Origin of the sequence: Streptomyces sp. MBT53, from assembly GCF_016654115.1 — a bacterium.
In the GTDB taxonomy this organism is placed as follows: domain Bacteria; phylum Actinomycetota; class Actinomycetes; order Streptomycetales; family Streptomycetaceae; genus Streptomyces.
In genome coordinates, this window is sequence record NZ_JAEQAZ010000053.1 from 1 (window position 1) to 49,822 (window position 49,822).

Genomic DNA, 49,822 nt, shown 5'->3' on the forward strand with positions numbered 1-49,822 from the left:
AGGTGCTCGTCCTGGAGGCCGGCCGGCCCGACTACCCGTGGGACGTCTTCATCCACATGCCCGCCGCGCTGACCTACCCGATCGGCAGCCGGTTCTACGACTGGAAGTACGAGTCGGAACCCGAGCCGCACATGGGCGACCGGCGCGTCTACCACGCCCGCGGCAAGGTGCTGGGCGGTTCCAGCAGCATCAACGGCATGATCTTCCAGCGCGGCAACCCCATGGACTACGAGCGCTGGGCCGCCGACGCCGGCATGGAGAGCTGGGACTACGCGCACTGTCTGCCGTACTTCCGGCGGATGGAGAACTGCCTCGCGGCCGATCCCGACGACGAGTTCCGCGGCCACGACGGCCCCCTCGTCCTCGAACGCGGCCCCGCCACCAACCCGTTGTTCGGCGCCTTCCTCAACGCCGTGCAGGAAGCGGGCTATCCGCGCACGGACGACGTCAACGGCTACCAGCAGGAGGGCTTCGCACCCTTCGACCGCAACGTCAGCCGAGGGCGCCGACTCTCCGCCTCCAAGGCGTACCTGAAGCCCGTACGCAAGCGGCCCAACCTCACCGTCACCACCCGCGCGATGGTCAACCGCGTCCTCTTCGAGGGCAAGAAGGCCGTCGGCGTCGAGTACAAGCATCACGGCAAGCTCCACCAGGTGCGCGCCCGCGAGGTCATCCTCTGCGGCGGCGCCATCAACTCCCCGCAGCTGCTCCAGCTTTCGGGCGTCGGCAACGCCGAGGAGCTCAGCGCCCTCGGTATCGACGTCGTCCACGACCTGCCGGGCGTCGGCGAGAACATGCAGGACCACCTGGAGGTGTACATCCAGTACGCCTGCAAGCAACCCGTCTCCATGCAGCCGTACATGGCGAAGTGGCGGGCCCCCTTCATCGGCCTGCAATGGCTCTTCCGCAAGGGTCCCGCCGCCACGAACCACTTCGAGGCCGGCGGGTTCGCCCGCAGCAACGAGGACGTCGACTACCCCAACCTGATGTTCCACTTCCTGCCGATCGCGGTCCGCTACGACGGCTCCTCGCCGGCCGGCGGCCACGGCTACCAGGTGCACGTCGGGCCCATGTACTCCGACGCCATCGGCTCGGTGAAGATCAAGAGCAAGGACCCGCTGGAGCACCCGGCGCTGCGCTTCAACTACCTCTCCACGGAACAGGATCGGCGCGAGTGGGTCGAGTCGATCCGGGTCGCCCGCAAGCTCCTCAACCAGCCCGCACTGGCCCCGTACAACGACGGCGAGATCTCGCCCGGCCCGTCCGTCGAGAGCGACGAGGAGATCCTCGCCTGGGTCGCCAAGGAGGGCGAGACCGCGCTGCATCCCTCCTGCACCTGCAAGATGGGCACCGACGAGATGTCCGTCGTCGATCCAACCAGCATGCGGGTGCACGGAGTCGAGGGGCTGCGGGTCGTCGACGCCTCGGTGATGCCGTACGTCACCAACGGCAACATCTACGCGCCCGTCATGATGATCGCCGAGAAGGCGGCCGACCTGATCCTGGGGAAGGAGCCGCTGGCTCCCTCCAAGGCCGTGTACTACCGCCACCGCGACGCCCAGAAGCAGGCCGGGTAGGGCGTGTTGGGCGGCGACGGTCTCAAGGCGCTGTTGTCGAGCGTCCGTTACGAGGTGCTGCCCGCGAAGGCGACCGAGGAGAAGGTTCTGGCCCATGTGCCGCGCGATGTCGTCGTCACCGTGACGGCGTCGCCGGTCAAGGGCCTGGAACCGACCCTCGACCTCGTCGAGCGATTGTCCGCGCACGGCTACCGCGTGGTCCCGCACGTCCCCGCGCGGCTGCTGCGGGACGACGCGCACCTCAAGGATGTCGTCGAGCGGCTGCGGCAGGCCGGTGTCGACGACGTGTTCGTCCCGGCCGGCGACGCCGATCCGCCGGCCGGGGTCTACGACGGGGCGCTGCCGGTGCTCCGCAGGCTCAGCGAGTCGGGCGGCCCGTTCGCCCGCGTCGGCATCACCGGGTATCCGGAGAGTCACCCCCTCATCCACGACGACCTCACCATCCAGGCCATGTGGGACAAGCGCACCCATGCCACGTACATCGTGAGCAACCTGTGCTTCGACGCGCGCGTGCTGGGGGAGTGGGTCGGCCGGATCAGGCGCCGTGACGTCACGCTGCCGCTGTACGTGGGTGTCGCGGGGCCGGTGCAGCGCGCGAAGCTGCTGGCCATGGCGACGAAGATCGGGGTGGGGGAGTCGACGCGGTTCCTCACGAAGCACGCGTCGTGGTTTCTGCGGTTCGCGGCGCCTGGTGGGTACTCGCCGGACCAGCTGCTCGCGCGCACCGCGGAGGCACTGACGGCACCCGCGGCGGGAGTGGCGGGGCTGCACGTCTTCACGTTCAACCAGCTCGCGGAAACCGAGCGTTGGCGTCGCGCGGCGCTGGCCCGGCTGGGCGGCTAGCCCAGCCGGGCCCGTATACGACCGTCGCTCACCGGAACACCACCGTCCGATTCCCGTACACCATCACCCTGTTCTCGCTGTGCCACTTCACCGCGTGCGCCAGCACCTGTGCCTCCACGTCCCGCCCCACCGTGACCAGCTCCTCCGGGTCGAGCGAGTGGTCCACCCGCACCACGTCCTGGTCGATGATCTGGCCCTCGTCCAGTTCCGGCGTCACATAGTGCGCGGTGGCGCCCACGAGCTTCACGCCGCGGTCGTACGCCTGCTGGTAGGGGCGGGCGCCCTTGAAGCTGGGGAGGAAGGAGTGGTGGATGTTGATGGCGCGGCCCTCCAGCTCCTTGCACAGGTCGTCGGAGAGCACCTGCATGTAGCGGGCCAGCACCACCAGGTCGATGTCCAGGTCGCGTACCAGCTCCAGAAGCCGCGCCTCGGCCTCGGCCTTCGTGTCCCTGGTGACCGGGATGTGGTGGAAGGGGATGCCGTACGTGTCCGCGAGACCCTCGAAGTCCCGGTGGTTGGAGACGATCGCGGGGATCTCGATGTTGAGGGCGCCGGTGCGCTTGCGGAAGAGCAGGTCGTTCAGGCAGTGGCCGAATTTGGACACCATGATCAGGGTCCTGGTCGGCGTCGAGGCGTCTCGGAGGGTCCAGGAGATGCGATACGCCTCGGCGACCGGACCGAATCGGTAACGCAGTGTTTTCAGGTCGGCGTTTGGATCGGAAACGTCGAAGTGGACCCTCATGAAGAAGCGGCCCTTGAGCCGATCATCGAATTGCCGGCTCTCCAGGATGTTTCCGGAGTTCCGGACGAGGAAGCCGCTCACGGCATGGACCAGTCCGGTGGTGTCCGGGCACGAGAGGGTGAGGACGAATTCGCGGCCAGGGTGCGGTCGAGGGGACATGAACGGCCTCCGTCGGTGCGTGTTGCGCAACATGGTGAGCGATACGCAACATGGTTGGGCCGTGCGCCGCTCGCGGTCAAGAGGTGGCCGGGCAATGGGCCGCATGGCGAAATCGTCATCTGCCAACCCCTTGACGTATGTCTGCACATTCGCCAGGGTGTTCCACCACAAGCAATACGGTGCACAATGCGCAACGGAATTCGCTCGAAGGGCTCCACACGTGGCAGACCTGTATGTGGACGGAGAATGGCGCGACGCGGTGGCCGGCGGTCACCGTGAGATCCGCTGTCCCGCCGACGGCACGCTCACCGCGACCGTGTCCGAGGGAACACGTCCCGACACCGAGGCCGCGATCGCCGCCGCCCGCCGCGCCTTCGATGAAGGACCCTGGCCGCGCACCCCCGAGCGGGAGCGCGCAGCCCTGCTGCTGCGCACCGCCGACATCCTCGAACGCGACGCCAAGGAGTTCGCCCGCGCCGAGTCGCTGGACTCCGGCAAGCGGCTGGTGGAGAGCGAGTACGACATCGCCGACGTCGTCTCCTGCTTCCGCTACTACGGCGGGATCGGCGGCACCGACGCCGGACGGGTCATCGACACCGGGCGCGACGACGCCGTAAGTCGGGTCGTGTACGAGCCCGTCGGTGTGTGCGGGCTCATCACGCCCTGGAACTACCCGCTGCTGCAGGCCAGTTGGAAGGTCGCTCCGGCGCTCCTCGCGGGCAACACGATCGTCCTCAAGCCCAGTGAGCTGACGCCCTCCACCTCCATCCTGCTGATGAAGGCGCTGGAGGAGGCAGGGCTGCCCGCCGGGGCCGCCAACCTCGTCCTCGGGACCGGACCCGAGGTGGGCGCACCGCTCTCCGAGGACCCCGCCGTCGACATGGTCTCCTTCACCGGGGGCCTGGAGACCGGCAAACGCATCATGGCCACCGCCGCCGCGACCGTGAAGAAGGTCGCGCTGGAGCTGGGCGGCAAGAACCCCAACGTCATCTTCGCCGACGCCGACTTCGAGACGGCCGTGGACTTCGCGCTCACGGCCGTCTTCCTGCACTCGGGCCAAGTCTGCTCGGCCGGCGCCCGGTTGATCGTCGAGGACTCGCTGCACGACCGCTTCGTGGACGAGGTGGTGCGCCGCGCGCGGCAGATCAGGCTCGGCGGGCCCTTCGACCCCGAGGCCGAGACCGGCGCACTGATCTCCGCACAGCACCGCGAGAAGGTCGAGGCGTATGTCGCGGCCGGCATCGCCGAGGGTGCCGTACTGCGGTGCGGCGGCGAGCGGCCGACCGAACCCGCCCTCGCCGACGGGCACTTCTACCCGCCGACCGTCCTCGACGGCTGCACGCAGGACATGCGGGTGGTGCACGAGGAGTCCTTCGGACCGGTCCTGACCGTCGAGCGCTTCACCGACGAGGACGACGCCGTACGCATCGCCAACGACACCGAGTACGGCCTCGCCGGCGCCGTCTGGACCCAGGACGCGGGCAAGGCCCAGCGGGTCGCCCGGCGGCTGCGGCACGGCACCGTGTGGATCAACGACTACCACCCCTATGTGCCGCAGGCGGAATGGGGTGGCTTCGGACACTCGGGCGTAGGACGGGAGTTGGGACCGACCGGCCTGAACGAGTACCGAGAGCCCAAGCACATCTGGCAGAACATCCAACCCCGGCCGCAGCACTGGTTCCGCGGCTGAACGCCGAAAAGAGGTCGATCGTGACCCCAGCACAGACCGAGGTGCCGCAGCGGCGCGGCACGCCCCAGGACTCGGGCCCCACCCCGGTCATCTCCGTGCGCAAGCTGTGGAAGGTGTTCGGGCCGAAGGCGGACCAGGTACCCGACTCAGAGGAACTGTGCGGGCTCACCCGACGTGAGCTGATGGACCGCACCGGCTGCACCGCCGCCGTACGCGATGTGAACTTCGAGGTCTCGCCCGGCGAGGTCTTCGTCGTCATGGGCCTGTCCGGCTCCGGGAAGTCCACCCTGGTGCGATGTCTGACCCGGCTGATCGAACCCACCGCGGGTGAGATCGTCTTCGAGGGCGAGGACATCCGGGACGCGGACGCCAAGCGGCTGCGCGAACTGCGGCGCCGTAAGTTCTCCATGGTCTTCCAGCACTTCGGGCTGCTGCCGCACCGCCGGGTCGTCGACAACGTGTCGTTCGGCCTGGAGATCCGCGGCATGAGCAAGGCCGAGCGCACCAAACGGGCTCTGGAGGTCGTCGAGTTGGTGGGCCTGTCGGGATACGAGAACTCCTACCCCGACCAGCTCTCCGGCGGTATGCAGCAACGCGTCGGTCTCGCCCGGGCGTTGGCGGGCGACCCGGACGTCCTCCTCTTCGACGAACCCTTCTCCGCGCTCGACCCGCTGATCCGCCGTGACATGCAGAACGAGGTCATCCGGCTGCACCACGAGGTCGGCAAGACCATGGTGTTCATCACCCACGACCTGTCCGAGGCGCTGAAGTTGGGCGACCGCATCCTCATCATGCGCGACGGCAAGATGGTGCAGTGCGGTACGGGCGACGAGCTGGTCGGCGCGCCCGCCGACGACTACGTGCGCGAGTTCGTGAAGGACGTACCGCGCGGCGATGTCCTCACCCTGCGCTGGATCATGCGGCCCGTTGTCGACGAAGACCCCCTGGACGGGCCGGAGTTGGGCCCGGACGTCGTCGTACGCGAGGCCACGCGCGCGGTGCTCGCGGCCGACAAGCCCGTCAAGGTCGTCGAGAACGGCAAGCTGCTCGGCATCGTCGGCGACGAGGAGATCCTCGCGGTCGTCGCCGGGCGGGAAGGCGACGCGTGATGACCGTCGCCGTGGAGAAACCGGAGCCCGCAGCTCAAGTCCAGGACGCCGTACCGGACTTGAAGGGGCCGCGACGCAAGATCACGCGCCCCATGATGGTGGGTGCCATCCTCGTCGTATGGCTGGTGCTGTTCGCCGTGCTGCGCGGGAAGCAGACCCTGACGCTCGCGGCGGCCGATCTCACCGGACTGCACCGGTGGTTCAACGACCTGAACGACTCGGTCGGCGCGAACCGCAACTCCAACCCGCTCTTCCTCTACTTCTTCAACGAGATCCGCCTGGTCATCGACAACCTGGTGACCTTCGTCCAGGATCTGATCTCGCAGCCGAGCGGCGACCGGCCGGTGCCGCAGATCGGCTGGCTCGGAGTCGTCGGCGTCACCGGCTTCGTGTCCTGGGCCGTCGGCAACTGGCGGGTCGCGCTCCTCGCCATGGCCGGCTTCGCCTTCTTCGGGCTCCAGGGCCTGTGGCAGGAGAGCATGGACACCCTGGCGCTCACCCTCTCCGCCGTGCTCGTGGCGCTGGTGTTCGCGATTCCGCTGGGGGTGTGGGCGGGGCTGTCCGACCGGTTCAACCGGATCATCACGCCCTTCCTCGACTTCATGCAGACGATGCCGACCTTCGTCTACCTGGCGCCACTGACCCTGATCTTCCTCATCGGTCCGGCCTCCGCGGTGATCGCCACGGTGATCTACGCGGCCCCGCCCGCGATCCGCATCACCGCGCACGGCATCCGCAACGTCCCGGAGACGACCGTGGAAGCGGCCGACTCGATGGGTTCGACCCGCTGGCAGTCGCTGATCAAGGTGCTGCTGCCGATGGCCAAGCGGACCGTGGTGATGGGCGTCAACCAGACCATCATGGCCGCCCTCGCGATGGTCACCATCGCGGCCCTGATCGACGCGCCAGGCCTCGGCAAGACCGTCATGCAGGCCCTCCAGTCGCTCGACGTCGGTACGGCCTTCAACGCGGGCCTCGCGATCGTCATCATGGCCATCGTCCTGGACCGGGTCACCACCGCCTCCAGCACGAGGGCGGAACAGGCCCGGAATTCGAGCGGTCGCTTCCTCAAGTGGCGCCGCCCGCTGCTCGGTTCGGGCGCCGTGGGTGTCGTAGTGCTGATCTATCTGTCGCACACCTACCTCTGGGCGGCACAGTTCCCCGGCGACGGCACCACGGGCACGCACATCGCCAACGCGGCGGACAGCGTGACGACTTGGGCGCAGGACAACCTGTCCGGCGTCACCAACGCCTTCCGGGACGCGATCACCAACGGTCTGCTCAACCCGTTCCAGTCGCTGCTCACCGACTCCCCGTGGTGGCTCGTCGGCGCGGCCCTGATCGGCATCGGCGTGGTCGTCGGCGGCTGGCGCTCCGGGGTCACAACCGCCATATGCGTAGGGCTGCTTGTGGGCACCGGCGTGTGGTCGGACGCGATGACCACGCTGGCCTCCACCGTCGTGGCGACCGTGATCGTGATGCTGTTCGGCATCGCCTTCGGGGTGTGGATGGGGCGCAGCATGATGGTGGACCGGGTGTTGCGGCCCACGCTGGACGCGGCGCAGGTCATGCCGCCGTTCGTCTATCTGGTGCCGTTCCTTGCGCTGTTCGGCGCGACCCGCTTCACCGCGATCGTCGCCGCCGTCGTGTACGCCGTACCAGTGGCCATCAAGATCACCGCCGACGGGGTGCGGGCCGTGCCCGAGACTACCGTCGAGGCGGCCACCGCGGCCGGGTGCAACACCTGGCAGATCATCACCAAGGTTCAACTGCCGATGGCACGCAGCGCCCTGACCCTCGCGACCAACCAGGGCCTGATCTATGTGCTGTCGATGGTTGTAGTGGGCGGCCTGGTGGGGGCCGGCGCCCTCGGCTACGACGTCGTGGCCGGCTTCTCGCAGAGCGAGCTGTACGGCAAGGGCCTGGCGGCTGGGCTCGCCATCGTCCTGCTGGGAGTCATGTTCGACCGGATCACTCAGGCGGCCGCGCGCCGAACCAGCGCTTAAAGGAGCACGACACCATGGCAAGACACTGGCGTACCGGCGCGGCCGGCCTGGCCGTCCTCGGCCTCACCCTCACCGCGTGCGGCGGGGCGAAGGTCGGCGACACGTCCTCGGGCTCCGGCTCGGGCAGCAGCTCGGGCAGCTCGGCCAAGTGCGGGACCTTCAACCTCGCGGTCAACCCGTGGGTGGGCTACGAGGCGGACGCGGCGGTCGTCGCGTACGTCGCGCAGCAGAAACTCGGCTGTACGGTCAACAAGAAGGATCTGAAAGAGGAGATCGCCTGGCAGGGCTTCGGGACCGGCGAGGTCGACGCGGTCCTGGAGAACTGGGGCCACGACGACCTCAAGAAGAAGTACATCACCGGCCAGAAGACCGCCGTCGAGGCCGGCCAGACCGGCAACAAAGGCATCATCGGCTGGTACGTGCCGCCGTGGCTCGCCAAGGCCCACCCCGACATCCTGAACTACAAGAACCTCAACAAGTACGCGTCCAAGTTCAAGACCTCCGAGTCGGGCGGCAAGGGCCAACTCCTCGACGGCGACCCGTCGTACGTCACCAACGACGCCGCACTGGTGAAGAACCTGAAGCTGGACTTCAAGGTGGTGTACGCGGGCAGCGAGACCGCGCTCATCCAGGCCTTCCGCACCGCCGAGAAGAACAAGCAGTGGGTCATCGGCTACTTCTACGAGCCGCAGTGGTTCCTGTCCGAGGTGGCGCTCAAGAAGGTCACTCTGCCCGCGTACACGACGGGTTGTGACGCGGTCGCGTCGAAGATCGCCTGCGACTACCCGGTCTACGACCTCGACAAGATCGTCAGCGCGAAGTTCGCCAAGTCGGGCAGCCCCGCCTACAACCTGGTGAAGAACTTCAACTGGACCAACGACGACCAGAACACCGTCGCCAAGTACATAGCGCAGGACAAGCTGTCCGACGACGCGGCGGCGAAGAAGTGGGTCGACGCCAACCAGGCAAAGGTGGACGCCTGGCTCAAGTAGCCGTAGCGAAAAGCCGGTTGACCATGCCCGGTGGGCGGTGCGCGCGGACGCGTACCGCCCACCGGGCATCGCCGTGTTCGGGCCGGTGATCAGGGGCGTCGCCCGGGGTCTCGGACCCCTTGACACCCGCTCCTCGCGCCGGGCACATTGAGTTGCGCAACCTGAAGCATGTTGCGCAGACAGCAACCGGATTGCTCTCTAGCCGGAGGTGCGGCGATGGCGGGACCCCGAGTGGTCATCATCGGAGCGGGCGTCGTGGGGGCGGCGCTGGCGGACGAGATCTCCGCGCGAGGCTGGACCGAAGTGACCGTGGTCGACCAGGGCCCGCTGCCCGCCACCGGGGGCTCCTCGTCGCACGCCCCAGGACTGGTCTTCCAGACCAACTCCTCGAAAACCATGACCGAGTTGGCCCGCTACACGGTCGAGAAGTTCTGCTCCCTCGACGTCGACGGCAAGCCCTGCTTCCTCCAGGTCGGCGGCCTCGAAGTCGCCACCACCCCCGAGCGCGTCGCGGAACTCCACCGCCGGCACGGCTGGATCACCGCCTGGGGCATCGAGGCCCGCCTGCTCACCCCAGAGGAGTGCGTCGAGCACCACCCCCTGGTGAACCCGGACAGGGTCCTCGGCGGCCTCCTGGTCCCCACCGACGGCCTCGCGAAGGCCGTCCTCGCGGTGGAGGCCCAGATCCGCCGCGCCACGGACCGCGGCGTGACCTTCCTGGCCCGCCACGAAGTCCTGGACGTCCAGCAGGCCGACGGCCGCGTCACCGGCGTCCTCACCGACCAGGGCGAGATCCCCGCCGACATCGTCGTGTGCTGCGCCGGCATCTGGGGCCCGAAGATCGCCCGCATGGTCGGCATGAACCTCCCGCTGACCCCGCTGGGCCACCAGCTCGCCTGGACCGGTCCAGTACCGGCCCTCGCCGGTCAGACCGAGGAGGCCGTCCGCCCGATCCTGCGCCACCAGGACGCCGACCTCTACTACCGCGACCGCTTCGACGCCATCGGCATCGGCTACTACGGCCACCGCCCGATGCCGATCACGGCCGACGACATCCTCTCCGTCGACGAGGCCGCCGACATGCCGTCCGTCCTCAAGTTCACCGAGGACGACTTCGCGCCCGCGTGGACGGAGACCCAGTCCCTCCTCCCCGCGACGAAGGACGCGAAGGTCGAGGAGGGCATCAACGGCCTCTTCTCCTTCACCACCGACAACTTCCCGCTCCTCGGCGAGTCCCCGGACGTCAAGGGCTTCTGGGTCGCCGAGGCGGTCTGGGTCACGCACTCGGCGGGCGTCGGCCGCGCGATGGCCGAGTGGCTGGTCGACGGTTTCTGCTCGTCCTTCGACCTCCACGAGTGCGACGTCAACCGCTTCGAGCAGCACCAACTCGCCCCCGAATACGTCCTGGCCCGCGACTGCCAGAACTTCGTCGAGGTCTACGACATCCTCCACCCCCTCCAGCCGTCCGGTAAGCCGCGCCCGATCCGCACCAGCCCCTTCCACACCCGCCAGCAGGAACACGGCGCGGTCTTCCTGGAGGCGAACGGCTGGGAGCGCCCGCAGTGGTACGAGGCCAACTCGGGCCTGGTGGAAGGCCGTTCGATCCCGGCCCCGAACGACTGGGCGGCCCAGTACTGGTCCCCGATCGTCGGCGCCGAGGCCCAGGCCACCCGCGAGACGGTCGCGATGTACGACATGACGGCCCTCAAACGCCTTGAGGTGACCGGTCCAGGCGCCGCCGACTTCCTGGAGGGCCTGGTCACCGGCAAGGTCGCCAAGTCGGTCGGCTCGGTGACGTACACCCTCCTCCTCGACGAGGACGGCGGCATCCGCAGCGACATCACCGTCGCCCGCCTGTCCCGCGACCAGTTCCAGGTCGGCGCCAACGGCAACCTCGACCTCGACTGGTTCACCCGCCACCTCCCCTCCGATGGAACGGTCCAGGTCCGAGACATCACCCCCGGCACCTGCTGCATCGGCCTGTGGGGCCCTCTCGCCCGCAAGGTTCTCCAGCCCCTGACGGACGAGGACTTCACGAACGAGGGCCTCAAGTACTTCCGCGCCAAGCGGGCCTACATTGGAACGGTCCCGGTCACCGCCATGCGCCTCTCCTACGTCGGCGAACTCGGCTGGGAGCTCTACACCACCGCCGACCAGGGCCAGAAACTCTGGGACACCCTGTGGCAGGCCGCGCAACCCCTCGGCGGAGTCATCGCGGGCCGCGGCGCCTTCAACAGCCTCCGCCTGGAGAAGGGTTACCGCTCCTTCGGCACCGACATGACCTACGAGCACGACCCCTACGAGGCCGGCGTCGGCTTCGCCGTCAAACTCGACAAGGGCGACTTCATCGGCAAGGCGGCCCTGGAACGCCGAAAGACCGACGTGCAACGGCAGTTGACCTGCCTCACCATCGACGACCCCAGGTCGGTCGTCATGGGCAAGGAGCCGGTCTACGACGGCGAGCGCGCCGTCGGCTACGTCACCAGCGCCGCCTACGGCTACACGATCGGCAAGGGCATCGCCTACGCCTGGCTGCCGTCCGAACTCGCGACCCCCGGCACGACGTTGCACATCGGCTACTTCGACGAGCGCGTCGAAGCGGTCGTAGCGGCGGAGCCACTGTTCGACCCGACGATGTCCCGCCTCCGCGGTTAGCCGGAAGGACGAGAACGCCGAATGAACGCCCTGAACACGCCCCTCGCCGAACTGGACCCCGAGGTCCACGCCGCGCTCCGCGCCGAACTGCACCGCCAGCAGTCCACGTTGGAGATGATCGCCTCCGAGAACTTCGCGCCCTCCGCCGTACTGGAGGCGCAGGGTTCGGTCCTCACCAACAAGTACGCGGAAGGCTACCCCGGCCGCCGCTACTACGGCGGCTGCGAACACGTCGACGTCACCGAGCGGTTGGCGATCGAGCGGATCAAGTCCCTGTTCGGCGCGGGCTTCGCCAACGTCCAGCCGCACTCGGGCGCCCAGGCCAACACGGCAGTGTTCTTCGCCCTGTTGAAGCCCGGCGACACGATCCTCGGCCTCGACCTCGCGCACGGCGGCCACCTCACCCACGGCATGCGCCTCAACTACAGCGGCAAGATGCTGAACGTGGTGCCGTACCACGTCTCCGAGACCGACAACCTGGTCGACATGGACGAGGTGGAGCGCCTCGCCAAGGAACACGGCCCCAAGATGATCATCGCGGGCTGGTCGGCGTACCCAAGGCAGTTGGACTTCGCGGAGTTCCGGCGGATCGCCGACGAGGTGGGCGCCCTGCTGATGGTCGACATGGCGCACTTCGCGGGCCTGGTGGCCGCGGGCCTGCACCCGAACCCGGTCCCGCACGCCCACGTGACCACCACGACCACACACAAAACCCTCGGCGGCCCGCGCGGCGGAGTCATCCTCACCAACGAGGCCGACCTCGCCAAGAAGATCAACTCGGCGGTGTTCCCCGGCATGCAGGGCGGCCCCCTGGAGCATGTCATCGCCGCGAAGGCGGTGTCGTTCAAGGTCGCGGCCTCACCCGAGTTCGCCGAACGCCAGGCCCGCACACTCGCCGGCTCCCGCATCCTCGCCGAACGCCTCACGCGGCCGGACGTGGCGGCCACCAGAGCGAAAGTCCTCACCGGCGGCACGGACGTCCACCTGGTCCTGGTCGACCTGCGCGACTCCGAACTGGACGGCAGGCAGGCGGAAGACCTCCTCCACGAGATCGGCATCACCGTCAACCGCAACGCCGTCCCCTTCGACCCGCGCCCGCCCATGGTCACATCGGGCTTGCGCATCGGCACCCCGGCACTGGCGACACGCGGCTTCACGGAGGAGGACTTCGCGGAGGTGTCCGACGTGATCGCGCTGGCTCTCCAACCCGAGCCGGATGTAGGTGCGTTGAAGGCCCGTACGGAAGCGCTGGCGGCGAAACACCCGCTCTACCCGCACCTGTCCGAGGAGGACGACCCCCGATGACCCCGCGCACCCCGGGCGCCGACCTCCCCGAACACCCCGACTGGCTCTGGCGCACACCCGAGCCGAAACGCTCGTACGACGTGATCGTGGTCGGCGGCGGAGGCCACGGCCTCGCAACCGCCCACTACTTGGCGAAGAACCACGGCATCACGAACGTGGCGGTGCTGGAGAAGGGGTGGCTCGCGGGCGGCAACATGGCCCGCAACACCACGATCATCCGCTCCAACTACCTCTGGGACGAGAGCGCGGGCATCTACGAGCACGCGCTGAAGTTGTGGGAGGGATTGGAGGAGGAGTTGGACTACCCGATCCTCTTCTCCCAACGCGGAGTCCTCAACCTCGCCCACAGCCTCCAGGACGTCCGCGACAGCGTGCGCCGCGTAGAGGCGAACCGCCTGAACGGCGTGGACGCGGAGTGGCTCGACGAACGGCAGGTCAAAGAGGTCTGCCCGATCGTCAACATCTCGCCGGACGTGCGCTATCCGGTGATGGGGGCCACCTATCAACCACGCGCGGGCATAGCCAAGCACGACCACGTGGCGTGGGGTCTGGCCCGCTCGGCGGACGCCGCCGGCATCGACATCATCCAGAACTGTGAGGTCACGGGACTGGACATCGTCGACGGCAGGGTGGTGGGCGTACAGACGACACTGGGCCCGATAGCGGCGGGCAAGGTAGCACTCTGCTCGGCAGGCCACACATCGGTCCTCGCGGCGATGGCGGGCATCGAACTCCCGCTCCAGAGCCACCCGTTGCAGGCACTGGTCTCGGAACTCCTGGAGCCGGTCCACCCCACGGTCGTCATGTCCAACGCGGTCCACGTGTACGTGAGTCAGGCGCACAAGGGCGAGTTGGTGATGGGCGCGGGCATCGACTCGTACAACTCGTACACGCAGCGTGGTGCGTTCCACATCATCGAGGAGCAGATGGCGGCGGCGCTGGAGCTGTTCCCGGTCTTCGCCCGCGCGCACGTGCTGCGCACGTGGGGCGGCATCGTGGACGTCACCCCCGACGCCTCACCCATAGTGGGCCTCACCCCGGTGAACAACCTCTACCTGAACTGCGGTTGGGGAACCGGAGGCTTCAAGGCCACCCCGGGCGTCGGCTGGGTCTACGCCCACACCATCGCCCACGACACGCCTCACCACCTCAACGCCCCCTTCTCGCTCGACCGTTTCACCACCGGCGCGCTCGTCGACGAGCACGGCGCCGCCGCGGTGGCCCACTAGGGAGCCCAACGATGCTGCTGATCCCCTGCCCCTGGTGCGGGCCCCGCGACGAGGCCGAGTTCCACTACGGCGGCCAGGCCCACGTGGCCTACCCGGAGACCCCGGCCGACCTGACCGACGAGGAATGGGCCCGCTACCTCTTCTTCCGCGCCAACCCCAAGGGCCCCTTCGCGGAACGCTGGAGCCACGCGGCAGGCTGTCGCCGCTGGTTCAACGCGGTACGGGACACATCGACGAACGAGATCTTGAGGGTGTACAGGGCGGGGGAGGAGCGACCGGCTGAGGATTCAGCCCGTCCGGCGTTTGAGGACGAGGCCCCTTCAGGGCCGACGGGGGTCCAGGGGGCAGAGCCCCCTGGGAACGGGGTCGAAGGGGCAGAGCCCCTGGAGGACGGGACGGGTAGGGGCGGCGGGGGCGCTGCATCCATCGGCGGCTCCGCCGCGGGTCATCCGTTCCGCCACCCCACCCGAGGCCGAATCCACCGAAACATCCCCCTCACCTTCACCTTCGACGGCACCGAATACACGGGCTACAAGGGCGACACCCTCGCCTCCGCCCTCCTCGCCAACGGCGTCATCCAAACCGGCACCAGCATCAAACTCGGCCGCCCCCGAGGCATCTTCACCGCCGGCGTCGAAGAACCCAACGCGGTGATCCAGATCGAGGCCCCGTTCCCCGAGCCGATGCTCCCGGCCACGACCATCGAGCTGTACGACGGCCTGGTGGCGACCAGCCTCCCGGGCCAGGGCCGCCTCGCCACGGAGCCGGACCCCGCCCGCTACGACGCCGTCCACACCCACTGCGACCTGCTCGTGGTCGGCGCAGGCCCCGCCGGTCTCGCGGCAGCCGCAGCCGCGGCCCGCAGCGGAGCCCGAGTCATCCTGGCCGACGACCGTCCCGAACTGGGCGGCAGCCTCCTCGACTCGGCCCAACTCCTCGACTGGGTGGCTGAGTTGAGCGAGGAACTCACCACCATCCCCGAGGTACGCGTGCTACCCCGCACCACCGTCTTCGGCCACTACGACGACAACCACCTCCTCGCCGTAGAACGCCGCACGAACCACCTCGGCGCAGCAGCCCCCACCCACGTCTCCCGCGAACGCGTCTGGCGCATCCGAGCCCGCCGAGTAGTCCTCGCAACGGGCGCCCACGAACGCTCCCTCGCCTTCGCGGACAACGACCGCCCCGGCGTGATGCTCGCCGCCTCGGCCCGCGCCTACGTCAACCGCCACGGCGTCCTGCCCGGCCGCCAGGCCGTCGTCTTCACCACCAACGACAGTGCGTACGCAGCCGCGTTGGACCTCGCGAGCGCCGGAGTCAACATCGCGGCGATCGTGGACACCCGCCCGTCCGAGAACGAGCCGACGGAGTGGGCAGGCCGAGCCCGAGAAGCCGGCATCGAAGTGCTCACCGGCCACGCGGTCGTCGCCACCGAGGGCAGCACCGAGGGCACCCCGCGACTCACCGCCGTGACCGTCGCCCCGTACGGCGAAACGACCGGCACGACACGGCACTTCGCGACCGACCTCCTCCTGGTCTCCGGCGGCTGGAACCCGGTCGCCCACCTCTTCAGCCAGGCCGGCGGCAAGCTCCGCTACGACGACACCCTCGGCTCCTTCGTCCCCGACACCTGCCGCCAGGCGGTCGAGGTCGCGGGCAGCGCGAACGGAACGCTGGACCTGGCCGAAACCCTCGCTCAGGGCGCAGCCGCAGGCGCCCGCGCGATCGAGGCCGAGGGCTACACCGCCGAGGCACCGAACCTGCCCCAGCTGCCCACCGAACCCGCCACCACCCCCGCCATGCAGGTCTTCCTCGTCCCCTCCACCACCGACGCCCCCCGCTTCGTGGACCTCCAACGGGACGTCACCGTCGCCGACTTGACCCGCGCCACCTCCGCCGGCCTCAACGCGGTCGAACACACCAAGCGCTACACGACGGCAGGCACGGCCAACGACCAGGGCAAGACCTCCGGCATCCTGGCCAGCGGAGTGGTCGCCGAACTCCTAGGTGTGGACGTGTCGTCGCTCGGCACCACCACCTTCCGCCCGCCCTACACCCCCGTCTCCTTCGCCACCCTCGCCGGCCGCGACCGGGGCGCACTGCACGACCCGATCCGTACGACCGCGCTGCACGACTGGCACGTCATGCAGGGCGCCCTGTTCGAGAACGTCGGCCAGTGGAAACGCCCTTGGTACTACCCGCGGGACGGCGAGGACATGGAGACCGCGGTCCTGCGCGAGTGCGCGGCGGCCCGCGAGGGCGTCGCCTTCATGGACGGCTCCACCCTAGGCAAGATCGACGTACAGGGCCCGGACGCCCCCGTCTTCCTCGACCGCCTCTACACCAACATGATGAGCAACTTGAAGGTCGGCATGATCCGTTACGGCGTCATGTGCCGCCCGGACGGCATGGTCTTCGACGACGGTACGGCCATCCGCCTCGCCCCGGACCGCTACCTGGTCACCACGACCACGGGCAACGCCGCCGCCGTACTCGACTGGATGGAGGAGTGGCACCAGACCGAGTGGCCCGAACTCCGCGTCCACTGCGCCTCGGTGACCGAACAGTGGGCCACCGTCGCCCTGGTCGGCCCCCGCTCCCGAGAGGTGCTCGGCTCGCTCGCGCCCCAACTGGCCGTCGGCAACGACGACTTCCCGTTCATGGCCTGGCGGGACACCACCGTCGCCGGCATCGAGGCCAGGGTGTGCCGGATCAGCTTCTCCGGCGAACTCGCCTACGAGATCAACGTGTCACCGTGGGAGGCCCTCGCCTTGTGGGAGGCGCTCTACGAGGCCGGCGCCCCCTTCGGCATCACGCCCTACGGCACCGAGACCATGCACGTCCTGCGCGCCGAGAAGGGCTACCCGATCATCGGCCAGGACACCGACGGCACCGTGACTCCCCAGGATCTCGGCATGAGTTGGGCGGTGTCGAAGAAGAAGCCCGACTTCATCGGCAAGCGCTCCTACGCCCGCGCCGACGCCGTCCGCCCCGACCGCAAACACCTGGTCGGCCTGCTCCCGGACGACCCCGCCGCCTTCCTCCCCGAGGGCACCCAACTCATCGCCGACAGCGTGCTCCCGGCCCCGCCCGTCCCGATGCTCGGCCATGTCACCTCCAGCTACCGCAGCGCCGCCCTCGGCCGCACCTTCGCCCTCGCCCTGATCAAGGGCGGCCGGGACCGCATCGGCGAACGTCTCTACGCCCCCGTGGGCGACGAGTTGATCCCGGTCACCGTCGCGAGCCCCGTCCTCTACGACCCCGAAGGAGCCCGCCGCGATGGCTGACACCGTCCTCTCCGTGCCGCGCCGCAGCCCCCTCGCGGGTGCCGCGGGCCGGTTGGCCGCCGCGACCCGCTCCTCCGGCGGCACGGTCCGGCTGGCCGAACTGCCCTTCCTGGCCCAGGTGAACGTCCGGCTCGACGCGAAGGGCGCGGCGGCGGACGCCGTAGGACTCGCGCTCGGTCTGTCCCTGCCCCTGGAGCCCAACACGGTCGTGCGGGCAGGGGAGTTGAGGGTGCTGTGGCTCGGTCCGGACGAGTGGCTGGTGGTGGGGCCGCCGGACACGCAGCGGGATGTGGAGGACCGGATCCGGGCGGCGAGCGGTGACGAGCATGTGTCCGTCACCGATGTGTCCGCCCAGCGCACCACCCTGCTCGTCTCCGGTGCCCGGGCCCGCGATCTGCTCGCCCACGGCTGCCCGCTGGACCTGCACCCGCGCGCCTTCGGCGCCGGGCGCTGTGCTCAGACCACCGTGGCCCGTACCCAGGTCGTGCTGGTCGCCCGGGACGAACCCGGGGCCGGTTTCTGGGTGTTGGTGCGTTCGTCCTTCGCCGGGTATCTGACGGACTGGCTGCTGGACGCGGCGGCCGAGTACATGCGGGGCGACTGAACAGACCGTACGCCGAAGGCCGTTCGCCCGTCGCCGGGAGAACGGCCTTCGCGGCATGCCGACTTCAGGCCGCCTGGCCGACCTCCACCTCGTCGAGGCGCTTGCTCCTGGGGATCAGGGCGACGAGCACCGCGCCCACGGCGACGCAACCGACCACCAGCCAGAGCCCGTTGGTGAACCCGGCGTCGAGGTAGAACTGGGTGCCCTTGAGGACCGCCCCGTGCTGCGCCATCACGACGAAGGCCAGCTGGGAGACGACGATCTGGGCGACGCCCTGGCCGAGGTTCTGGACCCCGTTGGCCAGCGCCTGTTCCTCGGGTGTGACCACCTCGATGATCATGATGGGCACGATCGCCATGGTGATGCCCGTACCCAGCCCCGCGATCACGCCCATCTCGATGATCTGCGGGGCACTGTGGTGCAGATGGGTGCCGATGCCGTAGCCGAGGACCGCGAGTGAGGCGCCGGTGCCCAGGAGGATGCGTGCGTCCAGCCGGCGGGCGAGGAAACCGGTGGCCACGGCCCCGATGATGATCATGGCGCTGATGGGGCTGGTCACGATGGCGTTGTGGGTTCCCGACCAGCCGAGGCCCGCCGAGACGGTGGGGATGTCGGGCATCAGGATCAGGAGCTGGATCACCACGCCGACGGCGCTGAGCGAGCCGGCCGCGATGGACGTGGCCAGCAGAACGGTCCACACGGGGCGACGCCGGGTCATGGAGAGGGGGAACAGGGGTTCGGCGACCCGGCGCTCCACGAAGACGAAGACGACCAGCGCGACGGCGGCTCCGATGACGTAGCCGATGAACTTGCCGCTGCCCCAGCCCCAGTGCGAGCCCTGGCCGACGGCGTAGACGATCGCCGTGACCCCGCCGCCGAGGAGGATTCCGCCGACCCAGTCCATCCGGCCGGCCGCCGCGCGGACCGGGCTCTCCGGCACGAAGGCGCCCACCAGCAGGAAGCTCACGGCGGTGCTGATGGCCATGAACCACAGGACGCCGCGGAAGCCGTAATCGTCCAGCAGCCAGCCGGACAGGAACGGTCCACCGAAGGCGACGAGTCCGACACCGCCGGCCAGTATGCCGCTGGCGACGCCGACCCACTTGCGGGGGAACACGTCGCGGGTGATGGCGTAGGCGAGCGGCGCGCTGGCGGTGTAGATGCCCGCGATGCCGCGGCCGATCAACAGGGTGCGGTAGTCGGTGGCGACTGCGGAGAGCAGGTCACCGACCAGGCCGAGCCCGATGGCGACGAGCAGGACGCGCTTCTTGCCGAAGATGGCCGCTGCCTTGACCACGAACGGCAGGAAGAACGTTCCGGTCAACAGGGTCATCAGGGTGAACCACGCGATCTCCGTGGTTCTGAAGTGGATCGCGACGTCGGCCTGTGCGATGCCGGACAACGCGGCCATGAGCGCGACGAGTTGAACGGTCCACACGAGCGCGATGACCACGAGGGCATTGCGTGCGGTGGAGGGTGGTGTTTCGTCGTCCTGCGGGGGACTGATCTGGGTCTGGGAGGACATCGGCGGCCTTCCGTAAGTGAGCGGAGCGAAGGTCCAGTGAGCCGATAAATTAGACCTAACGGTCGGTACAATCAATAAGTTGCGCAGAAAGAAAACTGATGTTGCGGCGGGCGTCGGCTCCGGCCCTGGTCAGTGGTATCGCGCCAAGCCTTCGACGAAATCGTCAACAATAGAGTCGACGCTATTGCCTGTGGATTACCGGACAGCTACGTTCCTCGCCGTGCCTGCACGACCCCGGTCCGGCGAGCGAACGGAGTACTCAGCATGCCCAAGCTGTTCAGAAGGTGTCGGTGGAACTCGGCGACCTTCCTGGCCACCCTCGCGGCAGCCGTCGCCCTGGTGATCGGGGCGAGCCTGGTGCTGGCCAACAGCGCCGTCGGCGGTGCGCAGGCCGCCAACTCGGCCTCGGCGAAGGCCGTTTCGGCGGCCACCACGACCTCGGGCATCGCACCGGCCATGTCCTGCTCCGGCGTCACCCAACTCGACCTGGCCGCCGCCGTCCCCGGTGTGCCCTTCGAGATCAGCTCGGCCACCGAACTCGCCGCGAGCGCCAACACCCTTGGCGCCTGGGCGGCTTGTGACGTCAAGGGCGTGATAGCCCCGCAGATCCACTTCGAGATCAAGCTCCCCGAGACCGGCTGGCAGGCCAACTACCTCCAGCTCGGCTGCGGCGGCCTGTGCGGCAGCACCAACGTGACCAGCGCCCCCGCCTCGACCGGCTGCGTCCCGCTGACCGCCGGCGCCTTCGCCGTCGCCTCCAGCGACGAGGGCCACTACCAGGGCGGCGGCCTCTTCTCCACCGACCCCACCCTGAGCGCCGACTTCGGCTACAAGTCCGACCACGAACTGGTCCAGGCGGCCAAGGCGATCATCAAGCAGTACTACGGCCAAGCGGCCACCCACTCCTACTTCGACGGTTGCTCCCAGGGCGGCCATCAGGGCCTCACCGAGGCGCAGCGCTACCCGACCGACTTCGACGGCATCATCGCCGGCGCCCCGGCCAACAACTTCACCGCCCTGAACACCTTCTCGCACGCCTGGACCGCCCAGTCGGTGTACCTCAATGGAGGCCCGGCGACGATCACCAACGCCGACCTCGCCGACCTCCACAAGGCCGTCCTCAAGGGCTGCGACGCCCCGGCCGACGGCATCATCGCCGACCCGCTCACCTGCACCTGGGACCCCGGCACCATCAAGTGCGCGGCCGGTCAGACCTCGACGTCCGACGACTACTGCCTGACCGCCGACCAGGTCACCACCCTGCGCCGCATCTACGCGGGCCCGACCGACGAGCACGGCGAACTCCTGTACCCGGGCTACCAGTTGCGCGGCTCCGAGCTGAACTGGGCCGGCATCATCACCCCGGCCACCGCGACCGGCGCCAGCGGCGACATCGGTTTCGTCCGGGAGACCCTGCGCTACCAGATCTTCGACAGCCCCCAACCGGCCCTGACCTACAAGGACATCAAGTTCACGGCCGCCTACTACGCCAAGGTGATGCGGCCCAACGAGGGCATGTACGACGCCACCGACCCCGACCTCACCGCGTTCAAGAAGGCCGGCGGCAAGATCGTCCTCTGGCACGGTCTGGGCGACCAGCACATCCCGGCCGTGGGAACGATGGCCTACTACAAGGCGGTTGAGAAGGTCATCGGGAGTGAGGCGGCCACCCAGAGCTTCGCCCGGCTGTTCCTGCTCCCCGGCGTCGCGCACTGCGGCGGCGGCCAGGGCCCGAACACCTTCGACGCGCTGACCGCGATCACCGAGTGGGTCACCAAGGGCGACGCCCCGGCGAGCCTGACCACCAAGTCGGTGGACAGCAGCGGCACCACCACCGCCTCCCGCCCGGTCTATCCGTTCCCGTACTACGCGAAGAACACCACGGGCGGTCCGGACACCGACGCGAGCAGCTACACCCCGGTCAAGTCCACCGCCGAGGCCGGCCTCAGGCTCAACTGGCTCGGCTCCTTCCGCTCCGGCTACGAGACGGTCGGCAACTGGGTGGGCCGCAAGTGGGTGGTCACCAAGGGCAAGAGCTGACGTACGGCGAAAGCCGGGGAAGGCGACCGGCACGGCATCCATACGTTTCGGATCGTGCCGGGTGTCGTGTCCGTGCGGTGGGCCCGACTCTCCGGCACCATCGAGTCGTTGTGCACCCCCGTCACCCTGGAGCCGTCATGTCCCGATCGGAAGCCCGCGTCGTCACCGACCGACCGCAGCGCTACGCCAAACAACTCGCCTCCCACCTGGGCCGCCGCAGCGAGACCAGTTGGGACGAGGAGACCGGGGAGGGTCGTCTCGTCTTCCAGGACGGCACAGGATCGCTGACCGCCACCGAGGGGGCGTTGCTGCTCGCGGTGGAGGCGGAGCCCGAGTTCCTCGATCGGCTGGAAGACGTGGTGGGCCGGCATCTGGTCCGCTTCGGCACCAAGGACGAGTTGGTCGTCGAGTGGCGGCGCGACAACGGCGAGCCCGGCAGCAGTCAGCGCAGCCCGGGCGACACTGCCTGAGCCACGGTGACGGTCCAGGTCAGGACACGCAGCCCACGTGCGCCAGCGCCTGCTTGAGCAACACCCCGTGCCCGCCCGGCATCTCGCTGCGCAGCGCCTCCGAGGCGGCCTCCTCCGGGCTGAACCACACGAGGTCGAGGGCGTCCTGGCGGGGGCGGCAGTCACCGGTGACCGGTACGACGTAGGCGAGGGACACCGCGTGCTGCCGGGGGTCGTGGTACGGGGTGACCCCGTGCGTGGGGAAGTACTCGGCGACCGTGAACGGCTGCAGCGAGGCCGGGATGCGGGGCAGCGCGACCGGGCCGAGGTCCTTCTCCAGGTGGCGCAGCAGCGCGTCGCGGACCCGCTCGTGGTGCAGCACGCGGCCGGAGACGAGGGTGCGGTTGACGGTGCCGTCGGGGCCGATGCGCAGCAGCAGGCCGATGCTGGTCACCTCGCCGCTGTCGTCGACGCGGACGGGCACCGCCTCGACGTACAGGATCGGCATGCGGGCGCGTGCCTGTTCGAGGTCGTCGGCGGACAGCCAACCGGGCGTGGTATCGGTCATGTCAGACATTGCTTGATCATACTTTCAGTGTCCGTCGGATAGCCGGTAGACCCGGCGGGCGTTGTCCGCTCCGGCCCAGCGCGCCAGTCGCAGCGCGTCGGGCAGGCCCAGTTCGTCGGCGTCCACCCGGTCCTGGAGGAGATCCCCCAGACCCCGGCGGAACGCCAGCGCACCGAGCCCGTAGAACTCGGCCAGACCATAGGCGTCGGAGCTGTACAGCAGTTTGCGGAAGGGTGTGACCTCCAGCGCCTCGTCCAGTACCGCCCGAGCCCGGAGCGGACCTACATGATGCAGGGTGAGCCCGACATCCAGGTACACCCGCTCGAAGACGGCCGCCAGGTAACCGGCCTGGCGCTGGTACGGCCAGCAGTGCAGGAGCAGCACCGGGATGGTGCCGGCGGTCAGGTGCAGCCAGTCCGTGAGAAGGGCGGGGTCCGTGCGGTGCAGCCGGATGTCGTTGTCGCCGAAGCCCGTGTGGAGCTGGAGGGGGAGGCCCAGGTCGACCGCGGTCCACAGCAACTCCCGCATCAGCACCGGGTGTTCGAGGCGTCCGCCGCGGGCCAGCCAGGCGCGGGCCGCCCGGGTCACCTCCGCGTCCGAGGGCCGGGCCGGGTCGAGATCGAACCCGGTCCGGTACGCGGCCACCGACTTCACCCCCACCACCCCCGGCCGCCGCACCGCGTCAAGGGCGGCGGCCCGAAAGGCGTCGGCGTACCCGTCCGGCTCGACGCCCCTCGCGGCCACACCCTCCGCGACGGTTTCGAGCCGGACGACCTCGTGGGCGACCGCGCCGGTCACCCCGGCGAGTTCGGTGGGCGTCGTGATGGTGTGCGGGGCGAATCCCGTGTCGACGCAGAACACCCCGGTCCCGGCCGCGGCGAGGAAGCGCCGGTTGACCTCGCCCGGCCCCAACTCGGCGCGCCGGGCCAGGTATTCGTCGACGGGCGCGTGCCGCTCCAGGTCCAACAGGGGTGCGCAGTAACGGCGTACGGCGATTCCGACCGGGCTGTCGAACGGTGAGATCCCGCTGCCGGGCCAGACGTCTCCCTCCGTGAGCAGCGACTCGAAAGCCGTCCGGTCCAAGTCCTCGGTGACGACTCCGTGGCAGTGGTGGTCCACCAACTCCAGCGCGGCGAGCGCCTCGTGGACCGGTCCAGTGCCCATGATCAGTACTTCCAGCGGTAGGCCGCCGCGATCTGATCGTCGTCCAGCTCGGCCACGGCCGCGATCTCGCCCTGTCGTACGGCGATCACAGCGTCGGCCAGGACCGGTCCAAGTGCGGCCCGCAGCAGCTCGTTCTTGCGGAACTCGGCGACCGACTCGGCCAGCGAGGTCGGAAGTCGCCGTACCCCGCGAGCCGTTGCCTCCGGCGCGCCGAGGTGTGCGGGGTCGCCGGTGGTCTCCTCGGGGAGGGCGGTCGACGAGGTGAGGCCGTCGAGGCCCGCGGTGATCAGGCAGCCGAGGGCGAGATAGGGGTTGGCGGCCAGGTCGACCGGCTTCACCTCCAGGTTCGCGGACTGGGCGCGCAGCCCGGCCGTACCGGTGACGACACGCACCGCGGCCTCTCGGGTCTCCCGGCCCCAGGCGGTGAACACCCCTGCCCACTGGGAGGGTTGGAGGCGGAAGTAGCTGGCCGGGCTCGGCGCGGTCACGGCGGTGAGGGCCGGGAGGTGGGCGAGGACACCGGCCGCGAACGACTCGGCCTCGGGCGTCATGCCGTAGCGCCTCTCACCCCCGGTGTGCAGGTTCGTGCCGTCGCGCCATGCGGAGAGGTGGATGTGCCCGCCGTTGCCGACGCCCCGCGCGAGGACGGCTGGGGTGAACGAGGCGCGCAGGCCGTGCCGTTGGGAGACCGCGCGCACGGTCTGGCGTACCAGGACACTGCGGTCGGCCGCCGCGACCGGGTCGAGCGCGCCCACCGACAGCTCGAACTGGCCGGCCGCGTACTCGGGATGGAACTGGTCCACGTCCACGCCCTGCGCCGCCAGGGCCGACAGCAACTCGGCGCCGTAGTCGCTCAGTTCGACCTGCCGGGTCGCGCTGTACGCCGGACCCGTCGTGGCGGGGACGAACGCGCCGGCGGGTGCGGTGTCCAGGCCGAGGACCCACTCGATCTCGATGCCCGCCCGGAAGGTGACCCCGTGCCGCCGCTCCGCGTCCGTGACGATCCGGCGCAGGAACGTGCGGCTGCAGCCGGGGTGCCGCTCGCCCTCCTGGGTGATCCGGTCGACCGGCGCCCAGGCCCAGCCGGGCTGCCCGGAGAGGACGGCCAGCTGGTCGAGGTCGGGGTACAGGCGCAGGTCGCCGTCCGGTGAGCCGAGGACGTCGGTGGTGACGATGGAGTCGTTCGCCAGGAAGGTGTCGAACACCGGGGACATGCCGACGCCCCAGGCCGCGGCCGAGGCGAGCTTCGCGGTCGGGACCGTCTTCACCCGGCCCACGCCCGCGGTGTCGACGTAGGCCAGGACGATCCCGTGCACCCCCCGTCCGGTCAGCTCCGTGGCCAGTGCGGTGGCGCGCTCGACCTCGCCGGGGCGTCCGCCGGGCAGTGGGTCGGCAAGGGTGGTCATACGTCCTCCACGGTCGCGTCCTGGTCGGCTGCGCCGTCAGGGTTTCACGGCCACCGCTCCGAACTGCGGTACCACGGCCGGGGAGTCGGCGTCCGGGCGCCACTGCGAGCACGGGACCAGACCCGGGTCGAGGAGGTCGAGGCCCTCGAAGAAGGCGGCGACGTCGGCGCGGCCGCGGGCGGTGATCGGGGGAGTGGCGTTCGCGTTCCAGAACTCCATCGCCGGGACGTTGCCCTCGCCGCCGAGATCCGCGTCGAAGGTGGGGTGGGTGAGGACCAGGAAGCTGTCTGACGGGACCGCGGCCATGACGTCGCGCACGACCTCCCGGGCCTCGTCGGTGTCGAGGACGAAGTTCAGGACGCCCAGCATCATCACCGCGACGGGACGGTCGAAGTCGAGGGTGTTCGCGGCCCGTTGGACGATCGACGCCGGGTCGCGCACATCCGCCTCGATGTAGTCGGTGACGCCCTCGGGGGTGCTCGTCAGCAGTTTGCGGGCGTGGACCAGCACCAGCGGGTCGTTGTCGACGTACACGATCCGCGCTTCCGGTGCGACGCGCTGGGCGATCTCGTGCGTGTTGTCGACGCTCGGCAGTCCGGTGCCGAGGTCGAGGAACTGCCGTACCCCGCGCTCACCGGCCAGGAACCGCACCGCCCGGCCGAGGAAGTCCCGGTCGGCGCGGGCCACTTCACGGATCACCGGGAACATGCCGGCCACGTGCTCGCCGACCCGCCGGTCGATCTCGTAGTTGTCCGTGCCGCCGATCCAGTGGTTCCACACACGCGCGTTGTGCGCCACACCGGTGTCGAGCCGGGCCTGTCCCTCTGCCGGGGTGCCGCTGTCACTCACGTCTTGACTCCCTGTCGCCCGCGCTGCCGTCCCCGCCATTGTGCCGCCGGGCGATCACCCGGCCCAAGGGTTCGCGACAACGGGGCACATGTTCGTCGGGGACGGCCAACTGTCAGTCCAGGTTGCCTGGTTGGGCGGGCGGCGTCTTGCCGGCCAGGACGTCCTTCAGATGCGAGGTGCCCTGTCGCACGGCGGCCTCGGTCGTGTCGGACTCCGTGCCCCCGAGGCCGCCCGACGTGACGGTGATCGCGTCGGTGCCGACCCGGACGACGGCCAACTCCAGGGTGAGCGTGGTGGGTTGGGCGGCGCCCGTGCTCGTGACGGTCACCTGGAGACCCTGCCGGGCGTCGCCCACGGCGGGCACCTCGTTCTCGATGACCTGGACCGTGCGCCGACCGCCCTTGGAGTCGGTCGCGGTGAACTGGTCGCACTTCACCGGCAACGTCTTCAGCCAGTTCAGGGAAGTGCCGAGCCGGGCGCGGTCGTAGGCGGCGACCTGGTACAGCAGCCGGGACTCGCTCTGCTCGAACCCGGTCAGCGCGGACGCGCCGGACGGCTTGCCGAGGAGATCGTCGCCGTAGAGCGCGTCGAGCAGTTTCTGGCAGTCGGCGGCGTTCGTCTTCGCGGTGAGGAGGGCGCCGACGTCGACCTTGCCGATGACGAGCTTGTCGCCCCAGGTGGCGGCGTCCTTGACCTGGGTCCAGTTGTCCTCCAGGTCGGCCTCGGTGATCAGCGCGGCCTTGGCTCCCGCCGCGGTGAGGGCGGGGGCGGCGGACTTCCCGGTGCGGGGCGAGGCGAGCGGGGACTGCGCGGCCAGCGGGGAGGCGGCGACGTCCGAGGCGCTGTCACCGCCCGCACCACCGCTGCCGCCGGAGCAGGCCGCGCAGGTCAGCAGCGTGCCCGCCGCCAGGGCTGTGGCGAGGACACGGACGGGGCGGGAGGACGGGCGACGGTGCATGGCGGGGCCTCCAGGGGGAGTGGCAGTCCTCCTCAGGGCACCATCGGGCCGCTCGGCCCTCCAGCGCAGGGGGCCGTTCGGGTGAGAGGCGGATGTCAGCGTGAGCCGTCTGCCGGCGGCTCCGCCGGGCCGGAATGCCGGTGCGGCAGATGCAGATGGTGCTCGTGGTGCGGTCGGGGTTCGTGTTCCGCGCGGCGCGCCCGTTCGGCGAGCCCGGCCGCCAGCACGTGCACCGTGCGCCCGCCGCACTTCGGGCAGACCGCGTCGGCGAGCGGCGACCTCATGGCCCGGCCCTCCTCGTCGACGTACTCCTGCGTGGTCAGGCCGGTGACGTCGGTCGGGTCGGTGAAGAACATGACCTGGAAGGTGGCCTCCCAGGAGTGCCCGCAGTCACCACAGGTGAACGCGAAGGTCTCGGGAACGGCTCGGGGTTCCGCCGTCATGGCACGGTCCTCCGTCTCGTGGGCGGACGGGTCGGGCCGCCCGGCCCTCCAGCGCACAACGCCACAGGTCGTACGGCAACTCGAACGCCCCGTCCGGCATGCCCGCGTCCCCGCCCGCCCCGACACTGGCCCCAGGCCCCGGCACCGTGACGCGAAGGAGTGGCCATGCTGCCCGGATTCCTCACCAGGGCGGTCGAGTTGCTGCTCGGCCGGGAGGGCCGCTCCCTCCATCTGAAGGCGGCGGGCGGGGCGACGGCGGTCCTCGGCGTGGTGATGCTCGTCGGCTCCTGGGCCGTGGTCGCCGCCGAACACGGAGCCCGCGGCGCCAACCTGACGACCTACCCCAGGGCCCTGTGGTGGTCGATCGAGACGGCGACGACGGTCGGGTACGGCGACTTCTTTCCGGTCACCCTGTGGGGCCGCGTCGTCGGCTCGGTGGTGATGGTCGTCGGCATCACCACCTACGGCCTGGTCACCGCGGCCCTGGCCACCTGGTTCGTCGGCCGCGAACAGCGCCGCCGCCACCATCTCGCCCACGGCGCACAGGAGTTGGGCGAGGAGGCCGTCCGCGCCCTGCACGAACGCTTCGACCGGCTGGAGCGGTTGGTCGCCGGGAAGGGGGAGGACCCGTGACGGTGCGCCTCCCCCTCGGTCACGCGATCAGCGGCAGCGCGCGGAAGGCGTAGCCCTCCCACAGCCGCCGTGAGGTCTCCTCGGGGTAGGCGGTGACCACGGGGTGGGCGTCGAGAATCTGTACCGACCGGTGCTCGGTGTCGTAGGCGGGCCAGCCCGGGTCGCCCGTCCTCGCGAACTCCGCCCAGGACGAGCGGAACCGGGACGACAGCGCCAGCGCCTCGGGGGAGGGCTCGACATCGGCGAACAGCAGGTTTCCCAGGTCGGCGGTGAAGTTGCCGAACAGCAGCGGGACGTCGAGGCCGTGGCAGGCGCCCAGTACACCGCCCAACCCCGGGGCCGGCCAGGTGAGTTCGTAGACGAACGCGCGACCGCCCGCGCCGGCCTGCGCCTCGGCCAGATGCAGACAGGGCATGCGGAACACCCGGTCGCAGCGGACGAGTTCGTCCAGCTCGCCCGGCGAGGCGGCGGGGAAGGCGGCGCGATAGGCCTGTTCGGCGTCGGGCCCCGGACCGAACCGGCGCAGGCTCGCCGCCGCGTCCTCCTCGGTGATCTTCCCGAACTGCCCGCCGAGCACGGTGAACAGGCGTGTCTCGTCCCGGTTGTGACCGAGGATCAGCTCCACGTCCCGGGCCGCGCCGGCCGCGAGGCCCTCCCAGGGGGTGGTGGGCAGCACCTCCCCGTCGACGACGGGAGAGAAGGGTGTCAGCGTGTGCGCGACCGACCCCCACCGGTCCGCGTACTGGTGCATCTTGTCGGTCAACGTCTCGCCCGCGCCGGTCAGTTGACGCGGTGCCACGGTCGCGAGGTCGGCGGCCGTGGGGCGCAGTCCCGCCTCCGCGGCGATCGCGGACGCGATGTCCCTGGCCAGCGCGTCGGAGAAGAAGGTGTCCGGCACGCTCTGCGCGATCGCCCGCCGGAAGAGTCCGGACGCGCTCGGCATGACCAGCAGCGAGGCCACCGACCCGGCGCCGGCCGACTCGCCGAAGACCGTGACCTGGTCCGGATCACCGCCGAACGCCGTGATGTTCTCCCGCACCCACTCCAGTGCGGCGACCTGGTCGAGCAGCCCCCGGTTGGCGGGCGCCCCCTCGATGCGTGCGAACCCCTCGATGCCGACACGGTAGTTGAGGCTCACGACCACGACATCGCCGTCGCGCGCGATGTGCTGGGCGTCGTAGCCGGGGCTGCCCGCGTGCCCCAGCTTGTAGGCGCCGCCGTAGATCCACACCATGACCGGGCGGCGGGCCGCCGGATCGGGTGCGGGTGTCCACACGTTGACGGTCAGCCAGTCGTCGCCCATCGGTCCCGTCAGGACGCCCCGGCGGCCCTGGATGCCGGACTCCTGCGGGGGCGGCGGCCCGAAGGCGAGGGCGTCGCGCACGCCGTCCCAGCCGCGTACCGGGCGCGGTGCCTGGAAGCGGGCGTCCCCGACGGGCGGTTCGGCGAACGGGATGCCGCGGAAGACCGCGAGCCCGTCCTCCAGCCGTCCGCGCACCGCTCCGGCGGCGAGCCGCACCACCGGTGCGGCGGCCGAACCGGCCTTTGTGTCACGGGAGTTGGGTGTTGTCATCGGGGACTCCTCGCTCGGGGACGGCAGGGTGCGCGGACAGGCCGAGGGCGGTCGCCGTCCCGCTGGGTGCGGGGCGGCGACCGCCGGGTGTTCGATGAACCAGAATGCCTCAGGCCTTGGCCTCGGAGACCTCCGGAGCGGGGGCCGGTGCCTTGGCGGCCGGTGCCTCGACGGCCGTACGGGCCTTGGGGATCAGGCTCGCGAGGAAGAAGGCCAGCAGCGCGGCTCCGGCACCGATCGCCATGACCACCTTGAAGCCGTTCTCCGACGGAAGGGCGGCGCCGCCGAAGTCGGTGGTCATCTGGGCCAGGATCACACCCGCGATGGCGCTGGCGAAGCTGGTGCCCAGGGACCGCATCAGGGTGTTGAGGCTGTTGGCGGCACCGGTCTGGGAGGGGTCGACCGCGCCCATGATCAGGGCGGGCAGGGCGCCGTAGGTGAAGCCGACACCGGCGCCGATGATGCAGGACACCAGGATGAGGTGCCAGACCTCGGACATCAGCACGATGTTCAGGGCGTAGCCGGAGGCCACGATCAGCGCGCCGATCATCAGGGTGACCTTGGGGCCCTTGGCCTTGGTGACGCCCGCCGACACCGCGGACATGGCCATCATGACCAGGCCCTGCGGGGCCAGCACCAGGCCGACCGTCAGCATCGACTTGCCCAGGCCGTAGCCGGTCTGGGTGGGCAGCTGCAGCAGCTGGGGGAGGACCAGGGACATCGCGAACATCGAGAAACCGAGGGCGATCGAGGCCAGGTTGGTGAAGAGCACCTGCGGCTTGGCGGTCGTGCGCAGGTCGACCAGCGGCTGCGGGCTGCGCAGCTCGTACCAGCCCCAGGAGAGCAGGATCGCGACGGCGGCGGTGCCGAGGACCAGGGTGGTCGCGCTGGTCCAGCCCCAGTCGGAGCCCTTGGAGATGGCGAGCAGCAGGGAGATCAGTCCGGCGGAGAGTCCGAGCGAGCCGACGAGGTCGAAGCGGCCTCCGGTGCGGACCTTGGACTCGGGCACGAGCACCAGGACCAGCAGGAAGGACAGGACACCGAGGGCGGCGGAGATCCAGAAGAGGGAGTGCCAGTTGTAGTGGTCCGCGATGAAGGCGGCCGAGGGCAGACCCAGGGCGCCGCCGACGCCGAGCGAGGCGCTCATCAGGGCGGTGGAGCCGGCCAGCCGGTCGCTGGGCAGCACGTCCCGCATGATGCTGATGCCGAGCGGGACGACCGCTGCGGCCAGCCCCTGGAGCGCGCGGCCGATGACCATCGGGACCAGCGAGTCGGCCAGGGCGCACACGATCGAGCCGGACACCAGGAGCACGATGCTGGTGAGCAGCATCCGGCGCTTGCCGAACATGTCGCCGAGGCGGCCCACGACCGGGGTGGCGACGGCTGCGGCCAGCAGGGTGGCGGTGACGGCCCACGCGGTGTTGGACGCGGAGGCGTTCAGGTACTTCGGCAGCTCCGGGATGATCGGGATGACCAGCGTCTGCATCAGCGAGACGACGATTCCCGCGAAGGCCAGCACCGCGACGACGGCGTTCGACCTCGGCGGAGCGGAGGAACCCGCTTCGGCGGGTCGGGCAAGGGCGTCGGACATGGCAGAGCCTCCATCGGGAACGAGCTGAGACGATCAGGGACGAGCTGACTTGCTTGACTCACTCAACCATAATGAGATTGATTGAGTTACGCAAGTACATTCTGGGTGTGGGTCGGTGAACGGGGGAGCAACGGCAGTTCGGTGACGACCTCGAAGCCGCCCTCGGGCCGATGACCCGCGTGGAGTCGGCCCCCGGCGGAGAGCGCGCGCTCCCGCATGCCGATGACTCCGTAGCCGCCACCGGTGGCGGGGGAGGAGGGGGCCGCCGTACCCCCGTGGTCGGTGACGGTGATGCCCAGCCGGTCGTGCGAGTAGCTGAGCCGTACCTCGGCCGAACCGGTGCCCGCGTGCTTGGTCACGTTGGTGAGCGCCTCCTGCACGATGCGGTACGCCGTGAGATCCGTACCGGCGGACAGCGGCTGCGGCCTGCCCTCCGTGCTGACGCTGACGACGAGCCCGGCGGGCTCGAACGAGGCGGCCAGCTCGGGGAGTCGGGCCAGTCCGGGCGCGGGGCCCGAAGGAGCCTCCGAGTCGTCCGCGTGCCGCAACAGGCCCACGGTGGCCTTGAGTTCGCGTACGGCCGACAGCGTGGTGCCCGCGAGTTCGCCGGCGATCCGCTCGGCCTCCTCGGGGCGGCTGCGCATCAGCCGTACGACGGTGCCCGCTTGGAGGTTGGCGAGTACGAGGTGATGGGCGACGACGTCGTGCAGATCGCGGGCGATCCGCATCCGTTCCTCGGTGACGCGGTGGCGGGCCTCCTGCTCGCGGGTGCGTTCCGCGTGCTCGGCACGGGCCTGCACCGCCTCCAGATAGGCCGCGCGGAGCCGGGTCGTGGTGCCCAGCGAGGTCGGCAGCAGCAGCCAGAAGACGGGACCGAGCAGCTTCAGGACCAGCGGTTCGTTGTTGGGGCCCACCATCAGGGCCGTCCCCACCAGCAGGGTGATGCCGGCGGCGGTGAAGAGGTTCGCGGTGGTCCGCTCGGAACGCAGGGCCAGCGTGTACAGCGCGACCATGAGCGGCCCGATCACCAGGACCGTGACGATGTAGCCGAGCCCGGCCACCACCATCGCGCAGCAGAGGGTGACCACCACGGTGGTGCGCGGCAGGGTGCGCCGCCACAACAGGGCGAGCGAGGCGAGACCCGAGACCAACACACCGGGCCACCAAGGGACTTCGAGGTCGCGGCCCGGGATCGTCAGCATGCTGCCGGGGAAGGCGCAGGCGAGGAGCGCGACGGCGAGGACCAGATCGAGGGTACGGGGATGGCAGCGCAGCACCCGCTGCAGGCGGTGGATCATGGTGTGGGGGTCCTGTCCGAGGCGGTCGGACGCGCGCCGGTGGCCGCCGGGGGCGGTGGGGCCGGCGCGCCGTCCGCTGCTCGTCTACTCGTCGAAGGTGACGACGATCTTCTCCGCCGCGCCCGGAGTGAGCGCGAGCTCGAAGGCGTGCTCGACCTCGCCGAAGGGCACCCGGTGACTGATCAGCTTGGCGAACCGCTCGTGGTGCTCGACGATCTCCTGGGTGACCTCGAAGATCTCGGTGGGGTAGCCCTGCGAGGCGATCAGCGTCAGCTCGCTGCGCAGCATCCCGCCCAGGTCGATGTCGGCGCCCTTCTTCTGTACGGCGACCATCACCAGCTTGGCGCCCCACTTCGCGGAGTCGACCGTGGTGTTGACGACGGCGGCGACACCGGCGGCGTCGATGTAGATGTCGGTGCCTGCGCGAGGCTGGCCCAGCGCGTTGGCGGCCTGGCCGTGCAGCTCGGTGAGGCGTGAGGTCACGTCCTCCTCGGCGGAGTTGATGACCGCGTCCGCGCCGACCGCGAGCGCGGTCTCCAGGCGGGAGGCGATGACGTCGGCGACGACGACATGCTCGACCCCGCGCAGCTTCAGCCAGATGGCCGCGCCCAGACCGATCGGCCCGGCACCGAAGATGACGACCTTGTCGCCGGGCTTGGCCTCGGAACGGTTGACGGCGTGCCGGGCCACCGCCATCGGCTCGTTGAGGGCGGCGACGTCGAAGGGCACGGTGTCGGGGAAGACGGTGACGCTCTTGCCGACCTCGCAGTCCTCCAGCAGGAGGTAGTCGCTCATGGCGCCGTGCTTTCCGCCGCAGCCGATGATCCCGGAGGGCGAGCCCTGCGGGTTGACGACCACCCGGTCCCCGGTCTTCAGACCGTCGACCTCGGCACCGACCTCGACGATCTCACCGGCCGGTTCGTGCCCGAGGGGGACCGGCACCATGGCGCCGCCCGCGCCGAACGGGCCGCCGCCGATGTGCAGGAAGAAGGTGTCGGTACCGCAGATCCCGCAGGCACGGATCTTCATGAGGGCGTCCTTGGGTCCGGGCACCGGACGCTCGACCTCCACCACGTCGATCTTGTCGACGGCACCGGTCTGGACGGACTTCATCGTGGCCATGAGGGGACTCGCTTTCCATGTGCGTGAGGGGTGTCACCGGCCCCGGCGGTGGACGGGGGGAGTGCTCCGACCGCCGGGACCGGTGACGGCGCCATACTCCGTCCCCACGGCGTACGGCGCGACGGGGACACCTCCGCTTCGGTGACCCCAGCTCTGGACTTGCTTGAGTTAGGCAACCATAAATGCATTACTTAAGTCAAGCAACCGTCTCGACCTTGCTTAACTCAGGCAAGTACCTGTTACGGTGGACGCATGTCCACACCGCCACCCGCACCAGCGCCCGTCCCGGAGGACGTGGCCGAGATCGAACGGGTCCTGACCCGGATCGCCTATCTCGCCGGGCGGGCCCGGCAGCACGAGCGTCTGATGGCGCTGGTCGGGCTGCCCCTGGACCGGGCCGCCGTGGCGATCCTGCGCCACATCGCCGAGAGCGAGCCGCTCCGCCCCGGGGTCCTCGCGGTCCGGATGTCGGTGGAGGCCTCCCATGTCACCCGCCAGCTACGGCAGTTGGAACAACTCGGCCATGTCGTCCGCATCCCGGACCCCGACGACGGCCGTGCCCAGCGCATCCAGCTCACCGACAGCGGACTGGCCGCCGTCAACCGCATCCGCGACGTGAGCCGCAGAGGCATGGAGGTGGCGCTTGCGGACTGGTCCTCGGATGACCTGCGCCAACTCGCCGCGCTCTTCCACCGGTTGGTCGACGACTTCGTCACGCACGCGGAAGCGGCCGTGGACATCTCGGCCTGAGGGCCTTCAGGGGCTCGGCCGCACCTGACCGTGCTGCCAGGCCCAGGCCGCGATCTCGACGCGGTTCCGTGCGGCCAGTTTCAGCTGGACGCTGGAGAGATGTGTCTTCACCGTGGACAGGGAGACATACAGCTCGGCGGCGATCTCGGCGTTCGTCCGGCCGAGGGCGACCAGCCGGACCACCTCGGCCTCGCGGTCGGTGAGCGGCTCGCGCAACGCCGGTGCGGGTGGGGCCGGTTGGGGTGCCGCCGTCGTCGTGTCGGTGAGGTGCCTGAGCAGCCGGACGGTGACCGAGGGCGAGACCAGCGAGTCACCGGCCGCCGCCGCCCGGACCGCCTCCGCCAGCAGGACCGGTCCAGCGTCCTTCAGCAGGAACCCGCAGGCCCCGCCGCGCAGCGCGCCGTACACGTACTCGTCCAGGTCGAAGGTCGTCACCACGACCACCCGCAGCGGATCGGCCACGTCCGGCCCCGCCAGCAACCGCGTCGCCGCGAGCCCGTCCAGCTTCGGCATCCGGATGTCCAGCAGACACACATCGGGCCGCTCGCGCCGGGCCAGCGCCACGGCCTCCTCGCCGTCGACGGCCTCGGCGACCACGGTGATGTCGGGCTGCGCGTCCAGGAAGAACCGGAAACCGGTACGGACCATCTCCTGGTCGTCGGCGATCAGCACACGGATGGGCGGGGCGGGGACGGTCATGGCTCGATCATGCCTCAGAGGGAAGGGGGCGGTCGGTGTCAGTCCGTCGTCCGGGCCGGGTCCGCAGTGACCGCGCGCAGCAGCGGGCGGCTCGCGCCGATCGCGGCGAGCATGGCGAGGGCGCCGAGGGTGACACAGACGGCCAGCTGTACGGCGCCGGAGGTGCTGATCGTGCTGCCCGCCGCCTTGTTGACCTGGACGGCGGCGTACAGACCGGTCGCGGTGGTACCGCCGGCCAGTACGACCAGCGGGAGCACCGTCTCGCGGACCCTGGCCCGGTCCAACACCTTCAGCGGAGTACCGGACAGCCGCAGCAGACCGTACGTACGGCGCCGGTCGAGGACGTTCGCGGCGGCGGTCAGGCCCGCCGAGGCCGTCGCGACGAGGAAGCTCACCGCCAGTGTGGCGGTGCCGAGTTGGGCGAGCCGGTCGCTGACGGCGGCGTCCTGCGCCTCCGCGTAGGCACCCGCGTACGGCAGCCTGCCCGCGCCGAGCGGCTGGAGGACGGTGACGGCCGTGTCGAGGGCGGCCGGTCCGCCGGAGACATGCGCGACCACGCCGTCGGTGCCGCCGAGCAGGAAGCCGTCGTCGTCCGTACCCACGGTCGCGTCGACACCCGCCGCGCCCAGCAGTCGGCGGGCCTCGCCGACCGCGTGCCGGGCCTCGGCGGCGTTCGCGGTCGGTACGGCGACCTGGCCGCGGTGGTCGAGGCCGACGATGCCGAGCAGCCCGACGGTGAAGAACCCGGCGACGAACCCGGCCAGTACCAGACCACTCACCGTCCGCCAGGCACCGCGCGGATCGTCGCTGAGCCGACGGGCCGCCAGCAGGGTCGCCGGGCGGCGCGCGAACCGCCCCACGACCCGGCCCAGCCGGTCCACGAGCCACGGCCCGAACATCCAGAACGCGCCGTAGAACAGCACCATCAGCGCGACCAGCGTCCCCGGCTTCAGCGTGCTGCCGTGCGTGCTCACCCGGATGTAGACCAGCACCGCCACGAACAGCACGAGCCGGATCAGCCGGGTACGGCGCGGGTCCGACTGCTGGGCGACACCGAGCGGCGAGGACGCGACCTGCCGCAGCGTCGACATCGCGCTCACCGCGATCAGCCCGGCCACCCCCACCACGACCGCCACCACCCACGGCAGCCCCACCCACAACTGCCCGACGTACCAGGTCCCGATCCCGTACGGCACCTCGGCGAGCGCCGGCAGCAGCGCCCCGTAGGCCACCGCACCCGCCAGGGCACCGACCGCACCCACCGCCGCCGCCTCGACGCCGGTCATGGCGAGGATCTGCCGAGGAGTCGCCCCGGCCAGCCGCAGCGCCGCGAGGCGTTGTTCCCGGCGGGCGGCGCCGAGCCGCCCGGCCGCGGCGGCCAGCACGATCACGGGGACGACCAGGAGACCCACACCGAGGAGTACGGCGCCCTGGTCGTCGACGGTGAACACACTGCGCTGCGTACCGGCGAACCCGGAGACGACGGAGCGTGCCGTCAGTCCGTCGTCGTAAATGCCCTGCCTGTCGGCCGACTTGGCGACCGCCGGGTCCGTGGGAGCCCGGCCGATCACCGCCACAAGCTCGTCGGGCGAGGCGAGCCCGGCGGCGCCGATCGTGCCGTAGGGCGTCGACTTCGGGAAACGGTCGGCCAGTTGGGTCTGGGGGAGGGTGCGGAGGAGTCGCGCGAGGGCCGGGGAGACGTACCAATTGCCCTGCTTCGGGAAGGAGTCGAGGCCGGGTGGGGCGGGTGTCGGTGTGTGGTGGGGGAGTTGGGCCAGGGAGACGACGGTGATCGGTTCGTCGCGGACGTAGGTCGTGGCGAGAGCCTGGACCGCGGTGCCGTGGCGGTCCGGGGCGGGGGTGCGCCAGGCGGTGCGGTCGGCGCGGGCGCCCGCGCCCAAGTAGGCGGCGAGCAGGGTGAGTAGGACGAGGGAACCTATGGCCGCCGCTGTGGCGGCGAGGAGTTGGCTCTGTAGGCCGCGGCGGCCGGACGCCTTGGCGAGATGCCAGGTCAGGGGCAGTACGGGGGAACGCATCGGGGACTCCGGAGGCTCAACTGACGGTGAACTGGCTGTAGTCGCTGATCCGGCCGTCCCGGACCTGGAGGACCCGGTCGCAGTGCGCGGCCACCTCGGCGTCGTGCGTGACCATCACGAGCGCGGCACCCTGCTCACGAGTCACCGACGTCAGCAGCCGTACGACCTCCGTGCCGGTCGCCTGGTCCAGGGCACCGGTCGGTTCGTCGGCGAAGACCACGTCCGGCGCCACGGCCAACGCCCGTGCGATGGCGACCCGTTGGGCCTGACCACCGGACAACTGGCCCGGGCGGCGCAACTCCAGACCGTCCAGACCGAGCGGGGCGAACCAGCGCCTGGCGCGCTCCACCGCCTGCGCCCGGGGCAGCCCCTCCAGCATCAGGGGGAGGGCGACGTTCTCCTCGGCGGGCAGCTCCGGCAGCAACTGGCCGGACTGGAAGACGAATCCGAACCTCTTGCGGCGCAGCGCGCTGAGCCGGTTCTCGCCCAGGTCGTCGATCCGGTCCCCGCACAGCAGCACCTGGCCGCCGTCCGGGCGGACGATCCCTGCGAGGGTGTGCAGCAGCGTGGACTTGCCGGAGCCCGACGGACCCATGATCGCGACGGAGTCGCGGGCGCCGACCTCCACGTCCACGCCCGCCAGGGCCGTGGTGGAGCCGTACTTCTTGATCAGGCCGACACCGGCCAGGACGGCGCTCATGAGCGGTCGAACTTCCACGTGACGGAGTCGGCCGAGGCCTTGACCACGGTGACCGGGATGTCGACCGCCGTGCCGTCGCTCTTCCTGCCCGTGCAGGTGACGGTCGCTCCGGCGACGGCCTTCAGACCGGTGGGGCAGGTGACCCCCGAGACCTTGTCGCCGACCCAGGGGAGCGGGTGGTACCTGCTCTGGGCCCGGCCGGCCACGATGTCCGCCGACAGCGCCTTGTGGCCGTCCACCGTGACCGTGCTGTGCGCGTCGAGTTCGGTGGTGGACTGGGTGCCGGACAGCAGATGGGTGCCGAGCGCACCGAGGGCGACCGCGGCCGTCGCGCCGCCGATCACCCCGATGACGAACCTGGTGGACTGCATCACGTACTCCTGAAGCATGGGAGGGGAGGAAGCGGTCCCACTCTCGTCGGCCCGGACCCGGGCCCGCCTCGGCCGAACGGCCAGGGTTCGCGGCGCCCCCGCTCGACCGTTCGGCCGATCCCACCCCACCACGCCTCGCATACCGTGACCAGCATGAGATCCGTCACCGGCCGGGGCTGCGCACGGGGGCTCGCCGTGGGCGCCCTGCTCGGTCTCGCGGCCTACGACCTGAGTTTCACCGCCTCCACCGGCCGCTCGGCCTGGCCCGCGGTCCTGGTGCTCGGCACCGGCCTGGCCGCCGTCCTGTGGCCCGTCGCCCGGCGCCCGCGATGGCTCACCCCGCAGCTGCGCACCGCCGCGCCCGCCGTCCTATCGCTGCTGTACAGCGCGGGCGCGATCCTCGCCGATCACGCGGAGCTGTTCGGCCCCGGCGAGATCGTGATCCTGCTGACCCTGACCTTCATCGCCGTACGACACTGTCCGCAACCGTGGGCCGCGGTGTGCGGCGTCCTGGACGGCCTGGCGCTGCTGGCCCTGCCGGCCCGTTACTTCCACTCGCTCACCGACGACAACATGCTGCTGGTCACGACGGTCGGACTGGTCCTCGTCGGGGCCGTCGCCGGGTTCGCCGGCTATCTGCGCTCGCTCGACTACCGCCGCACCGTCGCGGTCACCGAGACCCGGCGCGCCGAACGCCTCGCCATCGCCGCCGACCTGCACGACTTCGTCGCCCACCACGTCACCGGCATCCTCGTGCAGACCCAGGTGGCCCGCATGATGGCGACCAGCAGGCCCGCGGACCTCGACCCCGTGCTCTCGGGCATCGAACGCGCCGCGACCGAGGCCCTGGCGTCCATGCGGCGCACGGTCGGAGTGCTGCGCGACACCGGACCGGACGCGGCCGACCGTCGCCCGGCCGGCGACCTCGCGGCCGTCGCCGAACTCGTCGAAGGCTTCGCGAGCCCGGTCCAGAAGGTCACCCTGCGCCGCGACCCCGCCCTCCCCGACGACCTCCCGCACGAGGTGCAGGCCGCCGCCTTCCGGGTCGTACAGGAAGCACTGACGAACGTACGACGGCACGCGGCCGACGCCCCCGAGGTCACCGTGGGGCTGCGCCGGGCGGGCCGTCGGCTGGAGGTCACGGTGACGGACGACGGCCGCGGCGGCACCCAGCTCCCGGCCGCCGCGCACGGCGGCGGCTTCGGTCTCGTCGGCCTCACGGAACGGGTGACGGCGCTGGGCGGCGAACTCCGGGCCGGTCCGCGCGCGGGGGGCGGGTGGGAGGTGCGGGCGGTGTTTCCGGCCGGGCGGTCATGAGGGGCGGCACCGGCGGGCGTCCCGTCAGGCCTTGAAGCCGATCCCTCCGTACAGCGAGATCGGTCCCTCGCCGAGCGGTGTCTCGCCCTCCGCGAGTTCCGGGTGCCAGTCGGCCACGGACACGATCCCGGGTTCGATCGGCTCAAGTCCCTTGAAGAAACTGCTCACTTCGGCGTGCGAACGGGCCACCAGCGTCACCCCGCCCGCCGCGTAGGCGGCGATGCCCCGCTCCACCTTCTCCCGCTCGAAGTCGGCGGTCATCGCGGACACCACCAGACAACTGCCCGGCGCCAGCGCGCCGATCAAGGTGTCGACCAGTTCGTGGGCGCCGTCCTCGTCCGCGATGAAGTGCAGCAGGGCGATGAGGGAGAGGGCGACGGGCTGGTCGAAGTCGAGTACGCGGGCGGCCTGTTCGAGGATCGTGAGCGGTTCGCGGGCGTCGGCCTGGAGGTACTCCGTCGCACCCTCGGGCGTGCCGCGCAACAGCGCCGCCGCGTGCGCGAGGACGATCGGGTCGTTGTCGACGTACACGATCCGCGCGTCCGGCGCGGTGGACTGGGCGATCTGGTGGAGGTTGGGCGCGGTCGGTATGCCGGTGCCGACGTCCAGGAACTGCCGGATGCCCGACTGCCGGACCAGCAGCCGCGTCGCGCGCTGCATGAACCAGCGGTTGGCCCGTGCGGTACGCGGGGCGCCCGGGTCAAGTGCCGTGATGTGACGGCCCAGTTGCTCGTCGACCGGGTAGTTGTCCTTGCCGCCGAGGAACCAGTCGTACACCCGGGCCGGATGCGGCTTCGACGTGTCGATCCGCTGGACGGCCGGTTCTGTCCCGGTCACGCGAGGCTCCTCTGCTCGACTCTGTTCCACGACGACCCCGTTGGGGTGTGCGAGCAGTTTGGCACGGTCATGTCGAGCGCGTGTCGCCGCTCAACACACCGTCCAGGAAACGGATCAGGTCCGCCAAGACCTCCGCCCGGTTCGTCTCGTGGAACACCTCGTGCCGGGCGCCCGGATACACGTGCTCGGTCAACTCCCCGCCGTTCAACCGCTCCACGCCCACGCGACTGCCGGGGAGCGGGACGAGCCGGTCGTCACCGCCGTGCAGCCACAACAGCGGCAGTCGGCCGATGTCACCCGCGTCGGCGACGGTCGTCAGGGTGCGGGCGAAGGCCTCCAGCGTCGGCCGCTTCATTGGACCGTGCCAAACCAGCGGATCAGCGGCGTACACCGCACCGACCTCCGGGTCACGGGAGAGCGCGGCCGGGTTGATCGGGACGTCCGGGATCTCGTCGAGGGCGAGCAGCCGGCCCGGCAGCGCCCAGGTACCGATCACCGGCCCGGACAGCACCAGCGCGGTGAGCTCGCCGCCGTACCGCTGCGCGAAACGGGACGCGATCAGGCCTCCCATGGAGTGGCCGATCAGGACGAGCGGGACGCCCGGGTACGTGGCGCGGGCCAGGTCGGCGACGGAGCGCAGGTCCGTGACCACGTCCTCGAAGTCGCCGATCAGCACGCGCTCACCGCCCGACTCGCCGTGACCCTGGTGGTCGGGCCCGAGGACGGCGGCGCCGTGCGCCACCAGTACGGCGGCCAACCCGGCGTACCGGCCGATGTGTTCGCCGTATCCGTGCGCGACGAGGGCGACGTACCGGGGGCGCTCGTGCGGCCACTCGCGTGCCGTGATCGTGTTCCGGGTACCGGGGAGGACATGCTCGCGGGTGTCGGCCACGGTCAGAAACTAGCACCGCCAGTCCGATGCCATGATCCACCGAGGTAGGGCAGGGGCCACCTGGCGAGACACTCCTTACGCGGGGAGATGTAAGGACATACGATCGGTCCTCGCATGAACACGATGACGCTCTGGCACATATCCGGCTGGGAATTCGCCGCGCTCGCCGCCGCGGCCCTGCTCGTCGGCTTCTCCAAGACCGCCGTGAGCGGGGCCAACACGGTCAGCCTGGCGATCTTCGCGGCCGTCCTGCCCGCCCGCGCCTCCACCGGCGTACTGCTCCCGATCCTGATCGTCGGCGACGTGCTCGCCGTCCTCACCTACCGGCGGCACGCCCACTGGCCCACGCTGTGGCGACTGTTCCCGGCGGTCGCGGCGGGCGTCGTGATCGGGACCCTGTTCCTGGTGTGGGCCGACGACGCGGTCGTGCGGACGTCGATCGGCGCGATCCTGCTGCTCATGGCCGGGGTGACCTTGTGGCGCCGCCGCAAGGCCGAGACCGACGAGGAGCCGGACTCGGTGGCCACCAGGTCCGGCCGTGTGAAGGCCCGCTCCTACGGCGTGCTCGGCGGTTTCACGACGATGGTCGCCAACGCCGGCGGCCCGGTGATGTCGATGTACCTGCTTTCGGCAGGCTTCCGGAAGCTGGGCTTCCTCGGCACGTCCGCCTTCTTCTTCCTGATCGTCAATGTCACCAAGGTGCCCTTCAGCGTCGGGCTCGGCCTGATCGACGGCCACTCGCTGCTGCTCGACGCGGCACTCGCGGCGTTCGTCGTGCCGGGTGCGCTGATCGGCAAATGGGCCGTGAACCGCATCAACCAGCGACTGTTCGAGCAACTCGTGATCGCGGCGACGATCATCGGCGGCCTGCAACTGCTCCTGCGCTGACGTGACCTCGTACGCTCGCTCCATGCCCCCGCACATCTTGATCCTCGGCGGCACCACCGAGGCACGCGAACTGGCCGCCGAGCTGGCGGTACGGCGTCCCGAGGTCCGGGTGACGACCTCGCTCGCCGGGCGGGTGTCGCGGCCGGGGGCAGTGGCCGGGGAGGTACGGATCGGCGGATTCGGCGGCGCCGAGGGGCTGGCCGAGTGGCTGCGGGAGCAGCGCGTGGACGCGGTCGTCGACGCCACGCACCCCTTCGCCGAGTCGATCACCGCGAACGCGGCGCGGGCCGCGACGGACACCGGGCTGCCCGTCGTGGTCCTGCGCAGACCCGGCTGGCAGCAGGTCCCCGGAGACCACTGGCACCCGGTCGCCTCACTGCCCGAGGCCGCCGACCTCCTGCCCGGACTCGGGCACCGCATCCTCCTCACCACCGGCCGCCTGGGCCTCGCCGCCTTCGCCCACCTGTCCCAACTGCACTTCGTCGTACGGTCGGTGGAGCCGCCCGAGCCCCCGATGCCGGCGGATATGGAGGTGCTGCTCGCGCGCGGGCCCTTCACGGTGGCCGACGAGGCGGCGCTGCTGCGCGAGCACCGGATCGACGTGGTCGTGACGAAGGACAGCGGGGGAGCGGCGACCTCGGCCAAACTCACGGCCGCGCGGGAGGCGGGCGTCCCGGTGGTGGTCGTAGGACGGCCGTCGTTGCCGGAGGGTGTGCGTGTGGTGCCTGATGTGGGCGGAGCGCTGGAGTGGCTGGGGCGGCTGGGGTTCAGCCCGGGGTGATGACCGTGGCCCGGAGACGGTCCACCGCGCGCAGCACCTCGTCCCGGTTCTTGGCGCTCTTGATCCAGGCCGGGAGCCGGGCGACCAGCGTCATCTTCCGGCCGGTGTCGTACCAGGGCGCGCGTTCGCGCAGGTCGGCGGCGACGAACCGCCTGATGAGGTCCAGGTGTTGGAGGTTGTACGCCCACAGCTCACCGTGCCGGGTTCCGGTCCGCAGCCACAGGGCCGGGCAGGTGCAGGCGCTGGAATACCGCGAGGAGTGGTCCGCGCCGATCCTGATCCGGCACAGGCCGCAGGACCGGCAGACCAGGCGGGTGTGCGGGTACCTTTTGCCGTCGGCGTCCGGTGGGGTGCACGGACGCTGTTCGAAGTAGGCGATGTGCTCGCAGCGCGGGCAGCGCACCAGCATCGACGATGTGAAGTCGGCGAGCGTGGCGCGCGGGTCGTGGAAGCGCACGGGCATCGGGGACATGCCGTGAGTGTGACAGCGGCTCCGCTCGCCCGGCACCCGGTTTTCAGGAGGCGGAGCTCTCCTTTCAGGGGTTTCAGGAGGTGGAGCTCTCCGCCAACTCCGCCGGGCGCTGCGGGAGTCCGGAGCTCAGGTCCTCGACCAGCAGGCGTTTGGCGATGGTGTCGACCGCGGCGCGGAGGTCGGCGCCCGAGGGGCGGCCGATGTCCTGCTGGACCCGGGCCTCCAGCCAGTTGCCCCACGCCCTGCCGATGATCTCGGCCTCGCGTTCGCCCGCCGCGGTGTGGGAGAGGAGGGAGCCGGTGCGGGTGAGGTAGCCCTCCTCGACCATGCGGTCGAAGACAGGGAGGAGCACCTCCGGGGGCATGTGCCTGCGGGCCGCGATCAGGCCGAGGCTGGCGTGGCCGACCAGTCGGCCGAACAGCTCGACCTGCATCACGGCCCAGGCGCCGGCGATGTCCAGCCGGGTGTCGGAGTCCGTGATGATCCGCCGTGCCGTGTCCAGGTCCGTGCTGCCGATGACCTTGCCGACGGCCGCTTCGAGGAGGCGTTGCGAGTCCGCGCCGCGCGGTGACGCGAAGCCCTCGCCCATGTCGGTGGAGCCCATCCGCGCACTGTCGCGCAGCTCCACCTGCTTGAGGAACAGGGCGACGACGAAACCGATCACCGCGACCGGGACCGTCCACCGGAACACCGTCTGGATGGTGTCGGCGTACGCGTTGATGATCGGCGCGGCGGCCGCGTGCGGCAGCTTGTGCAGGCCCTCGGGGCTGGTCGCCGCCTTGGTGATGGCGGCGGGGTTCAGGGCGCTCGTCCTCGCTGCGGACGCGATGCCGTCCTTGAGATTGGGGCCCAGAGTGTTGGCGTAGATCGTGCCGAAGACCGCGGTGCCGAAGGAACTGCCCAGCGTACGGAAGAAGGTGACGCCGGAGGTCGCGGTGCCCAGGTCGGTGTACTCGACGGTGTTCTGCACGGCGATCGTCAGCACCTGCATGCACAGCCCGATGCCGGTGCCGAGCACGAACATGTACACCGACTCCAGGAACGCGCCGGTGCCCGGACCCATGAGGGACATCAGATACAGCCCGACGCCCATCACCGCGGAGCCGATGATCGGGAAGACGCGGTACTGGCCGGTCTTGCTGACCACATTGCCGCTGAAGACGGACGCGATGAGCAGCCCCATCACCATGGGCAGCGTCCGCACACCGGAGACCGTGGCCGAGTCGCCGTCGACGTACTGCAGATAGGTCGGCAGATACGTCAGCGCGCCGAGCATCGCGAAGCCGACGATGAAGCTGAGGATCGAGCAGACCGCGAACACCGGGTTGCCGAACAGCCGCATGGGAAGCATGGGTTGAGCGGCCCGCGTCTCGACCCAGCAGAACAGACCGAGCGCGATCGTGCCGCCCACGAACAGGCCGATGATGGTCGCCGAACTCCACGCGTACTCGTTGCCGCCCCAACTCGTCGCCAGGATCAGGGAGCTGGCGCCGACCGCGACCAGCGCGATGCCGAGATAGTCGATGACGGGCCGTACGGCCGACTTGACCACCGGGATGGTGCGGGCCGCCGCGATGACGACGACGATCGCGATGGGCACGTTGACGTAGAACGCCCAGCGCCAGGTCAGATGGTCGGTGAACAGGCCGCCCAGCAGCGGGCCGATGACCGTGGCCACGCCGAACACCGCGCCGATCGCGCCCTGGTACTTGCCGCGCTCCCGCAGCGGGATGACATCGGCGATCAGCGCCATCGCCGTCACCATCAGGCCGCCCGCGCCGATGCCCTGCACCGCACGCCAGGCGATCAGCAGCGTCATGTTGGTGGCGAGACCGCACAGGAACGAGCCCGTGATGAACACGATCGCCGAGACCTGGAAGACCACCTTGCGGCCGAAGAGGTCACCGAACTTGCCGACCAGCACGGTCGCCACGGTCTCCGCCAGCAGATAGGCGGTGACCACCCACGACATGTGCGCGGCACCGCCGAGATCCGACACGATCGTCGGCAGGGCCGTCCCCACGATGGTCTGGTCGAGGGCCGCCAGCAGCATGCCGAGCATGATCGTCACGAAGACGACGTTGCGACGGCGGTGGTCCAGCACGGGGGGCTGCTGCGCGGAAGGCAGCGAGGTTTCCTCGGCGACTGTCACGAGGTCACTTTCACACCGGTGGACCATCCGTGCACAGTGGGCGGGGCCGCTCGGGTTGCTTCTTCGCGCGCTATTCCACTGCCGGGTGCCTGCGCAACAGATACGTGTCCATGATCCAGCCCTTGCGCTCCCGGGCCTCCGCGCGCAGCCGCTCGATGCGCGGGGCGGCCTCGGCTATCGGCCCGGACGCGAGGATCTCGTCCGGGGTGCCGATGTAGGCGCCCCAGTAGATGTCGATGTCCTGGTCGGCGTACTGCCGGAAGGTCTGCCGCGCGTCGAGCATCACGACCACGTCGTCCACCCCCTCCGGGAACCCCTCGGACAGCCGCCGGCCCGTGGTGATCTGCACCGGCCCGGCCACCCGGTTCAGCCCTGTGCGGTGCCGGGCGACGAGCGCCGAGACACTGCTGATGCCGGGCACGACGTCGTACTCGAAGGCCACCGCGCCCCGGTCCAGGATCTCCTCCAGGATCCCGAGCGTGCTGTCGTACAGCGAGGGATCACCCCACACCAGGAACGCGCCGCTCTCGTCCTCGCCCAACTCCTCGACGATGAGCCGCTCGTAGATGTCCGCGCGAGCGCTGCGCCAGTCCCCGACCGCGGGGGAGTACGCGGCACCCCCCGCCTTCCGGTCCCGCTCCGGGTCGCGCGCCTCGACCAGGCGGTACGTCCCCTCCGGTATGTGCGCGTCGAGCATGTCCCGGCGGAGCCCGGTGAGGTCGGACTTCACCTCGCCCTTGTCGAGAATGAAGAACACGTCGGTGCTCCGCAGCACCCTGACCGCCTGGAGAGTGAGCTGCTCGGGGTCGCCCGCGCCGATACCGATGACATGAATCTTTCGCACACCCCCGAGTCTGCCCCACGCCACTGACAGTCCGTACACCGCACCGACACCGACCGACACCGACACGGCGTCGACCGGCTCCACCGACCGGCTACGACGTCCCGCGCAGCCGGGGTGCCCGCGCCCGTGCGTCCACGTTCCCGCCGCCCCGCTCCACGTCGTCGCCGAGCCCGCGCGCCCAGGCGGCGACCCCGGCGAGATCCATCCCGTACGGCCGCTCCCGCCCGGTCAGCGTCGCCCACTCCTCCACGCCCCCGGCACCGCGCCGCAGCAGCCGGGCGCCGCCGGTGACGTTCCCCCGGGCCGCGTGGGTGAGCCCCACCGCGAGCTGGGCGAGCCCGCGCCACAGGGCACGCTCCTCGTCCGGCCCCGACTTCCAGGCGTCCTCGAAGACCTCGTGCGCGTGGAACGGTTTCCCCTCGTCGAGCAACGCCTGCGCCTCGACGACGGTCTCCTCCGGCGCCCGCACAACGCCCTCGGGCTGCCGCGCGACACCGTCCACGCCGTAGGGCAGCGGCCGCCCCAGCCCGTCCCGGGGCCGGGCGTTGCGCGCCCGCCCTTCACCGTCCCGGTCCCGCACCCCGTTCGTACCGCCCATACCGCCCGCACCGTCCGAGGATGTGTCGCTCATACGACGATTGTCCCGCGCCCGGCACCGGCTTCGGCGCACCCCCGACCGTGGGGTAGGCTGCTGTTCGCGCGATCACGTGGTTCACCGCAGGAAAGCGCAACGGGACGTGGCGCAGCTTGGTAGCGCACTTGACTGGGGGTCAAGGGGTCGCAGGTTCAAATCCTGTCGTCCCGACTCGATGGAGTCGTTGGTCGAGGGGCGGTTTCGGAGGAATCCGGAACCGCCCCTCGATCGTTTTTGGGGCCGCAGGTGAGGGTGTCGTCAGGCACACCCCCGATCCGGTCCTCAGGCCCAGGGACTGTGTGTGCCGTCGGCGGCAGGATTCGAGGTGTACCGAATCCACCACACGGAAATTCCGGGGGACACCATGAATGAAATGTCGGCCAGGCGTCTTGTGGGCGGTGCGGGAATCGCCGCCGCGGTCGCTCTCATCGTCGAAGTTCCGCTCTACTTCATCTATTCGGGACCGCCGCCGGACGCGAATGTTCTGGCCCGGCTGCTGATCGGGATCGTCGCGCTGGCGTTTCTGCTGGTGTTCGTGACGGCCTTCCGCGAACTGGTGAAGCGCGTGAATCCCGCGTACGAGTGGGCCGGTTCCATGGCCTTCACCGCCGGGCTGGTCTACACGACGGTCACGCTGGTCTCCAGCGGTCTGGAAGCCGGTGCGGTCATCGCCGCCGACCATCCGATCGACCCGACGATCGACGTCAGCGGCACGTATATTCTCTACGGGTCGATCTCGCGGCTCATGCTCGCGTTCTTTCTGACCGCGCTGGGATTCGCCGTCTCCCGTACGGAACTCCTGCCGCGCTGGACCAGCAGGTCGGCCTATGTCCTGGCCGGGATCAATCTGGCTTTCGTGCCGTCCCTGTTCTTCGGGAACTCTCCCGCGAATTTCTACGCGGCGAACGGCTGGGGTACGACCGCTCTCATGGGCGCGATTCTCAGCTATTGGCTGCTCGCGCTGAGCATCTCCACCTACCGCAGCGCGAAAGCACCGGCAGTACCCGTAGCAGCGGCACCGGCGGTGCGGAACTGACCTCGCGTAGCCACCCCTTGTGCGGTCGCCATACCCAGGGAGGGTATGGTGACCGCATGACCCGTCCCGAGCATCCCGTAGTGCCGCACCCGAGGGTGCGGCACTACGGGATGCTCGTGGCCGCGCTGCTTCTGGGCCTGCTGGGCATGCACGGACTCGGGCCCGTTCCCCTGGCCCACCCCGCGCCGGGGCACGCCGTGACCGCCATGACCACGGCCGTGGCGGAGAAGGCGTCGGCGCCGGACGCCTGCGATCACGACGCGGGAGACTGCGGCAGCCACATGACCCACGCGGACGCGACCTGCGCCTCGGCCTCCGTCGCCGGTACTCCGGCCGTGGTTCCGCTGCTGGTGCCCGATGTGGCCGCCTGGGCCCAACTGTCGGACATCCGGGGGTCCTTGACCGGCGGTGGCCCCGACGGCGGCCGGGCCCCGCCCTCCCTCTCCGAACTCCAACTCCTGCGGATCTAGAGCGGCCCGCGCGCCCACCCGCGCGCTTCGGCATGCCCTGCACAGACGACCGTTCCAGTTCCAGGAGTACCACCATGACCGCACAACGCGGGTTCGCCCGTCGTACCGTCGCTCTCGCCGTCACCGCCTCGGTGGCCGCCCTCACGCTCGCCGCCTGTGGCGACAACAGCGACAGCAAGGGAAGCAGCGGGACCAAGGCGGGCGGGCACAACGCCGCCGACGTCTCCTTCTCCAAGGAGATGATCCAGCACCACCGGCAGGCCGTGGAGATGGCCTCGCTCGCCGCCGACCACGCCTCCTCGGCCCAGGTCAAGAGCCTCGCCACGAAGATCAAGGGCGCCCAGGACCCCGAGATCAAGACCATGTCCGGCTGGCTCACGTCGTGGGGCGAGAAGGTGCCCCAGGACATGACCGGTATGGGCCACGACATGTCGTCCTCGACGCCCGGCATGATGACCGACGCGGACATGGGCAAGCTGGAGAAGGCCTCCGGTGCCATGTTCGACAGCATGTTCCTCAACATGATGGTCGAGCACCACGAGGGCGCCGTGGCGATGGCCAAGACCGAGAAGGCGGACGGCAGTTACCGTCCCGCCACCGCGCTCGCCGCTGACGTGATCACGGCGCAGAGTGCCGAGATCACGCAGATGAACAAGATGCTCGGCAAGGGCTGACACACCACCGGCGAAGGCGAGAGCTGACGCCACCGGTGAACAGGGTGGGGCCTACCGCGTGTCCCGCGGTAGGCCCCACCCCCACGCTCAGGACCCCTCCGCCGCCTCCCGCTTGCGGCGCTGCTCCTCGAACAGCCGTAGGAACTCCTTGGCCTGTTCCTCCGCGATCCGCTGCTGCTCGGCCTCCTCCTCGCTCACCACGCGGTTCTCGTCGAACAGGCCCTCCGCGCGCAGCTGTTCCTCCTGGACGGCGGTCGGCAGTTCAGGGTCGTGGTCGGAGGGGCGCGGGCCCTCGGGGCCGTCGGGGCCGATGCGGACGAGCCGTTCGACCCGCACGATCCGCGTCCGGCACCCGTCGATCACGATCTCGTCGCAGCGCTCGGCGTCGATCCGGTCGGCCGCCCGCGCGTACTCGGCCCGGGTCTCCTCGTCTACTGACCTTTTCGGGTTGG

The 49,822-nt window shown here is 70.3% G+C and carries 44 protein-coding genes and 1 tRNA gene; 22 read left to right on the plus strand and 23 right to left on the minus strand.

All coding sequences use genetic code 11. The features are described from left to right. The coding region (gene betA / locus JHN45_RS21035) for a choline dehydrogenase (protein ID WP_201050033.1) at positions 1–1,577 on the plus strand (1,577 nt) is incomplete at its 5' end. A gap of 6 nt (positions 1,578–1,583) precedes the next feature. Further along, entirely contained in the window at positions 1,584–2,420 is an 837-nt protein-coding gene (locus tag JHN45_RS21040) for a methylenetetrahydrofolate reductase (RefSeq protein ID WP_200714711.1), read from the plus strand. A 28-nt stretch (positions 2,421–2,448) separates the two neighbouring features. Here the strand turns inward: JHN45_RS21040 and purU are convergent, their stop codons facing one another. Next, entirely contained in the window at positions 2,449–3,321 is an 873-nt protein-coding gene (purU, locus tag JHN45_RS21045; protein ID WP_200714709.1) for a formyltetrahydrofolate deformylase, read from the minus strand. Positions 3,322–3,541: 220 nt separating this feature from the next. Here purU and JHN45_RS21050 point away from each other — a divergent pair, with 220 nt between their 5' ends. From JHN45_RS21050 to JHN45_RS21090, 9 genes are all read left to right on the plus strand, one after another. Continuing rightward, positions 3,542–5,011, plus strand: coding sequence for an aldehyde dehydrogenase family protein (locus tag JHN45_RS21050; protein WP_200714708.1), 1,470 nt, complete (start codon positions 3,542–3,544; stop codon positions 5,009–5,011). 20 nt (positions 5,012–5,031) lie between these two features. Continuing rightward, a complete protein-coding gene (locus JHN45_RS21055; protein WP_019070884.1) occupies positions 5,032–6,120 on the plus strand; it encodes a glycine betaine/L-proline ABC transporter ATP-binding protein in 1,089 nt (362 codons plus the stop codon). Beyond that, positions 6,120–8,126 (plus strand): proline/glycine betaine ABC transporter permease, encoded by a 2,007-nt coding sequence (locus JHN45_RS21060; protein ID WP_200714707.1) that lies wholly within the window; start codon positions 6,120–6,122, stop codon positions 8,124–8,126. Before JHN45_RS21055 ends, JHN45_RS21060 begins: the two co-directional genes overlap by 1 nt. 14 nt (positions 8,127–8,140) lie before the next feature. After that, a complete protein-coding gene (locus tag JHN45_RS21065; RefSeq protein WP_200714706.1) occupies positions 8,141–9,118 on the plus strand; it encodes an ABC transporter substrate-binding protein in 978 nt (325 codons plus the stop codon). A gap of 216 nt (positions 9,119–9,334) precedes the next feature. Next, entirely contained in the window at positions 9,335–11,773 is a 2,439-nt protein-coding gene (locus tag JHN45_RS21070; RefSeq protein WP_200714705.1) for an FAD-dependent oxidoreductase, read from the plus strand. A gap of 21 nt (positions 11,774–11,794) precedes the next feature. Beyond that, a complete protein-coding gene (glyA, locus tag JHN45_RS21075) occupies positions 11,795–13,078 on the plus strand; it encodes a serine hydroxymethyltransferase (protein ID WP_201050034.1) in 1,284 nt (427 codons plus the stop codon). Continuing rightward, positions 13,075–14,307, plus strand: a complete 1,233-nt coding sequence (locus tag JHN45_RS21080; protein ID WP_200714703.1) for a sarcosine oxidase subunit beta family protein — start codon at positions 13,075–13,077, stop codon at positions 14,305–14,307. Before glyA ends, JHN45_RS21080 begins: the two co-directional genes overlap by 4 nt. Before the next feature lie 11 nt (positions 14,308–14,318). Further along, on the plus strand, positions 14,319–17,594 hold the full coding sequence (locus JHN45_RS21085; protein ID WP_201050035.1) for a sarcosine oxidase subunit delta family protein: 3,276 nt from the start codon (positions 14,319–14,321) through the stop codon (positions 17,592–17,594). Then, positions 17,587–18,198: a sarcosine oxidase subunit gamma gene (locus JHN45_RS21090; protein WP_200711350.1), complete on the plus strand. Its 612-nt coding sequence runs from the start codon at positions 17,587–17,589 to the stop codon at positions 18,196–18,198. Before JHN45_RS21085 ends, JHN45_RS21090 begins: the two co-directional genes overlap by 8 nt. A 64-nt stretch (positions 18,199–18,262) precedes the next feature. Here the strand turns inward: JHN45_RS21090 and JHN45_RS21095 are convergent, their stop codons facing one another. After that, on the minus strand, positions 18,263–19,723 hold the full coding sequence (locus JHN45_RS21095; RefSeq protein ID WP_201050036.1) for an MFS transporter: 1,461 nt from the start codon (positions 19,721–19,723) through the stop codon (positions 18,263–18,265). Positions 19,724–19,987: 264 nt separating this feature from the next. Between JHN45_RS21095 and JHN45_RS21100 the strand changes: the two genes are divergently transcribed. Both JHN45_RS21100 and JHN45_RS21105 read left to right on the plus strand, forming a co-directional pair. Beyond that, complete coding sequence (locus tag JHN45_RS21100) at positions 19,988–21,763, plus strand: tannase/feruloyl esterase family alpha/beta hydrolase (protein WP_201050037.1); 1,776 nt, start codon at positions 19,988–19,990, stop codon at positions 21,761–21,763. 137 nt (positions 21,764–21,900) lie between these two features. Next, the gene (locus tag JHN45_RS21105; protein ID WP_200711347.1) at positions 21,901–22,233 is read left to right on the plus strand and encodes a DUF2218 domain-containing protein; all 333 of its coding nucleotides are present in this window, start codon (positions 21,901–21,903) and stop codon (positions 22,231–22,233) included. A 19-nt stretch (positions 22,234–22,252) separates the two neighbouring features. Here JHN45_RS21105 and JHN45_RS21110 read toward each other — a convergent pair whose 3' ends face one another. The 6 genes from JHN45_RS21110 to JHN45_RS21135 form a co-directional block, all read right to left on the minus strand. Continuing rightward, complete coding sequence (locus JHN45_RS21110) at positions 22,253–22,789, minus strand: NUDIX hydrolase family protein (RefSeq protein WP_200711346.1); 537 nt, start codon at positions 22,787–22,789, stop codon at positions 22,253–22,255. A 15-nt stretch (positions 22,790–22,804) separates the two neighbouring features. Beyond that, positions 22,805–23,944, minus strand: coding sequence for an amidohydrolase family protein (locus JHN45_RS21115; protein WP_201050038.1), 1,140 nt, complete (start codon positions 23,942–23,944; stop codon positions 22,805–22,807). A gap of 2 nt (positions 23,945–23,946) precedes the next feature. Next, positions 23,947–25,350 carry a glutamine synthetase family protein gene (locus tag JHN45_RS21120; RefSeq protein WP_201050039.1) on the minus strand — a complete coding sequence of 468 codons (1,404 nt, stop codon included), beginning with the start codon at positions 25,348–25,350 and terminating at the stop codon, positions 23,947–23,949. Positions 25,351–25,386: 36 nt separating this feature from the next. After that, positions 25,387–26,199 carry an SAM-dependent methyltransferase gene (locus JHN45_RS21125; protein WP_201050040.1) on the minus strand — a complete coding sequence of 271 codons (813 nt, stop codon included), beginning with the start codon at positions 26,197–26,199 and terminating at the stop codon, positions 25,387–25,389. 112 nt (positions 26,200–26,311) lie between these two features. Further along, positions 26,312–27,157 carry a hypothetical protein gene (locus JHN45_RS21130; RefSeq protein WP_201050041.1) on the minus strand — a complete coding sequence of 282 codons (846 nt, stop codon included), beginning with the start codon at positions 27,155–27,157 and terminating at the stop codon, positions 26,312–26,314. 95 nt (positions 27,158–27,252) lie between these two features. Further along, positions 27,253–27,600 (minus strand): hypothetical protein, encoded by a 348-nt coding sequence (locus JHN45_RS21135; protein WP_201050042.1) that lies wholly within the window; start codon positions 27,598–27,600, stop codon positions 27,253–27,255. Between the two features lie 165 nt (positions 27,601–27,765). Here JHN45_RS21135 and JHN45_RS21140 point away from each other — a divergent pair, with 165 nt between their 5' ends. After that, positions 27,766–28,233, plus strand: a complete 468-nt coding sequence (locus JHN45_RS21140; RefSeq protein WP_201050043.1) for a potassium channel family protein — start codon at positions 27,766–27,768, stop codon at positions 28,231–28,233. A gap of 19 nt (positions 28,234–28,252) precedes the next feature. Here the strand turns inward: JHN45_RS21140 and JHN45_RS21145 are convergent, their stop codons facing one another. From JHN45_RS21145 to JHN45_RS21160, 4 genes are all read right to left on the minus strand, one after another. Continuing rightward, the gene (locus tag JHN45_RS21145) at positions 28,253–29,806 is read right to left on the minus strand and encodes a carboxylesterase/lipase family protein (RefSeq protein ID WP_201050044.1); all 1,554 of its coding nucleotides are present in this window, start codon (positions 29,804–29,806) and stop codon (positions 28,253–28,255) included. A gap of 109 nt (positions 29,807–29,915) precedes the next feature. Next, positions 29,916–31,397, minus strand: coding sequence for an MFS transporter (locus JHN45_RS21150; protein ID WP_200711338.1), 1,482 nt, complete (start codon positions 31,395–31,397; stop codon positions 29,916–29,918). Positions 31,398–31,483: 86 nt separating this feature from the next. Continuing rightward, on the minus strand, positions 31,484–32,695 hold the full coding sequence (locus JHN45_RS21155) for a sensor histidine kinase (RefSeq protein ID WP_200711337.1): 1,212 nt from the start codon (positions 32,693–32,695) through the stop codon (positions 31,484–31,486). A gap of 84 nt (positions 32,696–32,779) precedes the next feature. Next, positions 32,780–33,817, minus strand: coding sequence for a zinc-binding dehydrogenase (locus tag JHN45_RS21160; RefSeq protein WP_201050045.1), 1,038 nt, complete (start codon positions 33,815–33,817; stop codon positions 32,780–32,782). A gap of 252 nt (positions 33,818–34,069) precedes the next feature. Between JHN45_RS21160 and JHN45_RS21165 the strand changes: the two genes are divergently transcribed. Then, positions 34,070–34,567, plus strand: a complete 498-nt coding sequence (locus JHN45_RS21165; RefSeq protein ID WP_200711335.1) for a MarR family winged helix-turn-helix transcriptional regulator — start codon at positions 34,070–34,072, stop codon at positions 34,565–34,567. Positions 34,568–34,573: 6 nt separating this feature from the next. Here the strand turns inward: JHN45_RS21165 and JHN45_RS21170 are convergent, their stop codons facing one another. The 4 genes from JHN45_RS21170 to JHN45_RS21185 are packed head-to-tail and all read right to left on the minus strand — an operon-like array spanning position 34,574 to position 38,373. Beyond that, positions 34,574–35,266 (minus strand): response regulator transcription factor, encoded by a 693-nt coding sequence (locus JHN45_RS21170; RefSeq protein WP_201050046.1) that lies wholly within the window; start codon positions 35,264–35,266, stop codon positions 34,574–34,576. A 38-nt stretch (positions 35,267–35,304) separates the two neighbouring features. Next, positions 35,305–37,302, minus strand: coding sequence for an FtsX-like permease family protein (locus tag JHN45_RS21175; RefSeq protein ID WP_201050047.1), 1,998 nt, complete (start codon positions 37,300–37,302; stop codon positions 35,305–35,307). A gap of 16 nt (positions 37,303–37,318) precedes the next feature. Next, a complete protein-coding gene (locus JHN45_RS21180; protein WP_201050048.1) occupies positions 37,319–38,002 on the minus strand; it encodes an ABC transporter ATP-binding protein in 684 nt (227 codons plus the stop codon). Beyond that, positions 37,999–38,373, minus strand: a complete 375-nt coding sequence (locus JHN45_RS21185; protein ID WP_200711331.1) for a DUF4333 domain-containing protein — start codon at positions 38,371–38,373, stop codon at positions 37,999–38,001. The genes JHN45_RS21180 and JHN45_RS21185 overlap by 4 nt, the downstream gene beginning before the upstream one ends. Before the next feature lie 153 nt (positions 38,374–38,526). Between JHN45_RS21185 and JHN45_RS21190 the strand changes: the two genes are divergently transcribed. Then, a complete protein-coding gene (locus JHN45_RS21190; protein ID WP_201050049.1) occupies positions 38,527–39,690 on the plus strand; it encodes a sensor histidine kinase in 1,164 nt (387 codons plus the stop codon). 24 nt (positions 39,691–39,714) lie between these two features. Here the strand turns inward: JHN45_RS21190 and JHN45_RS21195 are convergent, their stop codons facing one another. Together JHN45_RS21195 and JHN45_RS21200 are read right to left on the minus strand one after the other, a co-directional pair. Next, positions 39,715–40,527: an SAM-dependent methyltransferase gene (locus JHN45_RS21195; RefSeq protein WP_201050050.1), complete on the minus strand. Its 813-nt coding sequence runs from the start codon at positions 40,525–40,527 to the stop codon at positions 39,715–39,717. Between the two features lie 67 nt (positions 40,528–40,594). Beyond that, complete coding sequence (locus JHN45_RS21200) at positions 40,595–41,419, minus strand: alpha/beta hydrolase (RefSeq protein WP_201050051.1); 825 nt, start codon at positions 41,417–41,419, stop codon at positions 40,595–40,597. A gap of 114 nt (positions 41,420–41,533) precedes the next feature. On the opposite strand from JHN45_RS21200, the gene JHN45_RS21205 reads away from it, so the two are divergent. Both JHN45_RS21205 and JHN45_RS21210 read left to right on the plus strand, forming a co-directional pair. Continuing rightward, a complete protein-coding gene (locus JHN45_RS21205) occupies positions 41,534–42,307 on the plus strand; it encodes a sulfite exporter TauE/SafE family protein (RefSeq protein ID WP_200711327.1) in 774 nt (257 codons plus the stop codon). 22 nt (positions 42,308–42,329) lie between these two features. Next, entirely contained in the window at positions 42,330–43,088 is a 759-nt protein-coding gene (locus tag JHN45_RS21210) for a cobalt-precorrin-6A reductase (RefSeq protein WP_201050052.1), read from the plus strand. On the opposite strand, the gene JHN45_RS21215 is transcribed toward JHN45_RS21210, so the two are convergent. The 4 genes from JHN45_RS21215 to JHN45_RS21230 form a co-directional block, all read right to left on the minus strand. Beyond that, a complete protein-coding gene (locus JHN45_RS21215; RefSeq protein WP_200711325.1) occupies positions 43,075–43,560 on the minus strand; it encodes a hypothetical protein in 486 nt (161 codons plus the stop codon). The two genes, JHN45_RS21210 and JHN45_RS21215, sit on opposite strands and share 14 nt — an antisense overlap. A gap of 73 nt (positions 43,561–43,633) precedes the next feature. Then, positions 43,634–45,712, minus strand: coding sequence for an MDR family MFS transporter (locus JHN45_RS21220; protein ID WP_201050053.1), 2,079 nt, complete (start codon positions 45,710–45,712; stop codon positions 43,634–43,636). Positions 45,713–45,782: 70 nt separating this feature from the next. Further along, entirely contained in the window at positions 45,783–46,556 is a 774-nt protein-coding gene (cobF, locus tag JHN45_RS21225; protein WP_201050054.1) for a precorrin-6A synthase (deacetylating), read from the minus strand. A gap of 91 nt (positions 46,557–46,647) precedes the next feature. Then, on the minus strand, positions 46,648–47,187 hold the full coding sequence (locus JHN45_RS21230) for a DUF309 domain-containing protein (RefSeq protein WP_201050055.1): 540 nt from the start codon (positions 47,185–47,187) through the stop codon (positions 46,648–46,650). 100 nt (positions 47,188–47,287) lie between these two features. Here JHN45_RS21230 and JHN45_RS21235 point away from each other — a divergent pair. The 4 genes from JHN45_RS21235 to JHN45_RS21250 all read left to right on the plus strand — a co-directional run bounded on the left by JHN45_RS21235 (position 47,288) and on the right by JHN45_RS21250 (position 49,370). Continuing rightward, positions 47,288–47,361: transfer RNA gene (locus JHN45_RS21235), tRNA-Pro, on the plus strand. Positions 47,362–47,554: 193 nt separating this feature from the next. Beyond that, a complete protein-coding gene (locus JHN45_RS21240; RefSeq protein WP_201050057.1) occupies positions 47,555–48,226 on the plus strand; it encodes a hypothetical protein in 672 nt (223 codons plus the stop codon). A 56-nt stretch (positions 48,227–48,282) separates the two neighbouring features. Then, positions 48,283–48,696 (plus strand): DUF6153 family protein, encoded by a 414-nt coding sequence (locus JHN45_RS21245; RefSeq protein ID WP_236583895.1) that lies wholly within the window; start codon positions 48,283–48,285, stop codon positions 48,694–48,696. Positions 48,697–48,770: 74 nt separating this feature from the next. Continuing rightward, positions 48,771–49,370, plus strand: a complete 600-nt coding sequence (locus JHN45_RS21250) for a DUF305 domain-containing protein (protein WP_201050056.1) — start codon at positions 48,771–48,773, stop codon at positions 49,368–49,370. Positions 49,371–49,457: 87 nt separating this feature from the next. Here JHN45_RS21250 and JHN45_RS21255 read toward each other — a convergent pair. Continuing rightward, positions 49,458–49,822 (minus strand): DUF5954 family protein (locus tag JHN45_RS21255; protein ID WP_236583896.1); only part of this gene is annotated, 365 nt, incomplete at its 5' end.

Bases quoted from the DNA above. Each gene is read 5' to 3' on its own strand.
- purU (WP_200714709.1), bottom strand. From the start codon at position 3,321: ATGTCCCCTCGACCGCACCCTGGCCGCGAATTCGTCCTCACCCTCTCG.
- JHN45_RS21060 (WP_200714707.1), top strand. From the start codon at position 6,120: ATGACCGTCGCCGTGGAGAAACCGGAGCCCGCAGCTCAAGTCCAGGAC.
- JHN45_RS21065 (WP_200714706.1), top strand. From the start codon at position 8,141: ATGGCAAGACACTGGCGTACCGGCGCGGCCGGCCTGGCCGTCCTCGGC.
- JHN45_RS21070 (WP_200714705.1), top strand. From the start codon at position 9,335: ATGGCGGGACCCCGAGTGGTCATCATCGGAGCGGGCGTCGTGGGGGCG.
- glyA (WP_201050034.1), top strand. From the start codon at position 11,795: ATGAACGCCCTGAACACGCCCCTCGCCGAACTGGACCCCGAGGTCCAC.
- JHN45_RS21080 (WP_200714703.1), top strand. From the start codon at position 13,075: ATGACCCCGCGCACCCCGGGCGCCGACCTCCCCGAACACCCCGACTGG.
- JHN45_RS21085 (WP_201050035.1), top strand. From the start codon at position 14,319: ATGCTGCTGATCCCCTGCCCCTGGTGCGGGCCCCGCGACGAGGCCGAG.
- JHN45_RS21090 (WP_200711350.1), top strand. From the start codon at position 17,587: ATGGCTGACACCGTCCTCTCCGTGCCGCGCCGCAGCCCCCTCGCGGGT.
- JHN45_RS21095 (WP_201050036.1), bottom strand. From the start codon at position 19,723: ATGTCCTCCCAGACCCAGATCAGTCCCCCGCAGGACGACGAAACACCA.
- JHN45_RS21100 (WP_201050037.1), top strand. From the start codon at position 19,988: ATGCCCAAGCTGTTCAGAAGGTGTCGGTGGAACTCGGCGACCTTCCTG.
- JHN45_RS21105 (WP_200711347.1), top strand. From the start codon at position 21,901: ATGTCCCGATCGGAAGCCCGCGTCGTCACCGACCGACCGCAGCGCTAC.
- JHN45_RS21110 (WP_200711346.1), bottom strand. From the start codon at position 22,789: ATGTCTGACATGACCGATACCACGCCCGGTTGGCTGTCCGCCGACGAC.
- JHN45_RS21115 (WP_201050038.1), bottom strand. From the start codon at position 23,944: ATGGGCACTGGACCGGTCCACGAGGCGCTCGCCGCGCTGGAGTTGGTG.
- JHN45_RS21120 (WP_201050039.1), bottom strand. From the start codon at position 25,350: ATGACCACCCTTGCCGACCCACTGCCCGGCGGACGCCCCGGCGAGGTC.
- JHN45_RS21130 (WP_201050041.1), bottom strand. From the start codon at position 27,157: ATGCACCGTCGCCCGTCCTCCCGCCCCGTCCGTGTCCTCGCCACAGCC.
- JHN45_RS21135 (WP_201050042.1), bottom strand. From the start codon at position 27,600: ATGACGGCGGAACCCCGAGCCGTTCCCGAGACCTTCGCGTTCACCTGT.
- JHN45_RS21140 (WP_201050043.1), top strand. From the start codon at position 27,766: ATGCTGCCCGGATTCCTCACCAGGGCGGTCGAGTTGCTGCTCGGCCGG.
- JHN45_RS21145 (WP_201050044.1), bottom strand. From the start codon at position 29,806: ATGACAACACCCAACTCCCGTGACACAAAGGCCGGTTCGGCCGCCGCA.
- JHN45_RS21150 (WP_200711338.1), bottom strand. From the start codon at position 31,397: ATGTCCGACGCCCTTGCCCGACCCGCCGAAGCGGGTTCCTCCGCTCCG.
- JHN45_RS21155 (WP_200711337.1), bottom strand. From the start codon at position 32,695: ATGATCCACCGCCTGCAGCGGGTGCTGCGCTGCCATCCCCGTACCCTC.
- JHN45_RS21160 (WP_201050045.1), bottom strand. From the start codon at position 33,817: ATGGCCACGATGAAGTCCGTCCAGACCGGTGCCGTCGACAAGATCGAC.
- JHN45_RS21165 (WP_200711335.1), top strand. From the start codon at position 34,070: ATGTCCACACCGCCACCCGCACCAGCGCCCGTCCCGGAGGACGTGGCC.
- JHN45_RS21170 (WP_201050046.1), bottom strand. From the start codon at position 35,266: ATGACCGTCCCCGCCCCGCCCATCCGTGTGCTGATCGCCGACGACCAG.
- JHN45_RS21175 (WP_201050047.1), bottom strand. From the start codon at position 37,302: ATGCGTTCCCCCGTACTGCCCCTGACCTGGCATCTCGCCAAGGCGTCC.
- JHN45_RS21180 (WP_201050048.1), bottom strand. From the start codon at position 38,002: ATGAGCGCCGTCCTGGCCGGTGTCGGCCTGATCAAGAAGTACGGCTCC.
- JHN45_RS21185 (WP_200711331.1), bottom strand. From the start codon at position 38,373: ATGCAGTCCACCAGGTTCGTCATCGGGGTGATCGGCGGCGCGACGGCC.
- JHN45_RS21190 (WP_201050049.1), top strand. From the start codon at position 38,527: ATGAGATCCGTCACCGGCCGGGGCTGCGCACGGGGGCTCGCCGTGGGC.
- JHN45_RS21205 (WP_200711327.1), top strand. From the start codon at position 41,534: ATGAACACGATGACGCTCTGGCACATATCCGGCTGGGAATTCGCCGCG.
- JHN45_RS21210 (WP_201050052.1), top strand. From the start codon at position 42,330: ATGCCCCCGCACATCTTGATCCTCGGCGGCACCACCGAGGCACGCGAA.
- JHN45_RS21215 (WP_200711325.1), bottom strand. From the start codon at position 43,560: ATGTCCCCGATGCCCGTGCGCTTCCACGACCCGCGCGCCACGCTCGCC.
- JHN45_RS21230 (WP_201050055.1), bottom strand. From the start codon at position 47,187: ATGAGCGACACATCCTCGGACGGTGCGGGCGGTATGGGCGGTACGAAC.
- JHN45_RS21240 (WP_201050057.1), top strand. From the start codon at position 47,555: ATGAATGAAATGTCGGCCAGGCGTCTTGTGGGCGGTGCGGGAATCGCC.
- JHN45_RS21245 (WP_236583895.1), top strand. From the start codon at position 48,283: ATGACCCGTCCCGAGCATCCCGTAGTGCCGCACCCGAGGGTGCGGCAC.
- JHN45_RS21250 (WP_201050056.1), top strand. From the start codon at position 48,771: ATGACCGCACAACGCGGGTTCGCCCGTCGTACCGTCGCTCTCGCCGTC.